The organism is Ensifer sp. Root142, from assembly GCF_001426785.1.
Taxonomy (GTDB): Bacteria; Pseudomonadota; Alphaproteobacteria; order Rhizobiales; family Rhizobiaceae; genus Ensifer; species Ensifer canadensis.
In genome coordinates, this window is record NZ_LMFK01000010.1 from 57,317 (window position 1) to 102,883 (window position 45,567).

41 protein-coding genes (1 of these 41 running past the window's edge) are annotated in these 45,567 nt (G+C 62.9%); 19 read left to right on the plus strand and 22 right to left on the minus strand.

Going from position 1 to position 45,567, the window contains the following annotated elements; all coding sequences use genetic code 11:
- The 5 genes from ASD52_RS11390 to ASD52_RS11410 form a co-directional block, all read right to left on the minus strand.
- On the minus strand, positions 1–857 hold the 5' portion of the coding sequence (locus ASD52_RS11390; protein WP_057224379.1) for a CoA transferase. Its footprint begins 358 nt before the window's first position; 857 of the gene's 1,215 nt are visible here — the first part of the coding sequence; the start codon lies at positions 855–857; the stop codon falls past the left edge of the window.
- Positions 858–879: 22 nt separating this feature from the next.
- Entirely contained in the window at positions 880–1,959 is a 1,080-nt protein-coding gene (locus tag ASD52_RS11395) for an ABC transporter ATP-binding protein (protein ID WP_057207613.1), read from the minus strand.
- The gene (locus ASD52_RS11400; RefSeq protein ID WP_057224381.1) at positions 1,952–3,670 is read right to left on the minus strand and encodes an iron ABC transporter permease; all 1,719 of its coding nucleotides are present in this window, start codon (positions 3,668–3,670) and stop codon (positions 1,952–1,954) included. The genes ASD52_RS11395 and ASD52_RS11400 overlap by 8 nt, the downstream gene beginning before the upstream one ends.
- A gap of 127 nt (positions 3,671–3,797) precedes the next feature.
- The gene (locus ASD52_RS11405; protein WP_057207611.1) at positions 3,798–4,910 is read right to left on the minus strand and encodes an extracellular solute-binding protein; all 1,113 of its coding nucleotides are present in this window, start codon (positions 4,908–4,910) and stop codon (positions 3,798–3,800) included.
- On the minus strand, positions 4,910–5,674 hold the full coding sequence (locus tag ASD52_RS11410; protein ID WP_057224383.1) for an IclR family transcriptional regulator C-terminal domain-containing protein: 765 nt from the start codon (positions 5,672–5,674) through the stop codon (positions 4,910–4,912). The genes ASD52_RS11405 and ASD52_RS11410 overlap by 1 nt, the downstream gene beginning before the upstream one ends.
- Before the next feature lie 354 nt (positions 5,675–6,028).
- On the opposite strand from ASD52_RS11410, the gene ASD52_RS11415 reads away from it, so the two are divergent.
- Positions 6,029–6,214 carry a hypothetical protein gene (locus ASD52_RS11415; RefSeq protein ID WP_057207609.1) on the plus strand — a complete coding sequence of 62 codons (186 nt, stop codon included), beginning with the start codon at positions 6,029–6,031 and terminating at the stop codon, positions 6,212–6,214.
- A gap of 348 nt (positions 6,215–6,562) precedes the next feature.
- Here the strand turns inward: ASD52_RS11415 and ASD52_RS11420 are convergent, their stop codons facing one another.
- From ASD52_RS11420 to mtnK, 5 genes are read right to left on the minus strand one after another with little or no spacing between them, the layout of a single operon-like run.
- Entirely contained in the window at positions 6,563–7,708 is a 1,146-nt protein-coding gene (locus ASD52_RS11420) for a RuBisCO large subunit C-terminal-like domain-containing protein (protein ID WP_057224385.1), read from the minus strand.
- Positions 7,708–8,709: a transketolase C-terminal domain-containing protein gene (locus tag ASD52_RS11425; protein WP_057224387.1), complete on the minus strand. Its 1,002-nt coding sequence runs from the start codon at positions 8,707–8,709 to the stop codon at positions 7,708–7,710. The genes ASD52_RS11420 and ASD52_RS11425 overlap by 1 nt, the downstream gene beginning before the upstream one ends.
- 2 nt (positions 8,710–8,711) lie before the next feature.
- Entirely contained in the window at positions 8,712–9,647 is a 936-nt protein-coding gene (locus ASD52_RS11430) for a 1-deoxy-D-xylulose-5-phosphate synthase N-terminal domain-containing protein (protein ID WP_057224389.1), read from the minus strand.
- A gap of 3 nt (positions 9,648–9,650) precedes the next feature.
- Positions 9,651–10,745, minus strand: coding sequence for an S-methyl-5-thioribose-1-phosphate isomerase (gene mtnA / locus ASD52_RS11435; protein ID WP_057224391.1), 1,095 nt, complete (start codon positions 10,743–10,745; stop codon positions 9,651–9,653).
- The gene (mtnK, locus tag ASD52_RS11440; protein WP_057224393.1) at positions 10,742–12,013 is read right to left on the minus strand and encodes an S-methyl-5-thioribose kinase; all 1,272 of its coding nucleotides are present in this window, start codon (positions 12,011–12,013) and stop codon (positions 10,742–10,744) included. Before mtnK ends, mtnA begins: the two co-directional genes overlap by 4 nt.
- Positions 12,014–12,158: 145 nt before the next feature.
- Here mtnK and ASD52_RS11445 point away from each other — a divergent pair, with 145 nt between their 5' ends.
- Genes ASD52_RS11445 through ASD52_RS11455 form a run of 3 tightly spaced genes read left to right on the plus strand, consistent with a single transcriptional unit; the run spans position 12,159 to position 15,835 of the window.
- Positions 12,159–13,682, plus strand: coding sequence for a sugar ABC transporter ATP-binding protein (locus ASD52_RS11445; RefSeq protein WP_057224395.1), 1,524 nt, complete (start codon positions 12,159–12,161; stop codon positions 13,680–13,682).
- Positions 13,672–14,739 (plus strand): ABC transporter permease, encoded by a 1,068-nt coding sequence (locus ASD52_RS11450; RefSeq protein WP_156612960.1) that lies wholly within the window; start codon positions 13,672–13,674, stop codon positions 14,737–14,739. The genes ASD52_RS11445 and ASD52_RS11450 overlap by 11 nt, the downstream gene beginning before the upstream one ends.
- 52 nt (positions 14,740–14,791) lie before the next feature.
- Positions 14,792–15,835, plus strand: a complete 1,044-nt coding sequence (locus ASD52_RS11455) for a substrate-binding domain-containing protein (RefSeq protein WP_057224397.1) — start codon at positions 14,792–14,794, stop codon at positions 15,833–15,835.
- An 82-nt stretch (positions 15,836–15,917) separates the two neighbouring features.
- Here ASD52_RS11455 and ASD52_RS11460 read toward each other — a convergent pair whose 3' ends face one another.
- The 6 genes from ASD52_RS11460 to ASD52_RS11480 all read right to left on the minus strand — a co-directional run bounded on the left by ASD52_RS11460 (position 15,918) and on the right by ASD52_RS11480 (position 21,919).
- Positions 15,918–16,898, minus strand: a complete 981-nt coding sequence (locus ASD52_RS11460) for a sugar-binding transcriptional regulator (protein WP_057224400.1) — start codon at positions 16,896–16,898, stop codon at positions 15,918–15,920.
- Between the two features lie 92 nt (positions 16,899–16,990).
- On the minus strand, positions 16,991–17,266 hold the full coding sequence (locus ASD52_RS11465) for a LysR substrate-binding domain-containing protein (protein WP_057224403.1): 276 nt from the start codon (positions 17,264–17,266) through the stop codon (positions 16,991–16,993).
- Between the two features lie 284 nt (positions 17,267–17,550).
- The gene (locus ASD52_RS11470; protein WP_057224405.1) at positions 17,551–18,777 is read right to left on the minus strand and encodes an alanine racemase; all 1,227 of its coding nucleotides are present in this window, start codon (positions 18,775–18,777) and stop codon (positions 17,551–17,553) included.
- A 41-nt stretch (positions 18,778–18,818) separates the two neighbouring features.
- Positions 18,819–19,775 carry an ATP-binding cassette domain-containing protein gene (locus tag ASD52_RS37180; RefSeq protein ID WP_082523602.1) on the minus strand — a complete coding sequence of 319 codons (957 nt, stop codon included), beginning with the start codon at positions 19,773–19,775 and terminating at the stop codon, positions 18,819–18,821.
- On the minus strand, positions 19,772–20,698 hold the full coding sequence (locus ASD52_RS37185; RefSeq protein WP_082571802.1) for an ABC transporter ATP-binding protein: 927 nt from the start codon (positions 20,696–20,698) through the stop codon (positions 19,772–19,774). The genes ASD52_RS37180 and ASD52_RS37185 overlap by 4 nt, the downstream gene beginning before the upstream one ends.
- 267 nt (positions 20,699–20,965) lie before the next feature.
- Positions 20,966–21,919, minus strand: coding sequence for a LysR family transcriptional regulator (locus tag ASD52_RS11480; RefSeq protein WP_025429490.1), 954 nt, complete (start codon positions 21,917–21,919; stop codon positions 20,966–20,968).
- A 123-nt stretch (positions 21,920–22,042) separates the two neighbouring features.
- On the opposite strand from ASD52_RS11480, the gene ASD52_RS11485 reads away from it, so the two are divergent.
- The 6 genes from ASD52_RS11485 to ASD52_RS11510 all read left to right on the plus strand — a co-directional run bounded on the left by ASD52_RS11485 (position 22,043) and on the right by ASD52_RS11510 (position 29,638).
- On the plus strand, positions 22,043–23,971 hold the full coding sequence (locus ASD52_RS11485; RefSeq protein WP_057207598.1) for an ABC transporter substrate-binding protein: 1,929 nt from the start codon (positions 22,043–22,045) through the stop codon (positions 23,969–23,971).
- A 131-nt stretch (positions 23,972–24,102) separates the two neighbouring features.
- Complete coding sequence (locus ASD52_RS11490; RefSeq protein ID WP_025429488.1) at positions 24,103–25,140, plus strand: ABC transporter permease; 1,038 nt, start codon at positions 24,103–24,105, stop codon at positions 25,138–25,140.
- Entirely contained in the window at positions 25,137–26,009 is an 873-nt protein-coding gene (locus tag ASD52_RS11495; protein ID WP_025429487.1) for an ABC transporter permease, read from the plus strand. The genes ASD52_RS11490 and ASD52_RS11495 overlap by 4 nt, the downstream gene beginning before the upstream one ends.
- Before the next feature lie 34 nt (positions 26,010–26,043).
- Positions 26,044–27,720, plus strand: coding sequence for a serine hydrolase domain-containing protein (locus tag ASD52_RS11500; RefSeq protein ID WP_057224407.1), 1,677 nt, complete (start codon positions 26,044–26,046; stop codon positions 27,718–27,720).
- Positions 27,717–28,823, plus strand: a complete 1,107-nt coding sequence (locus tag ASD52_RS11505; protein ID WP_244497458.1) for a pyridoxal phosphate-dependent aminotransferase family protein — start codon at positions 27,717–27,719, stop codon at positions 28,821–28,823. The genes ASD52_RS11500 and ASD52_RS11505 overlap by 4 nt, the downstream gene beginning before the upstream one ends.
- 17 nt (positions 28,824–28,840) lie before the next feature.
- A complete protein-coding gene (locus tag ASD52_RS11510; protein WP_057224409.1) occupies positions 28,841–29,638 on the plus strand; it encodes a M55 family metallopeptidase in 798 nt (265 codons plus the stop codon).
- Positions 29,639–29,762: 124 nt separating this feature from the next.
- Here ASD52_RS11510 and ASD52_RS11515 read toward each other — a convergent pair whose 3' ends face one another.
- From ASD52_RS11515 to ASD52_RS11535, 5 genes are all read right to left on the minus strand, one after another.
- Complete coding sequence (locus ASD52_RS11515) at positions 29,763–30,200, minus strand: DUF1801 domain-containing protein (protein WP_057224411.1); 438 nt, start codon at positions 30,198–30,200, stop codon at positions 29,763–29,765.
- Positions 30,197–31,057: an AraC family transcriptional regulator gene (locus ASD52_RS11520; protein WP_057224413.1), complete on the minus strand. Its 861-nt coding sequence runs from the start codon at positions 31,055–31,057 to the stop codon at positions 30,197–30,199. The genes ASD52_RS11515 and ASD52_RS11520 overlap by 4 nt, the downstream gene beginning before the upstream one ends.
- A gap of 169 nt (positions 31,058–31,226) precedes the next feature.
- Positions 31,227–31,931, minus strand: a complete 705-nt coding sequence (locus ASD52_RS11525; RefSeq protein WP_057224415.1) for a DUF899 family protein — start codon at positions 31,929–31,931, stop codon at positions 31,227–31,229.
- A 155-nt stretch (positions 31,932–32,086) separates the two neighbouring features.
- Positions 32,087–32,842, minus strand: a complete 756-nt coding sequence (locus ASD52_RS11530; protein ID WP_057224417.1) for an alpha/beta hydrolase — start codon at positions 32,840–32,842, stop codon at positions 32,087–32,089.
- Positions 32,843–32,900: 58 nt separating this feature from the next.
- Complete coding sequence (locus tag ASD52_RS11535) at positions 32,901–34,676, minus strand: cytochrome c biogenesis protein DipZ (protein ID WP_057224419.1); 1,776 nt, start codon at positions 34,674–34,676, stop codon at positions 32,901–32,903.
- A 356-nt stretch (positions 34,677–35,032) separates the two neighbouring features.
- Here ASD52_RS11535 and ASD52_RS11540 point away from each other — a divergent pair, with 356 nt between their 5' ends.
- The 5 genes from ASD52_RS11540 (at position 35,033) to ASD52_RS39295 (ending at position 39,194) form a co-directional block, all read left to right on the plus strand.
- A complete protein-coding gene (locus ASD52_RS11540) occupies positions 35,033–36,085 on the plus strand; it encodes an alpha/beta hydrolase (protein ID WP_057207590.1) in 1,053 nt (350 codons plus the stop codon).
- Positions 36,086–36,204: 119 nt separating this feature from the next.
- On the plus strand, positions 36,205–36,945 hold the full coding sequence (locus ASD52_RS11545) for a response regulator (protein ID WP_057207589.1): 741 nt from the start codon (positions 36,205–36,207) through the stop codon (positions 36,943–36,945).
- Positions 36,942–38,264, plus strand: a complete 1,323-nt coding sequence (locus ASD52_RS11550; protein WP_057224421.1) for a HAMP domain-containing sensor histidine kinase — start codon at positions 36,942–36,944, stop codon at positions 38,262–38,264. The genes ASD52_RS11545 and ASD52_RS11550 overlap by 4 nt, the downstream gene beginning before the upstream one ends.
- Before the next feature lie 272 nt (positions 38,265–38,536).
- Entirely contained in the window at positions 38,537–38,953 is a 417-nt protein-coding gene (locus ASD52_RS11555) for an organic hydroperoxide resistance protein (protein ID WP_057224423.1), read from the plus strand.
- 82 nt (positions 38,954–39,035) lie between these two features.
- On the plus strand, positions 39,036–39,194 hold the full coding sequence (locus ASD52_RS39295; RefSeq protein WP_164474920.1) for a hypothetical protein: 159 nt from the start codon (positions 39,036–39,038) through the stop codon (positions 39,192–39,194).
- A 71-nt stretch (positions 39,195–39,265) separates the two neighbouring features.
- Here ASD52_RS39295 and ASD52_RS11560 read toward each other — a convergent pair whose 3' ends face one another.
- A complete protein-coding gene (locus ASD52_RS11560) occupies positions 39,266–40,648 on the minus strand; it encodes a nucleobase:cation symporter-2 family protein (protein WP_057224424.1) in 1,383 nt (460 codons plus the stop codon).
- A gap of 371 nt (positions 40,649–41,019) precedes the next feature.
- Between ASD52_RS11560 and ASD52_RS11565 the strand changes: the two genes are divergently transcribed.
- The 4 genes from ASD52_RS11565 to ASD52_RS11580 all read left to right on the plus strand — a co-directional run bounded on the left by ASD52_RS11565 (position 41,020) and on the right by ASD52_RS11580 (position 45,324).
- The gene (locus tag ASD52_RS11565; RefSeq protein ID WP_057224427.1) at positions 41,020–41,388 is read left to right on the plus strand and encodes a hypothetical protein; all 369 of its coding nucleotides are present in this window, start codon (positions 41,020–41,022) and stop codon (positions 41,386–41,388) included.
- Between the two features lie 360 nt (positions 41,389–41,748).
- Entirely contained in the window at positions 41,749–43,272 is a 1,524-nt protein-coding gene (locus ASD52_RS11570; RefSeq protein ID WP_057224429.1) for a sugar ABC transporter ATP-binding protein, read from the plus strand.
- A 15-nt stretch (positions 43,273–43,287) separates the two neighbouring features.
- Positions 43,288–44,292, plus strand: a complete 1,005-nt coding sequence (locus ASD52_RS11575) for an ABC transporter permease (RefSeq protein ID WP_025429471.1) — start codon at positions 43,288–43,290, stop codon at positions 44,290–44,292.
- Between the two features lie 72 nt (positions 44,293–44,364).
- Positions 44,365–45,324 carry a substrate-binding domain-containing protein gene (locus ASD52_RS11580; RefSeq protein WP_057224431.1) on the plus strand — a complete coding sequence of 320 codons (960 nt, stop codon included), beginning with the start codon at positions 44,365–44,367 and terminating at the stop codon, positions 45,322–45,324.
- Positions 45,325–45,567: the final 243 nt, after the last annotated feature.

Sequence of the window (45,567 nt, forward strand, 5' to 3'; positions counted from 1 at the left end):
GTATTGGTGGCAAAGCGCGGATCGGTGATCATTTCGGGACGGCCGATGATCTCGAAGATACGTTTGGCAACCGCCTGGGTGGAGCCGGACAGCGCGACGTATTTGCCGTCGGCGCATCGATAGACGTTGCGTGGCGATGTCGTGTTGGAGCCACTGCCGACCCGTTCCTTGATCTTGCCGGTCGTCTTGTAGATCGCGGCCTCCGGTCCGAGCACCGAGAACATCGGCTCCAGCAGCGACAGGTCGATGACCTGCCCGCGCGCCGTGCCGCGCTGGCGCGCCAGCAGCGCCATGCTGACAGCCGAAGATCCGTAGATGCCGGCGATCATGTCGGCGAGTGCCAACGGCGGCAGTACCGGTTCCCGATCGGGAAAGCCGGTGCGGGCGGCAAATCCGCTCATCGCTTCCACCAGCGTGCCGAACCCCGGCAGGGTGGCGTAAGGACCGGTCTGACCGAAGCCGGAAATGCGCACGATGATCAGGTCGGGATTGCGGGCAAGCAGCGTCTCCGGCGCCATGCCCATCTCCTCGAGCGTGCCTGGGCGGAAGTTTTCGATGAAGACATCGGCCGTGTCGAGCAGCTTGAGCATGGCGTCCATCGCCGCCGGTTCGCGAAGGTTGAGCATGGCCGAGCGCTTGTTGCGGCCATAGGTCTTCCAGTAGAGCGAGCTGCCGCCGTCGCGCCAGTCGCGCAAGGGATCGCCGACCGGCGGCTCGACCTTGATGACGTCGGCGCCGAAATCGCCGAGTTGCAGCGACAGCATGTTGCCGGCGACCAGCCGCGACAGATCGACGACGCGAATGCCGTCAAGCGGGCCTTTGGCGGCGGCGTCGAAGCTTTTGGGTTCCTTGGTCATGAGGTGCTCCGCGTTTAAGGGCTCAGGCCTGCGGCCGGGATTGCGCGGCAAACAGCGTCGAGGCTTCCGGCGGCACATAGACGAAGACATGCTTGTCGGCGACCTCGCGCGCGGTCTGGACGCGGAAGGTGCTGCCGGCGCCTGTCAGCTCGTACTGATAGACGGAGCCGAGATAGGAGCCGCCCTGAACGGTTGCCTGTACGACGTTTTCACCGGCGCTGCCGACGATCTGCAGCCGCTCCGGACGCACGGCAATCACGACTTTTTCGTCAGCACCGTTCCGGCCGGTGTTCGCCTTGATCATCGTTCCGTCTTCGAGGCGAACATTGGCGATGCCGGCGGCGCGATCGACCACGGTACCTGTCAGGAAGTTCGAGGAGCCGATGAAGTCGGCGACGAAGGCATCGGCCGGCGTCTCGTAGATTTCCTTCGGGGTGCCAAGTTGGCGGATACGCCCCGTGTCCATCACCGCGATGCGGTCGGAAACCGCAAGCGCTTCCGCCTGATCGTGGGTCACGTAGACGGTCGTGACGCCGAGACGTTCCTGAAGCTCGCGCAACCAGACACGGGCGCGCTCGCGCAGCTTCGCATCGAGGTTGGACAGCGGTTCGTCAAGCAAAAGCAGGCCCGGTCGATAGACGAGTGCGCGCGCGAGCGCCACGCGCTGCTGCTGGCCGCCGGAAAGCTCGAAGGGGTAACGCTCGGCGAATTTGGCCATCTCGACCAGTTCAAGCGCTTCCTTTATGCGCTTGTCCTGCTCGGCGCGGCCGATCTTGCGCAGTTTCAGCGGGAAGGCGAGGTTTTCCGCCACCGACATATGCGGCCAAAGCGCGTAGCTTTGAAAGACGAGCCCGATGTTGCGCTGTTCCGGCGGCACCACCGTTTTGGTCTTGCCGTCGAAGAGCACGCGGTCGCCCATGCGGATTGCGCCCGATGTCGCGTGGTTCAGTCCGGAAATTGCAAAAAGCGTCGTCGACTTGCCGCAGCCGGAGGGGCCGAGCAGCGTCAGGAACTCGCCCTTCGGAATGGTCAGCGAGACTTCGCTGACGGCCTTGTAGGAGCCGTAGTTGATGGAGAGGTTGTCGAGGATGAGATCAGCCATAGATCTTGGCTCCCAGCAGACGGCGCGCCATGAAGACGAACAAGGCCGTGATGATGACTTGGATGGTGGCAAGGGCGGAGACGGGTCCGTTGTCGCCCTGGGCATAGAGCTGCAGCATGGTCGAGCCGATGATTTCGGACCCCGGCTGGTAGAGGAAGACTGCCGTCACATACTCCTTGAAGAAGTGGATGAAGAGCAGCGCGAAGCTTGAAAACAGCGCGGGCTTCAGCAGCGGCAGGACGATGCGTGTCACCGTCGTCCACCAGTCGGCGCCGGAAATGCGCGAGGCGCGGTCAAGCTCTTCGCCGATCTGCGACAGCGCCGGTGCGATCGCGCCGAAACCGATCGGAATGTAGCGTATGACAAAGGCGGCGATCAGGATCCAGATCGTGCCGCGGATCATGTCGAGGCCCGGGACCCAGACCACGGCATAGAAGAAGCCGAGGCCGGCGATGATGCCGGGCAGCGAGCGCGGGAACAGCGCGACATATTCGAGTGCGCGGCGGAAGCGGAACTCGGAACGCTTGGCGACAAGCGCGATGAGCACGACGCAGGCGGTGCCGATGATGCCGCCGAGGAAGGAGATGACGACGGAATTGAGGATCGCCCTGACATATCCCGGCTGATTGAAGATCAGCTCGAAGTTGGCAAGGGTCAGTAGCTTCCAGAACGGGACCAGCGGCGTCAGGAAGCTGACGCTGGCGCGCATGAAGATGCCCGCAAAGACGGTGACGATGGTGAAGAGCACATAGGCCGCGACGGCGGCGAATGCGACCCAGCGCCAGTTTCCGAGGTCGACGAGCGAGGGGCGGGAGGCCTTGCCGCGCACGGTGACGAAGCGGCCGCTGTCCTTCATCAACCGGCCCTGCAGCCAGACGAGCAGGCCGACGATCACAAGCAGCATGACCGCGCCGGCACCGACGATACCGTAGTCGGATTGCACGGCGGCATTGATGCCCTGGTCGTAGAGGAAGGTCGTGACCGTGTGGATGCCGCTCGGGCCGCCGAAAACCAACGGGATTGCCAGCATCTCGATGCCGATGACGAAATTGAGGACTGCGGAGTAGACCATTGCCGGCCGCATCATCGGTACGGTGATGCTGATCAGCGCCCGCATCGGGCTGGCGCCGGCCGAGCGGGCGGCATCTTCCAGCTGTGCGTCGGCCTTGGTGACGGCGCCGATGCACATGAGGTAAGCGAGCGGCGCCTGGCTCAAGCCCGCAACGATGCTCATGCCGGTCAGGCTGTAGAGGTTCCACGGGCTGAGTCCGGTGCTCGCCTTGAAGGCGAGAGTGATATAGCCCGACGGTCCGTACATGGTGAACCAGCCGAAGGCCATGACGAGGTTGCTGACGAAAAGCGGCCAGATCAGGATCTCGCCGATCCATTTGCGTCCGGGCAGATTGGTGCGGCCGACGATGACGGCCATAACCGAGCCGAACAGCTGGGCAACGACCATCGTGACGACGGCGAAGAACAGCGTGTTGAGCACGATCTTGCCCATGCCCGCCTCGGTGAACAGGCGAACGAAGTTGCCGGCGGTGACGACGGCGTCGGGCTTGTAGAGCGGCCGGTCGAGAAAGGCCTGGAGAATAATGGGCGCAATCGGCCCGATCACCAGGATCGTGGTCAAGATGCTTACGGCCCAGAAGGTGATGGTCGACCGGTCACGCGTGGCGCTCGGTGCCGACCCTGCTGTGAGCTCGGTCATGGCAATAGTCCTCGAAAGCCGTCCGCGAACGCGAAAGACGGTCGTCAGGCTTCGTAGAGTTGAAAATGAGGGCAGAGGAACCGCCGGCCGACCGTATCGCGGCCGACGGTTGCTGAGTCGAGGCCCGTTAGTTGCCGGCCATCGCGGCGGTCCACTTGGTGGCAAAGCCCGCAGCGTCATCGATGATCGCCTTGTCGAAGCCGACGGCGATCAGGTTTTCCATGCCTACCTTGGCAGCGATCGCCTGATAGGTGTAGCGAACCTCGGCTTCTTCGACGTCCTCGCGATAAGGCGTCAGTCCGCCCTTGCCGACCTGCGTCTGGCCCTTCTGGCTGAGCAGATAGTCGACGAACAGTTTTGCCGAGTTCGGGTTGGCCGCCTCGCTCGGGATGCCGAGGCCGCGAAGCATGACCGGCGTTCCGTCATCGGGGAAGGCAAAGCCGAGGATCTCGCCGCCGGGCTGCTCCAGGCGGGGGAAGATGGTGATGCCGGAGACGGCGATGCCGACGAGATATTCGCCGGTGGCGATCTTCTCGTTCATCGGGCCGCCTGAGACTTCACCGCGGATCATCGGGCCGATTTCGCGCAAGCCCTTCCAGCCGTCGTCGCCCTTGACCTGCAGCGTCTTCCACCAGGCAGCAAGCCCGAAGGAGTTGCGGGCGGCGTCATAGGTGGTGATCTTGCCGTCGAACGTCGCCTTGTCGGCGGCTGCCGCCTTGACGAGCGAGGCGAAACCGGTCGGGCGCTGGCCCTCCGGCAGCAGCGCGGCATTGTAGGTGATGACGAGCGGGTCCGCCGACATCACGTAGATGCCGGGATAGGGATTGGCGAAGCCCGGCAGGCGTTCGGTTTCCGGGCTGGCATAATCGAGCATGCGGCTCTCGCTGCCATAACGTGCCCAGCGGTCGTTTGCGCCGGAGACCAGGATGTCGGCGGTGCGCGCACCGCTGCCAGCTTCTGCTTCCCAGCGGGTGTGCACGGTGCCGGAGCCGAGGTCGAGCGTCTCGATCTTGATCCAGGGATAGAGTTCGTTGAAGCCCTTGATGACAGGCTGCCAGTTGTTGTCGGCCATGTTGGAGTAGACGACGAGGCCAGCTTCCTTGCGCGAGGCTTCGACGATCTGGCCGTAATCGGCCGGATAGTACTCAGGCAGCTTCGGCTCCTGGGCAAAGGCGCTGGTCGAGACCATCGCCGATGCGGCCAGCAGCCAACCGGCGAGCTCTCTCTTCAAATAGGACATCAATTCCTCCCGTGGGTTTTCCCATTTTTGAAAATGCGTCGCGAGAGCTCCTCACTTGCGCGACGCGCGGCTTCGACCGTCGCCTCGGTGACGCGATCGAGATTGTTGGCGATCCGCTCGCGCGGACCGGAAATGTTGACGACGGCGACGATGCGGCCGTCGGGATCGCGAATGGGCGCCGCGACGCCGGCGGCACCCTCGACCCGGCCGTAGAGATTGGCGACATAGCCTTCCCGACGCCCGGCGCTGACGCGCTCGGCGATGGCATCGGGGTCGTCTTCGGCTGGCACGGAGTGACCGAGATAGGTTTCGAGCTCCTGGTCCGTCAGGCCGGACAACAGCATCAGTCCGCTTGCGACGTAGTGGGCGACACGCTGTGTGGCGATATCGCGGTCATAGCGGATCTCGCGCATGGGCAGGATCTTGTTGAGATAGCGGACCTGCCGCTCGTCCGTCAGCACGGCGATGAAGCCGGTCTCCTCGATCGCCGCCACCGTTTCGCGAAGGATCGGCTCGGCCACCCGCAGGATCGTGCCCCAGCCGCTGTTTGCTTCCGACGGCTCACCCGGCAGCCGGATCAACAGGTAGCGTCCGTCGGTCTGGCGGGCGACGTACCGGGCTTCAACAAGGGTGCGCAGCAGAAGCAGCGTGCTGCTCTTCGGCAGGGAAAGGGCCTGGACGACCTCGGCGAGCGAGACTGCTTCGCTGCGCGACGCCAGCCACTCGATCAGGTCCAAAATTCTTTCCGCGCCCCGGCCGCTCATCGTGATTTTTTCCTTGTTCAATATATTGAACATGTGCTATATAATGAACTTACCGAGCGTGGCCGCCCTTGTCAAGGTGCGGCCAGTGCTGCCGTTTCCTGTGCGCCTTGTCGTTCGCCAACGAGTGTCAGCAGGCAAAGGATAAGTTCAGGCTCCTCGACGCGATTGGGGGGTTGGGAGGTTCCGGTTCATCCGATCGAACCCGAAACGTCATTTCAGACCGCAACAAATCTTGAATCGTCTGATCAAACGCTCGCCTCCATTGGCGGGCACGCTCCCATCGTGTCCGGTCTCAGATCGCGCCTCGTCAAGGTGCATGAACGACCTGGGCAGTGTTCGACTGAGGAGTGAACTATGCGTAAGCCAAAGCTTAATTCCACGGCCCATCCCGTAATCGAGCCCGGCTACAAGCCGGTGGCGCTGCCGGCGGTGCGTGCCGCCCATCTGATGCTGAAGAGCAAGCGCGATGCCGACGTGCGCCACGCACAGCGCAAGACCGCCATGCGCATCGTCAACCAGTTCGATCGTGACACCGACTGACGAACAGGCGCCCGCTTCGCACGGACGTTTCCCGAAGGGGGGGTGCGCATCGTCGCAGGAGCGGTAAGTTATCCGGCGATATCTGAGCGTGGGGGCCGACGGCCGTCGAGCGACGGCAGTCGCTCAGTTCGCGGATACGGGCGAAACCACCTGCCAGTTTCCAAACAGCGTCAAGCCAGCGGCCTTGGCAAGAGCCACGGAGGCTCATTGTCGAGCTGGCATCTGCGGGGGAATGGACACCTGGAAAGCGCTTTGCGCCGCGTAGGGCGGGCCGTCTTGCAGCGTCTTTGCTGCGACGGTGATCAAACCTGCCGGACGCACCGTCGCGCCCGGCAGGGCCTTGGGAGGCTATCTCGTAGCTGAACCGTCGTACGCTTGGCGTGCAACCGCTTCGACGATCCGGCGGCTGGCCGAAACGATGTCCGTGTCCTGAAGCAGCGCGCCGCCGATCAGATACATCACGTCTTGGCCGTAGGCTTCGCGCATCTCCGGCACACGGCTAAGATTCATGTCGCCACCTGGCGCCGGCACGATCGCCTTCGGGCCACCCATGTCGACGGCGCAGGCCTTGGCGATCGACTGGCACTCCTCGCGGGTGAAGCCGAACCGCCCGCCGAAATTCGGGTAGATGGCGGCATCGGCACCCATCAGGCGGTGCAAGGCGCCGTAGAAGCAGCGATGCGAAAAGCCTGTATCCGGCGAGACGACATTGGCACCGGAAAACGCCGGATGCGAAACGATCGGCAGGGTGAAGCCCGGGTCGGACGCCAGCGTGTGGATGACGTCATAGCCGGCGAGGGCCGGTGATATCATCACCGCGCCGGCGCCGGCTTCTTCCGCCATCATCGCCCGCTCGAACAGCTCTTTTGACGAGGCTGTGATGTTCGGCACGAAACTGGCTCGCCCGCCGCCCTTCGCATTGGCTTCACCGACAGCTTCGACACAGGCCGCCAGCCGTTCGGCAAACGGCGACGTCCTCTGATCCACCAGCCCATGGTCGTCCTTGACGAAATGCATGCCGCCGAGCGCGAAGTCGTGTGCGCGGCCCGCCAGTTCGGACGTGGACAATCCAACCGGCTTGATGGCGGACATCAACAGCGGTTGCGCGCCGATGCCGGCTCGTTGCCGGAGCCCGGCAATGCCGTGTCGTGGACCCGGGCAGAGAGCGAGGATAGCCGGGGAAAGGCCGATGTCCTCGACTTTCAACCCCGGTTTGATCGAGCTGTTGCCGAAAACGATATTGAGGAATTGCAGGAAGTCGCCGCCGATATCGTCTTCACTGTAGGAGATATCAGCGAGATAGCCGGGACGGCCGTCCGGGTCCTGCGCGAGGGCTTCGAGCTTGCCGAGGATTTCGTCCTCGACATAACCTTTGGGCACGACATCGCGCGGGATCTCGACCGTCTGTTCGAGGGCGATGTCGAGCGCCCGTGCGCGCGCCTCGGCTTCGTCGGCCGCCCTGACGTAATAGCTGACGGTAAACCGGGGCGCCATCAGAGCGCCTCCGCCTTCTGTGCCGAATGCACGTGATCGAGACGAACCTCGGTCAGTTCGTCCTCGCCGATTTCGAGCGATCTGCCGGTAAGCTCCTCGATTGCCGACACCAGCGCGCCGGCATCAAGGCCGTACTTCTTCATCAGGTAAGGCTTCGAGGCGCCATGGGCAAAAGTGTCCTTCAGGCCGAGGCGCTTCAGACGGACGCCAAGCCCCTCTTCGGCGAGGATCTCGGCCACCAACGATCCGAGCCCGCCGACGGTGGTGTGGTTCTCGAGCGTGACGATGCCCTTCTTGCCGCGCGCAGCCTTGATCAGCCCGTTGCGGTCGAACGGCTTGAGGGTCGAGGCGTGCAGGTGATGCAGCCCGATCCCGCGGGCTTCGATCGGCCGTGTCGCCCGCAGGACCTCCTCGGTGCAGACGCCCGAGCTGACGACGAGGATGTCGTCGCCTTCAGACAGGGTGCGCAGTTTGTTGAAGGCGAACGGCGTCGAGAACAGCCGGGGGACTTCGCCGCGAAGGACGCGGACATAAACAGGACCGTCGATCGCATCGGCGACCTCGAGCACGGTCTCGACCTCGGTCGCGTCGCCGGTCTCGAGGATCGTCATGTTCGGCACGGCGCGCAGGACGGCGATGTCCTCGATCGCCTGGTGGGTGATGCCGCCCGGCGTGGTGATCCCCGGCAGAAAGCCCATCAGCCGCACCTTGCGATTGGAATAGGCGATCGAATTGATCAGCTGATCGTAGGGACGCCGATAGAGGAAGACCGAGAAGGTGTGGATGAACGGCCGATAACCCTGCATGGCAAGCCCGCCGGCGAAGGAGAGCATGTTCTGCTCAGCCATCCCCAGCGACAGAAACTGCTCCGGATGCCGATCGCGAAAACCATCGACCTCGCAGGAAGAGGTGAGGTCAGCCGAAAGGCACATAACCTCAGGACGGGCTGTGGCGAAAGCCTCGAAAGCCCTCGCGTAAGGGCGGTTGACGATTTCGACCATGGTCAGGCCCCTTCCATTTCGTTCGGGCTCACGCCCAGTTCGACAGCCAATGCCGCCTGCATCTCAAGCCTCTCCTCGGCGCTCTTGAAGCGCACGTAATGAAGGCGCGGGAAGCGCTTCTGCAAGAAGTTCATTCCCTGGAACGGCGACGTATTGGCGAGGATGATGAGCGGTTTGCCGGGTTCTGCGCTGTTGGCAGCAATGCGCATGGCCTGCAGATCGTGACCGTCGATCGAGCGGCAGGTCGCCCCGAAGGCTTCGACCCGACGGGCGAGGTCGCCCAGATCGAGAACCGAGGACATGGCGCCGTCGCATTGCTGGCGGTTGACGTCGACGATGACGCGGATGTTGTCGATCCCGTGATGCGCCATGGCGGCAAGGCATTCCCAGGTTTGTCCCTCCTGGAACTCCCCGTCGGACATGTAGACCCAGACCTTGCCCGGTTCGTTACGTTTCTTTCGGGCAAAGGCGACGCCTGCGGCCATGGAAAGACCTTGCGCCAGCGAGCCCGTCGTCACCTCCATGCCCGGGCTGTGCTCGGCGCCGATCATCTCGACGGAGCCGCCGTCCTTGTTGAAATGGTCGAGAGCACTGTCGTCCATCCGGCCGACCTCGATCAGCGCGCTATAGATCACCAGCGCATAATGCGCCGGCGAGATGAAGAAGCGGTCGTATTCGGGTGCCGCAGGGCCGTGGTAGCCCGCGCCGGTAAAGGCTTCGGGATTATCGGCAGAGGGCACGCCGCGAAACGGCAGCGGCACCTTTGGCAAGGTCGGCTCGCCGAGCGTCAGGATCTCGTTGTAGAGCAAGGCAAGGCTTTCGGCCGCCGAACATGCCTGGCTCAGATAGCCGCCATTATTCTTCATCGTATGGAAGAAGACGCGGCGGCGGATGCCGAGCGCGATCTCTTCGGTCGTCTTCTGGTTCGTGAGGCTCATCGGTCAGCTCCTTTCCGGAAACAGCGCTTTGAGGCCTCCGGGCGAGGGCACGGCGACGCCGCGCTCGGTGATGAGGCCGGTGATGAGGCGTGCCGGCGTCACGTCGAAGGCCGGGTTTGCCGAAGGGCTGCCTTCCGGCGAAACGCGAACCGAGATGATCGAGCCGTCGGGACCGCGGCCCTGGACAAAGCTCACCTCGTCGCCGGTGCGCTCCTCGATCGGAATCTCCTTCACGCCGTCCTTGACCGTCCAGTCGATGGTCGGCGAGGGCAGCGCGACATAGAAGGGGACGTCGTTGTCGCTGGCGGCAAGCGCCTTCAGATAGGTGCCGATCTTGTTGCAGACATCGCCATTGGCGGTGGTGCGGTCGGTGCCGACGATCACCATGTCGACTTCGCCGTGCTGCATCAGGTGCCCACCGGCGTTGTCGACGATCAGCGTGTGCGGCACGCCATGGCCGTTGAGTTCCCAGGCGGTGAGCTGCGCACCCTGGTTGCGCGGCCGGGTCTCGTCGACATAGACGTGGACGGGGATGCCCGCCTCCGTCGCCATGTAGATCGGCGCTGTCGCCGTTCCGTAGTCGACCGTTGCGAGCCAGCCGGCATTGCAGTGGGTGAGGATGTTGACCGGCTCGCCGGGCTTCTTGGTCGCCGCAATCTCGCGGATGATTTTCAGGCCGTTGGCGCCGATCGCCCGATTGAGTTCGACATCCTCCTCGGCGATCTCGCCAGCGCGGCGATAAGCGGCTTCGGCGCGCTCTTCGGCCGGCAGAGGGCGCAGGAACTGCCGCATGGCGTCGAGCGCCCAGCGCAGGTTGATCGCCGTCGGCCGGGTCTCGTTGAGCTCCTCCCAGACTGAATCGAGATGGCGGTCTGACGGATCGTCGGCCATGGCAATGGCGATGCCGTAGGCGGCGGTGACGCCGATCAGCGGCGCACCGCGCACCCACATGTCGCGAATGGCGACGGCGACGTCGGCGACCGTCTTCAGCGTGACGATCCGGAATTCGTGCGGCAGCCAGCGCTGGTCGATAATGTCGACCGAGCGGCCGTCGGCGTTGAGCCAGATCGTATGGTAGTGCTTTTCTCCGACTTTCACGAAAGTGTCTCCTGCTGAAGCCGCTGCGCGGTTGCGCGAATATCCCTGAGGCTCGCAATGCGATCCCGGTTGACGGCAAGATGGCGCCCGAGCTTGAGCGCCTTGCTTTCGCATTTGGCGCGGCGGCTGAGGTCGTCGATGGTTTCGAAATCGGCGTTGTGGGCAAGGCCGAGGATGCGCCTGAGGATCTCGACCCCGGCAAAGCCGAGCATCTCGCGGTAGATCTCATCGAGGACGATAGTCAGCGCCTGTTCCGAGCCGAACGGGTCGTCGCGCTCTTCGAAAACGCTTGCCTGGTAGAGAATGCCCTTGCGCTCGCTGCGCCAGAGCGCGGAAAACTCGTCGCAGAAGGTTTCCCAGATCGTCTCTGTCGTATCCAGCAGGTAGGTGCGCATCTGGTCGCGTTCGCCGGCCGCGCTCTCGTGGCCACCTTGAGAGAAGTAGCTCATCCAGAAGTTCGCCAAGAGCATGCCGACATCGAAGCTGATCGGTCCGTAGAAGGCGAATTCCGGATCGATGACGCGCGTCTCGTCGTCGGTGACCATGACCGAACCCGTATGCAGGTCGCCGTGGCAAAGCGTTTCGGCCTTGGCGGAAAAGATATGTTTCAGCCGCTGCGCTTCGACCTTCAAGTCACGGTCGCGGCGGAGTTCCTCGACCAGGCTGTCGAGGTGTGGTGTCGTATGCCGGTTCATCTCCGCCTCGAAGTAGGGATCGGAGAAAACCAGGTTTTCGGTGATATCGCAAAGTTCGACATTGTCGGCGAAAAGCGCGAGATCGGCCTTTTTGTCGCGCGTCGGCATCGAAAGATCCGAGCCGCGAAAGAGCGTGCGGGCGGCGAAAAGCCCGAGATCGCGACCGATCTTCGGCAGCCTGCGCCCCGCGATCAGCGCGCGCCGCAGGATCACGTGCGGCGTCAGGTACTCCATGATGATCATCGCCTGCTCGGCGTCGAAGTACAGGATTTCCGGCACCATGCCCGGGTCGCGCGCCGCCTGGCGGGTGAGGGCGTGGTATTCGAAGAACGAGCGCTTCAACGGCAGGGGCCAGCGCTCGCCGACGAGCCTGACATAGGGGAGCGCCTGCTTGACGATCGCCGCGCCCTTATCGCCCGTGACGATGAAGACGAGATTGAGGTTGCCGTCGCCGACCTCCTTGACCTGCCAACGGCCATGATCGCCGCCGATCCTGTCACATAGCGCAGCATTGCCGCTCAGCCTTAATGGCAGCGTTTCGGCGCTGAGCGCCTCGAAAACGTGCTTGTCCATATGGTCCTCCCTATGGGCATGGCCGGCCTCGGCCGCTCCTCGCCATGCTGTCATGGACCATAGGTAAGTCGGCATTCTGTCAAATGTCAATCGCCTTGACATTTGATGGATAGCCATCCTAACCTGACTTCATTGGGAGGAGAGCATGAGCGAACAAGCAGTGTTTCGCGTCGAGGGCGTGCGCAAATCCTTCGGGCCGATACCGGTTCTGAAGGGCGTCGATCTCGAATTGCGCAAGGGTGCCGTGACGGTGCTGATGGGCGCCAACGGCGCTGGAAAGTCGACACTGGTGCGCATCCTCAGCGGCGTCTACGTCGGAGACGCCGGAGCCATGCAGCTGGATGATCTCCCTTTTTCGCCGACAACACCGGCGGAGGCGATCCGTGCTGGTGTGGTGACGGTTCACCAGAACATCAATGATGGCGTCGTTGCCGACCTCGACGTCGCGACCAACCTCACGCTCGACCGGTTGAACGGCCGCGGTGCGCGCCTGTTCTTCAACCCGCGCCGGGTAAGGCGCGAGGCTGCCGTCGTCGCCGCCCGCATGGGCCTCGCCATAGATCTTTCCGCTGATATCAACGATCTGACGCTCGCCGACCGGCAGATGGTGGCGATCGCCCGCGCCATGGCGCACGAGCCGCAGGTGCTGATCCTCGACGAGCCGACCTCGTCGCTGTCGAGCGCCGAGGCTGATCGGCTGTTCGAGCTTCTCGATCGGCTGAAAGCCCGTGGCGTCGCGATCCTTTATATCTCGCACCGGATGTCCGATATCCGCAGGCTCGCCGACAGCATCGTCACCCTGCGCGACGGGCGCATAACCGGCCGCTTCGAAGGTGCGGATCTGGACTATGAAGGCGCCGTCAACGCCATGCTCGGGCAAAAGGTTTCGGCAGGGGACGTCACCGTGCGCGAAGGGCTCGGTTCAGTCTTTTTCGCCCAGGGACTGAAACTTACCGAGACGTCGCGTCCGTTCGATCTCAAACTGGGCGATGGCGAAATCGTCGCCGTCACCGGTCTTGTCGGCGTCGGCAAGACGGCGCTGGCCGAGACGCTCTTTGGGGCGCGCGGGCCAGCGGCTGGCCGGATGACGCTCGACGGCGCCTCGTATCGTCCGCAGAGCACCCGCCAGGCGATCACCAAGGGCGTGTTTCTAGTTGCCAAGGATCGAGCCGACAGTGGCATCGTTCCTGACTTCAACATTTACGAGAATATCAGCCTGCCGTTTCTCAAGCGGCTGTCGCGCTTCGGCATATCGAACCGCCGGTCCGAACGGGCGAAATCGCGGGCGCAGATCGCAGCGCTCGGCGTCGTCTGCCGCAGCGAGCGCGACGAGATGCAGACCCTTTCCGGCGGCAATCAGCAGAAGGTCATGGTCGGGCGTTGGCTTTCCGAGCCCTCGCGCCTGCTGATCCTGGATGAGCCCTTCCAGGGCGTCGACATCGCCGCGCGCCGCGATATCGGCGCCAAGCTGCGCGCCTCGGCCTTTGGGCGTGCGACCATCGTTTTCCTGACCGAACTCGACGAAGCCTTCGAGATCGCCGACCGCATTCTCGTGATGTCGGAACACACTGTGGTCGGCGAGCATCGCAACGCCGCGGTCGACGTCGAGCGCCTCCTCCAGGAGATCGCCGGCCAACATCATCAGCAGGGACAGCCCCATGAGCAGTGAACAGATGAAACCCGCGTCCCCCGCCGCTTCGGTGCTGCCGGCGCCACCGCCCAGTCCCGCCGTCAGTCTGCGCGATATCGCGATCAAATACGGTTTCCTCGCCCTTCTGGCCGGACTGGTTCTCTACTTCTCGCTGGTAACGAACGGATTTTCCTCGCCGCAGAGCGCCGTCTTCATCCTGCAATCCGTGTCGATCACCGGCATCCTGGCGCTCGGCGTCACGGCGACGCTGGTCGTCGGCGGCTTCGACCTGTCGATCGGCTCGGTCGCGACCACGGCGATGATGGCGTCATCCTATGTCATGGTGGTGATGGGCGGAGACGCCCTGACGGCAACGCTCGTCTGCCTGGCGATCGGCGTTCTCGTCGGGCTGATCAACGGTATCATCATCGTCTACATGCGTGTGCCGGACCTGCTGGCGACGCTCGGCATGATGTTCCTGCTGCTCGGCTTGCAGCGCATACCGACCGAGGGCCGTTCGATCGCCGCCGGCATGACGCTTCCCGACGGCTCGGTCGCGTCAGGCACTTTCAGCCCCGCTTTCCTGGCGCTTGGCCGCCATCGCTTCGATCTCGTCCTGCCGAACCTTGTGCCCGTTGCCGTCGTGGTGCTGATCGTGCTGGCAGTGCTGATCTGGTTCTTCCTCGAATACACCCGCTTCGGACGGATGATGTATGCGGTCGGCTCCAACGAGCGCGCCGCCGGCCTGGCTGGCGCCCCTGTCAATGCCTACAAGATCTCGGCCTATGTCATATCAGGCGTCTTCGCGTCGATCGGCGGCATGCTGCTCGCAGCGCGTCTCGGCCGCGGTGACATCGCCTCGGGCAACAATCTGCTGCTCGATGCCGTTGCCGCCGCGCTGATCGGCTTTGCCGTCTTGGGGGCGGCCAAGCCGAATGCGTTCGGCACGGCGGTCGGCGCGCTCTTCGTCGGCATCCTGCTCCAGGGCCTGACGATGATGAATGCGCCCTATTACACGCAGGATTTCATCAAGGGCGCGGTTCTCGTCATCGCCCTGATCTTCACCTTTGCGCTCTCGAAAAGAGGCAAACGCTGACGGGAAAGCCCCGCCCGCGGACAACAAACGTTCACCAGTGGAGGAGACTGAAATGAACATGACACGCAGAGCAATGGGCAAGCTGGCGCTTGGCCTTGCCGGAACCGTGGCTTTCGCCACCGCTTCCTTTGCCGCCGATATGCCGAAGCCCTTCGACAAGCCGGCTGACGTCAAGATCGCGCTGGTGCGCTATCTCTCGACCGGCGATTTCTTCCAATCCTACCTTGCCGGCGTGGAGGCGCAGGCAAAGGCTCTCGGCGTTCAGTTGCAGGTTCTCGACAGCCGCCAGGATGCAGCGCTGCAGGCCGACATGGTCGACCAAGCGATCGCGCTCGGCGTGCAGGGGATCATCATCCAGCACGGTCTGACGGAATCGATGAAGGAAGCAGCACAGCGCGCCGTCGACGCCGGCATCAAGGTCGTTGCCTTCGACGTGAACGTCGAAAACGAGAAAATCCCGCAGGTCGAACAGTCCGACCGCGATCTTGCCCGCCTTGCCCTGGAGCAGGCGATCAAGGACAATGGCGAGAGCTTCAAGGCGGGCTACGTCTATGTCGCCGGCATCGCGCCGCTCGACCGTCGCGACGAGACCTGGAAGGAATTCAAGGGCAAGTATTCCGGGATCAACGAGGTCTCGCAGTTCGGCACCATGGACAACCCGATCGCCAACTCGGTTGCCAACCAGGCGCGTTCCGTCATCTCCGCCAATCCCGATATCACCGTGATGTTCGCGCCCTATGACGAGTTCGCCAAGGGCGTCAAGATTGCGGTCGACGAAGCCGGTCTTTCGTCCAACGTGAAGATCTATTCCGCCGATATCTCGACCTCCGATATCGCGGCAATGCGCGAGCCGGATTCCGCCTGGGCTGCGACTGCCGCCACCAACCCGGCCGTGGTCGGGCAAGTCTCGGTTCGCACACTCGCCATGCTGCTTGCCGGCGAGGATCCGGGCCGCAGCGTCATCGTGCCCCCGACGTTGATTACCCAGAAGGACCTGAACGATCAGGACATCAAGAACATGGAAGAACTCGGCACCAAGCTGCCGCAGTTCGCCCATGCGGATGTCGCCATGCCGGCTTGGATGCCGAAGCCCTGATCACGCGGTTTGTTGATGAAAGTGGGGCGGTCGAAAGACCGCCCCGTTTGCGTACTGCCAGCCCTACGCATCACAACGCGCTTTAAGTCGTCGTTGCGTCTACCTTGCCGAGACCGTCCCGGCTCCAGCGCTCCATCACCCGGCGCGCCATTGATGTCGTGACCACGAGATGCGAGGCAAAGCCGCCCTTCAAGGCCGCCATCAGTGGTTCGAACTTGCTCTCTTCCTGGACGACCAGCATGCGCTTTTTGATGGCGCGGATCGATGAGAGGTCCGCCGAGATGCAGCGGCGATTGTGGGCGCAATTCACCCATTGGCCGTCACGGTCGATCAATTGTCCCGCAATGACGCCGACAGCGCCTTCCTCGCCCATGCGGTGCATTTCGCTGGCGCTGAGTGCGCCGCACTTGACGAGGTGGCTGTCGTCCTCGATGCCGCCGACGGAATAGAGCGCCAGATGACAGTCGGCGATCGTCGACAGCTGCTCGCGGATCACCGGCTCGCCGCGAAGCTCCTCGGCCAGCCGCTCGGACGACAGCACGAGCGGCGCGTAGAAATTGATGCCTTCGGCATTGAGCCGGCGGGCGATCTCCGTCGTGCACTGGTCCGGCCGATAGGAATAGGGCGCGCCGAGATTGCCGCAGAGCTGGACCACAGTGACGCCACGCAGGTCGGCGAAGGGCATCACGTCGGCGATATGATAGACCGTTCGCCCCCAGGCGACGCCGACGCGATCGCCCTTGTTGATCAGTTCGAGAAAGACGGATGCAGCCAGCACCGGCATCTCAGCCGTCGGGTCCATGGCCTGCCGGTCCTCCGGCACGATCCAGGCCGCCGTGACCCCGGTTGCATCCTCGAGCTCGCGCGCCAGCACGTCGTCGGTGAAAAGCTCGGTCGAAGTGGTGATGTTGACGATCCCGGTCTCGCGTGCTCGCCTGAGATAGGTCGCGACAGAGGCGCGGGAGATCCCCAGTTTCTGCGCAACTTCGTCCTGCCGTAACCCATGGCTATAGTAGAGCCACGCGGCTTTGTGCATGATCTGATCGGTGTTGCGGATAGGCATGGGGATCCTTCAGTTGTCGATTGCTGACATTATTCATCGGCCGTGACATAAGTCAAATTGCCATTCAGGCAAAGTTGGAGGCGGGCGTTGCCTCAGGCGTTGGAGCCGCGAAAGTGTCGCGCTTGCGCCTCTTCCATCAGCCAGTCGACGAAATGCGCAATTGCCGGCCGTTCGATCGCCGCAGGCAACGTCACGATATAATAGGCGAATTCGCTCGGCCATGGTCGATCGAGAGCGACGGCTAGGCGGCCGTCGGCGATTTCTTCCCGCGCATAGATACCGCGGACAAGTGCAACGCCCTGACCAATGACAGCAGTTCGGTCCAGACGGAACGGAAGACCGTCTGCCGTTGGAAACGAACGTTTCACCGGCCGGGGTCGCTTGAGAGCGGGGCTGATCCTTAGGGGTAAAGGTGGCGTGCCGGCGGGCAGGTTTTGCCGGCTGAAGGCGAAGGCCCGCCTTCAGTTCTACAGCGCCACGCGTCTTAATAGACGCGCAAAGGTCGCCGTAGCACTTTGAATTGCTGCATGTTTTTATCCTTAGATCGGATAGGACCTAAGGAAACATGCAGTGGGCTCCGGTTGGGCCACACGGCCATCGCGTAGCACGGGCGGCGATGTCGTTGTGACGCATCCGTGCGTCACACGCCCGATCAGGTCTGGCAGCAGCGGGCATCGACCGGCAGTGTCGTCGCCCCGCCATCGGCGTGATGCAGCGTGAAATGATCGAAGTTGGCGATCGATGCGCAGGAGTGGTTGGGGAAGACCCGCACACGGCTTCCGAGGGTCAAGGGGCGTCCTGAGAAGGGAACGAAGCCATGTTCTTCAGACAGCCGCGCGAGCGTCCAGACACCTGTTTCGCCATCGCCTTCGGCGCTGACGACGGTGCCGAAGCCGGCGCCGCCCATGCCGTGGGCGCCGCGATCGGAGCTCATCGACTTGGAGCCGGCGTCGATGATGAAGTGCGTGTCATTGGAGGCAACGACGCGCGCAACCACCGAGAGCGCCAGGTCGTCGGCCGTGCAGATGCCGAGCCTGAGCGCGGTTCCGTCGAGGAACACGTAATTGCCGGGCCGGACGCAGTCGACCTCCTGGGACAGAGGTGCGCCGACACAGGTCGGCGTTGCGCCGACGGAAATGCAGTCGACGGCGATGCCGCGGTCCCGAAGCCGGCCGGCGAGACCGGCAAGGTCTGCGGCCTCATCGCGGGCGACCTTGGCCAGGCCCTGCGGGCCAGTGGCCGCGTAGGAATGGCCGGCGTGCGAAAGCAGGCCGGCAAAGTGCAGGCCGTCGGAAGCGGCGATCTGGGCGCACAATTCGAGCGCAACCGGATCGTTCGGCTTGAGGCCGACGCGGCCGAGGCCGACATCGACCTTGAGGAAGACGCCGATTTCGACGCCGTGACTTGTGGCGGCCGCCGACAACGCTTCGACGCCCGTCGCGCTTGCCGCAATCGTGCGCAGCTGCGTGCCGCGCGCCTTGACCACGGGCAGCAGACGGTCGAGCGACTGCGGCTTGACGATGGGATAGGCAAGGATGATCGACGGTATCCCGGCTTCCGCAAAGACCAGCGCCTCGCTTGGCTTGGACGCGGTGATGCCGCGGGCGCCAAGTGCCAGCTGCCGTCGCGCGACATAAAGGCTCTTGTGCGTTTTCACGTGCGGAAACATCGAGACGCCGGCTTGATCGGCACGCTGCTGCATGGCCTCAATGTTGCGGGCAAGGCGCAATTCGTCGACTTCGATATAGGGCGTCGGTCGCTCTGCGGCCGCAGGGCGCAGGAAGCCGTTGGCTTTCGGTTGCGCCGGGGCGCTGTCGATGTCTGCGGTCACGTTGCCGGTAGCGTTCGCAGCCGCCAGCGTCACTTCGGAAGTGTTCATCTCGGAATGCTCTGATCTGAAGAGGGGATTGGTTGTCGTCGTCAGCCCGTTGCGACCTGTCGCACGAAATGGCTGGATGAGACCTGTTGCATCGGCAGTTCGCGCGGCACGAAGTCCGGCGGGCGCACGGCGCTTGGGATCTCGTCGGACATCGGCTGGCGGCCTTCCGGGCGGCGTGTCGGGTCGGCGATCGGAACGGTCGACAGGAGCTTGCGGGTATAGGGATGCTGCGGATTGCCGAAGACCGAACGGCGGTCGCCGATCTCGACGATTTCGCCGAGATACATCACCGCGACACGGTGGGCGATGCGCTCGACCACGGCCATGTCGTGGCTGATGAACAGGAGGGCGATCTGCATCTCGCGCTGCAAGTCCATCAGGAGGTTGATGACCTGCGCCTGGATCGTCACGTCGAGCGAGGCGACGGCCTCGTCGGCGACGATCAGGCGCGGGTTGAGCGCAAGCGCGCGGGCGATGCAGATGCGCTGGCGCTGGCCGCCGGAAAACGCGTGCGGATAGCGCTCGAGATGCTCAGGCGACAGCTCTACTTTGGAGAGAAGCTCGGCGGCGCGGGCGCGCATGACCGCGGTCGAGCCCAGCTTGTGAACGCGCATAGGGTCCATCAGCGACTGCTCGATCGTCATGCGCGGGTTGAGCGACGAGAACGGATCCTGGAAGACCATCTGGGCGTCGCGTCGAAACCGCGCGAGCATAGCGCGCGGCGCGCCGATCAACTCGGTTCCGTCGAACCGGATCGAGCCCGAACGCGGTCGGTCGAGCTGCATGATCGAACGGGCAACCGTCGACTTGCCACAGCCGGATTCACCGACCAGCGCCAGGGTCTCTCCCGGAAAGATGTCGAAGGAGACGTTCTCCACCGCGTGCACCCGACCCGAGACATGGCCGAACAATCCGGCTTTGAGATCGAAGCGCGTCACCAGGTTGCGCACCTCGACGAGCGGCTTTCGGGTTTCCTTCATCGGCGCGGACGCGTTCATTCTGTCACCTCGGCAAGCAGGCGCTCGGGTTCGAACACAAGCAACGGAAATTTCTCCGGCGCGTCCTTGTCGGCCATGCTGCCGAGGCGCGGCACGGCGGAAATCAGCGCGCGTGTGTAGGCATGTTTCGGCTTGGCGAAGATGTCGTAGACCGTGCCTTCCTCGACGATCTCGCCCTTGAGCATGACGCAGACCCGGTCGGCGACTTCGGCAACCACGCCCATGTCGTGGGTGATGAACAGCACCGACATGCCGATCTCGCGCTGCAAGGCGCGAACCAGATCGAGGATCTGCGCCTGGATGGTCACGTCGAGCGCGGTTGTCGGCTCGTCGAGGATCATCAGCGAGGGGCGGCAGGCAAGGGCTATGGCGATCATGACGCGCTGGCGCATACCGCCGGAAAGCTGGTGGGGATACTGGTCGAGCCGGCGCTCGGCATCGGGCACACGGACCAGCTTCAGGGTATTGAGCGCGATCTGGCGCGCCTCTTCCGGCGTCTTGTCCTGATGATGGATCACCGCCTCGGCGATCTGATCGCCAACAGTGAAGACGGGGTTCAGGCTCGACATCGGATCCTGGAAGACGATCGAGATTTCCGCGCCGCGCAGCGCCTCGACCCGCTTTTCCGAGAGCTTGGCGAGGTCGGCGACCTTGCCGTCCTTCAAACGCATCAGCACCCGTCCGCCGGTGATGGCTGCGCCGTCATATTCGGTCAGCCGCATGATTGTCATCGCCGTGACCGATTTGCCCGATCCGGATTCTCCGACCAGCGCGACGGTCTCGCCGCGCGCGATGCTGAAGGAGACGCCACGCACCGCGCGCAGCTGCGCCCGGGTGCCGGCAGCGAAGGAAACTTCGAGGTCTTCCACGGAAAGGATGACATCCTCGGGCAGCTCAGGCTTTGCGGATTTGGACAGGATCATCAGCACATGCACCCGATTTCGAAGGGACGTTGCGCTTTCAGGTCTCGCAACGAGGTCGCATCCTGTCAATACGGAAGGGAGGTGCGATCAGCCCTGTCCGCCGGGTCGCTGGAGCAGACATCGGCCTCGCTCCCGATCCGCTGCCGCCGCAAAATCCAGTGAAATCAATGTGTCACGATTGTGGCAGGCAAAACTATGCGCTTTGCGCATTGTATCGCCTGTCTTCGCATATCGCGCCGGTCGTGCGATTTCGGGCGGATTGACGCCTCAGGCCGCGTCGGTCGTTGCCTCGAAGCCGCTCTTGTACTGGGGCAGTGCGGCACATTGCTTGAGATGCTGCCATAGCGCATCGCTGTCATGGCTACCGGGGCCGGCGCGCCTGAAGATCCGGATCTCCATTTCCAGCGACATCTGCTGGCCGCCGATCTGGGCCAGGCGTCCCTGCCGCATGGCCTCGGCGACGCAAATCTGCGGCAGCCAGGCGACGCCCCGCCCGGCAACGGCCATGTGCTTCAAGCCATCGGCAAGGCCGGACTGGTAGACGGTGCTGAGGTTGAGCGGGCGGCGCCAGCGCGATTGGATCAGCGTTGCCAGCTTGCCGATATAACCGTCGCTCCAGGAATAGGCGAGATAGGGGATCTCGGTGGTTTCGGGCACGTCGATGTCGAACAGCGGCCGGCCGTTGTCGTCGGTTCCCGATACGAGAATGAGCCGGTCCTTGCCGATTTGCAGGGATTCGAACGGGCCGCCCTCCAGCACCGGAGGGCCGTCGGGATGGACATAGGTGATGGCGAAATCGCACTGGCCGGAGCACAGGTGATCGATGCTTTCGAGGAAGTCGGCCGCATGCATGCTGGTGCGAAGCGGCATGCGCGAGATCAGCGGCGAGCCGATCCACTTTGGAAAGAAATACATCGCAAGCGTATGCAGCGAGGTGAAGGTGAGCATGGCCGAGCTTTCGCCGGCGACATTGCGGCAGTCGGTGCGCAGGCGGTACGCTTCGCGGACGAGCCGTTGGCAGCCGGGCAGGAACATCGTGCCGGCCCGGGTCAGCTGCACGGGGTAAGTGCTGCGGTCGATCAGGTCGGCGCCAATCCAGTTCTCCAGCGATTTGATGCGTCGGCTGAAGGCCGGTTGGGAAATATTGCGCGCGGTCGCCGCCGTCGAGAAATTCCGCGTCGCGGCGATTTCCAGAAAATCTTCAAGCCATTGCAGTTCCATGCCGGCCCTCATGCGTGTTTTGCATAGTCTATCCTAACTACACATTGGACAGACCTGCAAGCGCTCTTCTAGCCTCCCTTATAACGAGAAGAAAACTTCCCCCTCCACCAAATGGGAACAACGATGAAACGCACCTTAGCCCTAGCCCTCAGCCTGGGGCTCGGCATCGCGGCTGCGCCCGCTATGGCCGAGACCAAGAACCCCGGCACTTTCGTCTTCATGTGGACCGACGACATCCAGTCGTTCGATCCGGCCTATATCGCCAACACGCCAAGCTCCTACGGCGCGCTCAACATCTACAGCCGGCTGTTGAACTTCAACGGCTCGAAGATCTCCGAGTTCGTGCCGTCGCTTTCGACCGAGGTGCCGTCGCTTGAAAACGGCCTCATCAAGCAGGGCGACGACGGCTCGGTGAGCTATACCTTCCCGATCCGCAAGGGCGTTTTCGCCCACAAGGTCGGCGTCAAGGGCGCCGACGGCAAGGTCACCTGGGAATATTACGACAAGCTGACCGACGCCCAGAAGGCGACGATCGAGCCGGGCTACGGCCAGATCACGCCCGAGGACGTGCGCTATTCGCTGCTGCGCGCCATTCTTCAGGGTCAGTCGTGGATGTCGAACGCGATCACCGAGGTGATCACCGCCGGCAAATATACCGACATCGCCAAGTGGGTAGAGACCGAAGGCGAGGTCAAGTCCATCAACGACGCCAGCCCCGAGATCCTGCGCAAGGTCTATGACCAGCTCGCCTCGCAGATTATCGTCGATGGCGACAATCTCACGCTGAAGCTGCCGAAGTCGTTTCCGGCCACCCTTGGCGTGATCGCGCTGCCGTTCGGTACCTCGGTTCTCGACAAGGAATGGGTTGCCTCGGTCGGCGGCTGGGATGGCTCGGGCGATACCTGGAAGGCCCACTATCGTCCGGAACTCGGCGCCAATCCGCTGTTTGCCGAGGAGAACGGCACAGGGCCATTCATGCTCGAGGAATGGGACCGCACCGACCGGCGCATCACTCTGAAGCGCTTCGACAATTATTTCATGGGGCCGGCCAAGCTCGAGCGGGTGGTCATGCGCACCGTTCCGGAATGGACGACGCGACGCCTGCAGCTTCTGTCCGGCGACGCCGATTTTGTCACCGCGCCGGTCGAGTTCATCGACGAACTCAGCAAGACCGAGGGCGTCAAGGTCATCGACGGCCTGCAGAAGGTGTTTTCGCGCGGCGTCTTCTTCGCCTGGCCGCTCGACGACAACGACAACCCGGCCATCGGCAGCGGCAAGCTCGACGGTGCCGGCATTCCGCCGGACTTCTTCGCCGACATCGATGTGCGCAAGGGCTTCAACTACGCCCAGAACTACGATGCGCTCCTGAACCAGGTGCTGCTCGGAAAGACCGTGCAGTCGCGCGGGCCGACCGTGCGCGGCATCATGGGCTATCGCCCGGATTCGCCTGTTTACAGCTACGATCCCGCCAAGGCCGAGGAACACTTCAAGAAGGCGTTCGGCGGCAAGCTCTGGGAGACCGGCTTTGCGTTTACGGCCTATGTCACCGAAGGCAACCCGCAGCTGACCGCCGCACTTTCGGCGCTGCAGCAGGGCCTGTCGCGCATCAACCCGAAGTTCAAGATGCAGATCCAGGCGCTGCCATGGGCATCCGTTTCGGACAAGCTCAACAACCGCGAAAAGCCGGCCGCACCCTTGACGGTGATGGGCTGGGGGCCCGACTATTCCGACCCGGGCGGTCCGCTCGGTGCCGCCAGCTACTATCTCTCGCCCACGGGTCTCGTCGGCGGCATGGTTGGCCAGGGTTATCGCGACCTGATGGCGGAGAAGTTCAAGCCGTTGCTCGATGAGGCCTGGGCCTCGGTCGATCCCGCCGTGCGCGAGCCGATCTACGCCAAGCTGCAGGAAATGTCGTACGAATACGCCACCACCCAGTTCCTGTGGGAGGACTTCGGCTACGTCGTCACCCGCAGCAACATCGATGGTTATGTCGACAACATGATCCTCTACGGTGCCTGGGACTTCTATCCGGTCACCAAGGCCAACGACTGATTGGCTACTGCGCCGCGCGTCTTATTAGACGCGCAAAGGTCGCTGTAGCACTTTGAATTGCTGCATGTCGGGCGGCATCCCCGCCCGACATGCCTTTGTTTCATTTTCCCTGAAATCGGAACGTGTGAACCGTGCTGAACTATGCACTCAGACGACTGATGATGTTGCCCATCGTTCTCTTCGCTCTGTCGTTGATGATCTTTGCGCTGCAGATGTCGCTTTCGCCGACGCAGAGACTGGCGGCCTATGCGCCGTCGCCTGATTATCTCAAGGGTGGTCAGGAAAGCATCCGCAGGATGATCGAACAGTACGGGCTCAACGACCCCTTCTACATCCAGTACGGCCGCTGGATCGGCGGCATCCTGACCGGCAATCTCGGCTGGTCGGAGACGGCCCGCCAGCCGGTTTCGACCGCGCTGATGTCACTGTTTCCGGCGACCCTGGAACTGGTGGTGCTGGCCTTCGTTCCATGCCTGCTGCTCGCGGTCTTCCTTGGCTCGCGCGCGGGCATCTATCTCAATCGTTGGCCGGATCACCTCATCCGCATCTTCACCATTCTCGGCTGGTCTTTCCCGGTCTACGTCTTCGGCCTCTTGATGCTGTTGATCTTCTACTCGGCGCTCGACTGGTTTCCGCCCGGCCGGCTCAGCCAATGGGCCCAGACGGTGGTCAGTTCCGGCGACTTCGTGCGTTATACCGGCGCCAACACTGTTGATGCGCTGCTGAACGGCAATTTGGCGATCTTCGGCGATGCGCTTCGCCACCTGGCAGCGCCGGTGATCACGCTGACCTATGTCAACGTTGCCAGCATGACCCGGGTGATGCGCACCTCGATGCTGGAGACGCTGCGCCAGGACTATGTGCGCACCGCCCGCGCCAAGGGTCTGCCGCGCCGTGTCGTCGAACTGCGTCATGCCCGGCGCAACGCACTTCTGCCGGTTGCGACCATCGCCGGCATGGAGCTCGCCGTGATGATGGGCGGTGTCGTCATCACCGAGACGATCTTCGACTATGCCGGCCTCGGCCAGTTCGCAGCCAAGACCGCCGCCAATCTGGATTTCCCGGCGGTTCTCGGTTTCGGCCTCTATTTCGCGGTCGTTCTGGTGCTGATGAACCTGATCGTCGACCTTATCTATCCGCTGCTCGATCCGAGGGTGAAGACGCAATGAAGGTTCTTCGTTACCTCGCAAGAAATCCGGTGTCCCTCTTTGGCGTCGTGGTGCTTCTGGCCTTCGTGCTGATCGCCGTCTTCGCGCCGGTTCTGGCGCCGCCGCAGAGCTTCCAGCTTTCACCCTACGACACGCCGCGTGCCGGCTTCCTGGCGACGCCGCAACCGCCTTCGCCGGAAGCCGTTTTCGGCACCACGCAAGGCCAGTACGACATCTTCTACGGTGTCGTCTGGGGGACGCGCACGGCGTTCAAGATCGGTCTCGGGGTCGTGGCGATCTCCGTGCTGATCGGCACGGTGGTCGGCGCGGTCGCCGCCTATTATGGCGGGCTTGCCGAAGAAATCCTGATGCGCATCGTCGACGTGTTCATGGCGGTGCCGTTCCTGATCGCGGCCATGGTGCTGACGGCGCTGCTTGGCAAGGGCATCGTGCCGATCACCATTGCCCTGACGACGTTCGGGTGGATGAGCTATGCCCGTATCGTGCGAAGCGAGATCCTGAGGATCCGCGAGATGGACTATATCCATGCGGCACGCAGCTACGGCGCCAGCGATCTCAGGCTGATCGTGCTGCATATCCTGCCCAACGCCATGTTCCCGGTGCTGGTGCTGGCGACGATGGCGACTGGTTCGATGGTGCTGTCCGCCTCGGCGCTCAGCTTCCTCGGCGTCGGCACCGAAGAAGGCTATGCCGACTGGGGACAGTTCATCGCCTACTCGCGCAACTGGATCGTCGGCCAGCCCGGCAACCCTTTCCAGTTCTGGTACACGCTGGCCTTCCCCGGCGCTGCCGTCTTCCTTTTCGTGCTGTCGTGGAACCTTGTCGGCGATGCGTTGCGCGACATGCTGGACCCTCGCCATTCCCATTGAGACCCATTCCTATCGAGACCCAAGGAGCGTACCGATGCCCTCTCTGTCTGCCGCCTCGATCGAGCTTTTCGAGGATCTGATCCGTTACGAGGTCGAGGACAAGGCGATCCCGTCGATCTCCTATGCCCTTGTCGACCGTGACGGCGTGCTCGCCGAAGGCCATGTCCAGCGTCATGACCGGCATTTCGACATGGGCAAGGACACCTGCTTCCGCATCGGCTCCATCACCAAGACCTTCACCTCACTGGCGATGATGCAATTGGTCGAGAAGGGGCTGGTGGATATCGATGTCGACGTGTCGACCTATCTGCCCGGCTTCAAGCCGATAAACCCGTTCGCCGGCGCCGAGGGCGGGCCCTACGGCTCGGTCATCAGCCTGCGCAAGCTGATGACCCATACGGCCGGCCTTGTACGCGAGCCGAAGAGCGGGCATTATCTCGATGCCACCCGTCCGCCGCTCGAAGACACGGTCAACGAGCTGGCAAGCTCGACCTTGAAGCAGGACCCGAGCCTCGGGGTGATGCATTACTCCAACGCCGGCATCGCCGTCGTCGGCCGGGTGATCGAGACGGTCAGCGGCCAGAGCTACTCCGATTATGTCGCCGCTAACATCCTAAAGCCGCTCGGCATGGACAGCTCCTCGTGCGGCATGGCACCCGGCATTCGTGAAAGGCTTGCACCAGCTGACATGTGGACGCTCGACGGCGACACGCCGGCGCCGGTGTTCAGCCTCGGCGGTTCGCCGGCCGGCAATATCTTCTCCACCACCGGTGACATGGCGCGTTACGCCCAGTGCCTTCTGCGCGGCGGCTTCGATGCTGAGGGCAACTCCATCATCTCGCCGGCGGCGCTGCGCGAAATGTGGACGCCGTTCGGCAAGCGCCCGGCCGGTCACGACAAGACGCTTGCCGGCTACGGTCTTTGCTTCGGGTCCGGTGATGTCGACGGCTGGACCTCTGTCGGCCATGGCGGCGCCGTCTATGGTTATGCTTCGCAAATGATGCTGCTGCCGGCCGCCGGCGTCGGTGTGCTGATCTTCGCGACGCTTGACTTCTCCAACCAGATCGCCTCGCGGCTGGGCGTCGACGGCGTGCGCATCGTCCTTGCCGAACGCAGGATGGGCAAGATGCCGGAGCGCGTGCAGCGCCCGCCTGCAATCTCCGAGGCGCAGTTCAAGACGCTGCCGGGCTATTACCGCGACGACGCCACGCAGGAGATCGTCGAGGTCAAGTCCAAGGACGGCAAGATCTACCTGATGGGCGAGGGCGTGCCACACCAGATTCGTCCGGTCGCCGGCAACGACTTCGTCATAGACGGCCGCATCTACGGGCGCGGCGCTGATTATGCCCATATGAACCTCTCCTTCCCGGAAGCCGGCAAGCTCCTCTGGAAGGATGCGAACTGGACGCGCATCGAGGCACCTCTCGACGAGACCGTGCCCGACGCGATCAAGCCGCATCTCGGCGAATACGGGCCGGATTTCAACATCACATACCTGACCTACAGCCATGGTGGGCTGAAGTGCCTGATCGAGTATTTCTGCACGCACACGTGCGAGCCGGTCGAGGAAGGGCGCTTCCGCATGCACGGCCGGCTCTACGAGGACGAGATCCTCGAACTCGACGCCGTCGATGACAACGGCAAGCGCGGCATCCGCGTCGGCCCGATGTTCCTGGAACGCCGCAGCCCGTCCCGGGCGGAAGCGGCGTGATCCGGACCATGGTTGCTCCGATCAAGATGGAATCGCCGCTCGGCGCCCGTATGTTCATCGGCGGGCGCGAGGTCGACTATTACTGCGGCACGTCCTACTTCTGCCTGCACGGCCACCCCGAAGTGATCGAGGCGGCCTGCGACGCCACCCGGCAGTACGGCATGGGGCCGGGAACGCTCGCCCACATGCAGGTCTATGCCGACCTGCAGGAGCGGCTGCGCGACTGGTTCGGCACCGAGGAGGTCGTCTACATGATCTCCGGCTACACCAGCCCGATGGTGCTGCTGCAGGGGCTACGCAACGATTTCGACGTCATCCTCATCGACTCGGCCACCCATTACAGCACCCGTGACGCGATCCCGACGCTCGGCAAGCCGATCCACGAGTTTCGCCATGCCGACCCGGAAGATCTCGCAGCGCAACTGTCGCTGCATGTGAAGGCAGGCGAGCGGCCGGCTGTTCTGACGGACGGCGTTTTCCCGTCGTCAGGCAAGCTTGCACCGCTTGCCGACTATCGCCATGTGATGGCTCCCTACGAGGGTGCGCTGCTCTGCATCGACGATTCCCACGGCGTCGGCGTTCTCGGCGAAACCGGGCGTGGCTCGCTGCAGCATGCCGGGCTCGAGGGCGAGGGCAATTTTCTGGCCGGCACTATGAGCAAGGCATTCGGCGCACTCGGCGGCGTCGTTCCGGGCGACGCAGCGCTTGCCGAAAAGATTGCCCGCAACGCAATGATCATGCGCGGCGCCTCGCCGGCGCCGCCCGGTCTTGCGGCGGCGGCGGCCGCATCGCTCCGGGTCCTGCAAACGACGCCGGAAAAGCGCGCGAACCTCACCCGCAACATCAAGCATGTGCGCAGCGGCCTGCGAGCGCTGGGCTTCGAGGTCGCCGACACGCCGGTGCCGATCGTCACCGTCAAGGGCGTGACCGATCTCGAGCAGCTTCGCGACCGTCTCGCCGAACGCGACATCATCGTCCGGGTCCAGCAGGCGGGCGGCTATTCCGACGCACCCGACGTGCCGACCCTGCGGCTCGCGGTGTTTTCCGAACATTCCCCAGCTCAGATCGATCGGCTGCTGCAGTCGATGGCCGAGCTTCTTTGAAACATGAGGGAGCGATCATGAAGGTTTTCATCAGCGCAGATATCGAGGGCACGGCGGGGATCACCGCCTGGGACGAGGCCAAGAAGGGGCATCCGGAATACGAGGAATTCCGCGAATACATGACCGACGAGCTGGTGGCGGCCTGCGAAGGGGCGAAGGCGGCCGGTGCCAAGGAGGTGGTAGTCAAGGATGCGCATTCGACCGCGCGCAATCTGATCCTGTCGAAGCTGCCGGCCTATGTCAGCATCGTCAGGGGTTGGAGCGGTCATCCAGATCTGATGATGTTCGGCATCGACAAGAGTTTTTCGGCAGCCCTCTACACTGGCTATCACAACAAGGCCGGCACCGACACCAATCCGCTCGCCCATACGCTGACCGGCACGGTGTCGCGGCTTTTGATCAATGGCGACGTGGCGTCAGAATTCACGCTGAACGCATTTTGCGCCGCACGCTACGGCGTTCCGTCGGCGTTTCTCTCCGGCGACGCCGGCATGTGCGCTGAGGCCAGGGCGATTGTTTCCGGCATCGGCACCGTTGCCACCAGCGAAGGTTTCGGCCCGGCGACCAGATCGCTGACGCCAAAGGCCTCGGTTGCCGCCATTCGCGAGGGCGTGGAGAAAGCGCTGTCGGGTGATCTCAAGGGCTGCCTGCCGAAGCTCGCCGACCGCTTCGAGCTTGTTGTCGAATACACGACCCCGATCGAGGCCTATCGCGGCAGCTGGTATCCCGGTGTTGAACATGTCGCCGCCCGCACGCTGCGCTTCGAGGCCAAGGACTTCTTCGAAATCCAGCGCGCCATCCGCTTTATCGTGTGAGCGAGGCGATTTGCAGTGGGCCAGACGTTGCGTCGCGGCTCGCCGAGCCTCCGCCGGCAAGGGCGTCGGGACCTCGTTCACGATTATCGTCGGCTGCCAGCCAACTGAAGCACTCGCGGGCTCGTCAGCTCGTCAATGTCGTGGGCAAGATCGTCGCGCGTCGGTGATAGGTCAATGCTGCCCGCAGGCACAGCGCCAGCGGTCCTTTCGGCAAATCCCCTGTGGTGGGGATGAGGAGGGCGCGATTGCCCTCGAAGGTGAAATCATCGGCAAAGTGAATGCGGAAGGTTTCGACGAGCGTCGTCCTGCAGTTGAAGAATACGGCACATCGTTCCGGCGCCGATTCGGCGACGCCGAGACGGATGGTCGTTCCGTTTTTGCTTGCCTGCGTAAGATAGGCCGGCTCTCCCCATTTCAGCGTTTCCGTCAGCGGCCCCACGCCTTCGGTCTCGGCTGCAACCATATAGATGAGGTCGCGAACCTGCAGAAGGCGCGCTCGTATCGCTGCGGCGTGTTGCGCAAGCACCTCGGCGACGGCGGATGGAACGGGTGGGGTCGTCATGGCGTGCTTTTCAGCGGCAGATGAATGTCGGTTCGCAATTCGCTCTGGGGCACCAGGCGCGGATCGTTGAGATAGTCTTCGAAGACCGGCGCATCGTCGGGCTCATGCCCGGATCCGGGCAGCCACACGCCGAGGAACCAGCGATAGGCACCGCGCATTGCCGCATAGGGACCGGTGTAACTCAGTCTAGCGTAGGGGCCCCCACGCAGGACCGTTTCGGTCAACGGCAGGTCGAAGGTGATTGGACCGGCAATCGGCATGCTGGCGCGAGAGCGCAAGTCCTGCTCAGACCCGAGGTCGGGGTCGTCGAAGAATACCCCGATCATCTCCGGTCGGTCCGGCAATGCCCCACGGGCCGCGAGTTCGGTAAAGAGCCGCGCCATCGCACGGTCGATTTCCATGTAGGAGCCCCGGTGGGCGATCGACGCACACCGTCGCTCGGGCAGGGTGACGACGCTCACCGGGAATCCGTTCGTGTCGCCTGCGGCATTGGCCGCCCTGAAGGCGTCGTGCGGACCATTTTCCCGATAGGCGGCGGGCGTCATGCTAAAAGCATCCTTGAAAGCCCGCCCAAATGTGTCGACCGAGGCATACCCAGCGCGATCGGCGACGATCCTGACCTCAAGATCGGAATTGGCCAGCCGGTCGGCAGCGCGCTGCAGCCGGAGTCTGCGAATGGTCGACGCTATGGTCTCGCCGCGCATGGCCGAGTAGATCCGGCTCCAGTGATAGGAGGAGAGGCAGGCGACGTCGGCCAGTTCGTCGAAGGAAATGTCCTCTTCCAGATGAGCATAGACATGGTCGATGACCCTGTTCATCCGTGCGTTGTAGCTCGCCTGTGTCAGTGCCTTGCGCATCGCTGTCCTCACGGCTCTCCAAACAACGAGAAGATTTGCACGAAGTGGACCGGCAAATCTTGCGGATTTGAAGATCTTGCCGACGCAACCGCCACTATTTGTCGCCCAAATGCGTCCCGCCAGCTTCGCGGCCCGTCCACGACATCCATTGCCGCCGTGACGATGATCGTCAGTAGCTGAGCTTCGGATACCAGTCCGTGCCGCGGCCCTCCGGCGTCAGATCCAGGATCGACCAGAGCGAGGCGATGTCCGGCGCCTCTCTCGGATCTTGGCCGGGGTCGGCCATCTCCGTCGTCATCTCGCTTGCCCAGAAGAGCCTGACGGCGTTGCCTTTACGTTTGAAGACGCCAAGCGCCGGATTTTCGCTTCCGTCCGCATTGATGAGGCCGAGATCCCGAGCATAGTCGTCGCCGACCGTCTGGACGAAATCGAGGTCTCGCCAGCCACGCTCCTGGGCAAACGCCAGCTGGCGCTCGACGGAGCTGCGGCCGAAGATCTTCAGCGCCACCCGCTGCTTGATATCGGCGGCGTTGCCGTTCACCGCGCCGAGCCAGTTCGTGCACATCGGGCAGGGGCGCGCGCGCTGCGGCCCGTACATCCAGAAATAGGCGACGAGCGTCTGTTTGTCGCCGAAGAGGTCGAGCAGGCCGATGTCGTTGCCGTTGGCATCCTTGAAGCGATAATTCTTTTCAATCACCGGCCCATCCGGCAGCAACCGCCGCTGCTCGACCAGCCGCGTCATCTGCCGCCGGAACTCGATTTCTTCGCGCAGCAAAGCCTGCCGCGCCTTTCTGTACTCAGCCGTTTCGCCGGGAAAGGGCGATTTGCCCTTGGCTGCGAGATCCGGCGCCGGAACGAGTTGATCGAAGCTCATGTCCTTGCCCTCGTTTTATCGATCCCAACTAACGGCTTCGAGCCGTCCAGGTTCCCGAACGAGTGAAGGAATGCTCGGCCGGGCGCTGCAACGCCCGGACCAGCTGCGATAAACGCGGCAGTCAGATGTTTGCACGTCAGTTGCCGTGCATCGACTTACTGGCCGAGCTGTTTGGCTGCCTTTTCGATGACATCAGCAACCATCTCCGGCTGAGAGGCAAAGACGGCATGGCTCGCCTTGATCTCCGTCACCTCGCTGTTTGCCCGCTTGGCCATGTCGCGCTCGAGATCGGGATTGATCGCGCGATCCTGCGTCGCCACGATCGACCAGCTCTTCTTGGTTCGCCAGGCCGGATCGCCGACCTTGGACGAAAACGCCGCCTTGGCGGCAAAGACCTGAGATTTTGCAAGGAATGCCGCTTCGTCCTTCGGAAGGTCAGCAGCGAAATCGGCGGCGAAGGCGCTCGGGTCGAGATAGAGGTATTTTCCGTCCTTGGTCTCCCTGATGTTCATGCCGCCCGCCGGTTTGGAGCTGGCAAGGGCGAGCAGACTTTCGCCCTTGTCGGGCTGGAAGGCGGCGACATAGACGAGGCCTGCGACGTCGGCACGGTTGCCGGCTTCGGTGATGACGATGCCGCCATAGCTGTGCCCGACGAGCAAGGTCGGACCATCCTGCAGATCGAGCACGCGGTCGGTGGCGGCAACGTCATCCGCCAGCGACGTGATGGGCTGTTGAACGATCGTCACGCCATAGCCCCGCTTCTCGAGAATTTCCGTTGCCTGGCGCCAGCCGGAGCCATCGGCCAGTGCGCCGTGAACGATGACGATATTCTTGACCTCGGCTGCCTGGGCCGCAAAGGCAATCGCGCTGGTGAAGAGGGCGAGCGCGAGGGTGGAAAGATGACGGTTCATGGATTTCACTCCTTGTCGGGTTGATGGCGATTGGCAGGTTTGAACATGTCTCGAGGTCTCAGCCGAAGGTGAAGGCGTAGGCCTGAACGCCTGGGTCAAAGAACCGGATGCTGAAGTTGCGCGCCGAGACGTCGCCTGCCTGGCGCACCAGCTGATAAAGCCTTGTTGCCGTGACCGTGCCGTTTCCATTGGCGTCGATATCGGCGCCGTGGTCCTTGCCCGGCGCCTTGCCGTCGATGGTCACCTGAAAGCGGACCGGCTTTCCGGCCGCTCCCGGCCCAAGAACGAGATGCAGGTCGCGGGCGCTGAAACGCGAGGCGATGCCGCCTCCCGGCTCGTCGAGCGTTGCCTGTTCCGGGCCGACGGTCCAGGTGCCGGTGAGGCCCCATTCGTTGAGACCCGGTTCGGCGACCGTGTATTTGCGCGCCGCATCGGCGCTCAGGCTCTCGTTGGAGGCGAAGTTCGAAGCGCGCTGGTATCCGAGATAGGTTTCGCTCGAGCGGATATTGTTGAGGTCGGCGCCGAGTTCAGCGCCCTTGGTCTCGGGCACTACCGGCCTGCTCGCCGCCATGTCGCTACCGGCTTCTCTGAGCAGGTCCTGGATGGCCTTCTCCGTCTGCGGGTAATTGCCCTCGCCGAAATGATGGTAGCGGATCTGCCCCTTGGCATCGATCAGGTAATGGGCCGGCCAGTAGCTGTTCTCGAAGGCGCGCCAGATGCGGTAGTCGTTGTCGATGGCGACGGGATAGCCGATGTTGAAATCGCTGACCGCCTTGCGGACATTGTCGATCTTCTTCTCGAAGGCGAATTCAGGCGCATGCACGCCGATGACGACGAGGCCTTGATCCCGGTATTTTTCCGCCCACGCGCGGACATAGGGGACGGTGCGAATGCAGTTGATACAGGAATAGGTCCAGAAATCGACGAGCACCACCTTCCCCCGCAAGGCTTCCGCGGTGAGCGGCGGCGAGTTCAGCCACTCCACCGCTCCATCAAGCGATGGTGCAGCGCCTTCGACGGGCAGGTCGCTTTGAAAGGGGCGGGTCGTATCGGCCGATGCGACGTCCACGCCCTTGTCGGCAGCCGCGGAGAATGGTCCGCCAGCGGCTTTGGTATCGAGCTTTTCGAGCACGGTCTGTTCCAGGGATGCCGTGCTGGCGTAGGAAAGCTGGGCCAGCAAGCCGGTATCGAGGCCGAGCGCGATTGCCGCAACGCCGGCGAGCACCGCGGCACCCAGGACCTGGCGAATGCGCTCGCTGATCCCCAGCGACCGCTTCATGGCGGCGAAAACCTTTCCGCCGACAAACATGGCTGTGGCAAGCGAGGTGGCCGCACCGGCAGCATAGGCAAGCAGCAGGAATGTCGTCGCAAGATTGGCACCCTGCAGTGCCGCGCCGGTCAGGACCAGACCAAGGATGGGCCCGGCGCAAGGGGCCCAGAGCAGGCCGGTCGCGATGCCGAGAACAAACGAACCGGCCACATCGGGCGTCGCGCGCCCATGGCCGGTGGCCCTCATCAGGCGGTTGCCGAAATCGACGACGGGCTGTGAAAGCGCGCTGGCGATCCGCGGTGACAGCAGGCTTGCGCCAAACGCCGCAAGCAAGGCAATCGCGGCAATGCGGCCATATTCGTTGGCATGGATGGCCCAGCTGCCGCCGATGGCTGCCAGGGTGGCGACAAGCGCAAAGGTGATGGCCATGCCGGCAAGCATCGGCAGCGTGCTTCGGAGGAAGGACTGTTCGGCGCGTGCGAAAACGAAAGGCAGGATAGGCAGGATGCACGGACTGAAGATCGTCAGCGCGCCTCCGAGATAGGCTATGATGAGAAGCGTCATCATCGTTTCCTTTGAACCGATTGATCGGGCTCTGGACGGCGATGTGCCTTGACCAGCAACGGATACGCATCTGGTCTTTGCGACGTATCCCGCATGTGTCCGCTCAGGTATGAAAATGTACCGGGATGTAGGCGTAGCCCGGCCTGCTACAGAGCGATACAAATCGGCTGCCGATGATCAGCCATCAGACACGCGCCGGCGGATCGAGTTGGCTGGTCGCAAGGCGTCTTTGTATCAGACTGTATCCGGGCGGGTCGGCGCTACATTGGTATTCAAGATCGGGCGGGCGCGACACACGCAGGATACAAGCGGCCCGTCTTTCTCCCATTGTGCTTGGGTTCAAAAAGGAGAGGCCGATGTCTGACGAAATCAACCATGAACGCCGCAAGTTTTTCGGGGTGGCTGCCATGACCATTGCTGCGGTCGAGCTTGGCATGGCGGGTGCCGCGATGGCGCAGTCGGGGCAAGCGTCCGCCGCACGGCTGCCTGACATCAAGCCCGGCACACACACCTCCTTTGCCGCACTCAAGCAGATCCGGGCCGGCGTGCTCGAAGTCGGCTACGCGGAGGCAGGTCCCGCCGATGGGCCGGCTGTTCTGCTGCTGCACGGCTGGCCCTATGACATTCATACCTATGTCGACGTCGCGCCCTTGCTTGCTCAAGCCGGCTACCGCGTGATCGTGCCTTACCTGCGCGGTTACGGAACGACGCACTTCCTTTCGCCGGATACGCCGCGCAACGGCCAGCAATCGGCGATCGCTGCGGATATGATCGCCTTGATGGATGCGCTGGGCATCGAAAAGGCGGTGCTTGGCGGTTGCGACTGGGGCGCACGCACGGTCAATATCATGGCAGCACTTTGGCCGGAGCGCTGCAAGGCGATGGTCTCTGTGAGCGGCTATCTCATCGGAAGCCAGGAAATCAACAGGAAGCCATTGTCGCCCAGCGCCGAGCTTGCCTGGTGGTACCAGTTCTATTTCGCCACCGAGCGCGGGCGGCTGGGCTATGAGGAGAATCGGCGCGCCTTTGCCAAGCTGATCTGGCAGACCGCCTCGCCCACCTGGAAATTCGATGATGCGACCTTCGAGCGTTCGGCTGAAGCCTTCGACAATCCCGACCATGTCGCCGTCGTCGTCGACAATTATCGCTGGCGATTGAGCCTGGCGGAAGGCGAACGCAAATACGACGCTTACGAAAAGCGGCTTGCCGCGGGACCGAAGATCTCGGTTCCCACCATCACGCTGGAAGGTGATGCCAACGGCGCGCCGCATCCGCAGCCTGCCGCCTATGCCGGCAAATTTTCGGGAAAGTACGAACATCGCACCGTCAGCGGCGGCATCGGGCATAACCTGCCGCAGGAAGCGCCGCAGGCGTTCGCACAGGCGGTTATGGACGTGGATCGTTTTTAGACCGACGATAGTCGGCAACAGGGCGCGCGACCTTGTGGATGCCTGCCTCGCGCAAGCCGCCTTGGGTCTAAAGGCATCAGGCGCTGTGGCCGAGTGCATAGGGGAGTGGGAAGTCGGATATGGAACACGTCGATCACATCCTGATCGTCGACGACGATCGCGAAATTCGCGAGCTGGTGTCGAGCTATCTAAGGAAGAACGGGCTGCGCACGGCCGTTGCCGCGGATGGCCGCCAGATGCGCGCCTTTCTGGAAGCCAACACCGTCGATCTGATCGTGCTCGATGTGATGATGCCCGGCGACGACGGACTGGTCCTCTGCCGGGAGCTGCGCGCCGGCAAGCACAAGGCGACGCCGATCCTGATGCTGACGGCTCGCAGCGATGAGATGGACAGGATCATCGGCCTGGAAATGGGAGCGGACGACTATCTGCCCAAGCCATTTGCTGCGCGCGAGCTCTTGGCACGCATCAAGGCGGTGCTGCGCCGAACCCGAATGCTGCCTCCGAACCTGCAGATCACTGAGGCGGGTCAATTGCTGACCTTCGGCGACTGGCAGCTCGACACGGTCGGCCGCCGCCTTCTCGACAGGCAGGGCACGGAGATCGCCTTGAGTGGTGCCGAATACCGGCTGCTGCGTGTCTTCATCGATCATCCGCAGCGCGTGCTCAACCGTGATCAGCTTCTCAATCTGACCCAGGGGCGCGACGCCGAGCTGTTCGATCGCTCGATCGATCTTCTCGTCAGCCGTCTGCGCCAGCGGCTCGGTGACGATGCGCGTGAGCCGACCTACATCAAGACGCTGCGCAGCGAAGGTTACGTCTTTTCCGTTCCGGTCGAGATCTCGGAGCCCAGGCAATGAGCTTGGGCGTCACATCGGCTGCAAGTTGGTATTGGCCGAGCACCTTACGCGCTCGGCTTTTTCTCGTTCTCCTCCTGGGTCTCGCGATCGCCTATGGCCTTTCTTTCAGCGTCCTGTTTCTCGAACGCTACATGTCGGCGAAGGCAGTCATGCTCGGCACGCTCGAAACCGATGTTGCCACATCGATTGCCATTCTCGATCGGCTGCCGGCGAGCGAGCGAGCGGCTTGGCTCGGTCGTCTCAGCCGCGGCAGCTATCGTTTCGTGCTGGGGCCCGGCCTTCCCGGCGTGCCGGATCTCACCACCCGTGGTGCGGAGATCGCTACCAAGATCGAGGAGGCGGCCGGGCATCGCTTTCCGCTGCACGTGGAGGCGATCCCAGGTGACGACAAGAGATTGCAGGCCCACCTGACGCTCAGCGACGGCGCGCCCCTGACGATAGACGTGACGCCACGGGGCGTCATGCCGATCGCCGAATGGCTGCCTTACGTGCTGGCGACCCAGATGGCGCTTCTGCTCCTTTGCGTCTGGTTTGCCGTGCATCAGGTCATCCGCCCTTTGAGCGACCTTGCCGCTGCCGCCGATGCGCTGGACCCGAACAGGAAGGCCGCGCCGTTGAGCGAGACCGGCCCACGCGAAGTCGCGCATGCCGCCCGGGCCTTCAATGCCATGCGCGACAGGATCGCCCACTATCTCGAAGAGCGCGTGCAGATCCTTGCCGCCATTTCCCACGATCTCCAGACGCCGATCACGCGCATGCGGCTTCGCGCCGACATGGCGGATGAAACGCCTGAAAGGGACAAGTTGGTGCAGGATCTCCGCGAGATCGAACGACTGGTTCAGGACGGTATTGCTTACGCCCGAAGTGCGCACGGCAATGTCGAGAAGACTTCCCGCATCGACCTCGCATCCTTTATCGACAGCCTGGCCTATGATTATCAGGACACCGGAAAGTCCGTGGCCGTCGTCAGTGCCGTTGACGGGACAATACCCGTCAAGCCGCTTGCGTTGCGCCGGATCCTCTCCAACTTCATCGACAACGCGCTGAAATTTGCCGGCGCTGCCGAGATCAGTGTCGAGCGACGGGAAAATGGCGAGGTCGCCATCACGGTGTTGGATCGGGGGCCGGGCATTCCGGACGACATGCTCGAGGCTGCCATGCAGCCGTTCTTCAGGCTCGAGCAATCCCGCAATCGGGAGACGGGCGGCACCGGGCTCGGACTTGCGATCGCCCAGCAACTGGCAGGGGCCATTGGCGGCTCGGTGCGGCTCTACAATCGCGCCGGCGGCGGTTTGGCGGCGGAGGTCGTCATCCGCTGATATCGCGGTCAAAGTTCGCCGAAGCGGTTTGTAGCTCTACAGCGCCGCGCGTCTTATCAGACGCGCAAAGGTCGCTGTAGCACTTTGAATTACTGCATGTTTTATCCTCAAATCGAATAGGATTTAAGGAGCCATGCAGTAGGTGTCCGGAGCGACCACCGCTACGCTTTGGTACATTTCCGGCTGTTTCGGAAACATGCCGGATACCTCCGCCGGTCAAATTTCTCTCCGTCAACGCAGTCGCCAGGGGCGACACAATAACGGAGTGTTCCATGACACAGGTCGACAAGGTTCTCTACACCGGCAGGACGCATACCAGCGGCGGTCGCGACGGCGCCGCACGCAGTGATGATGGGCGGCTGGATGTCAAGCTCTCGCCACCGGGAAGCGCCCATGCCGGGACCAATCCCGAGCAACTCTTTGCGGCCGCATGGTCGGCCTGTTTCATCGGCGCCATCGGTAAAGCGGCGGGAAAGCGCGACGTCAAGCTTCCTGGAGATCTCTCCGTGGCTGCCGAGGTTGATCTCGGATCGACCAACGGCGCCTATCTGCTCCAGGCGCGGCTGAAGGTGAACATGCCCGGCATCGAGCGGGAACTGGCGACAGCCCTAGTTGAAGAGGCGCATCAGACCTGCCCCTATTCGAAGGCGACCCGCGGCAACATCAACGTCGAGTTGACGGTCGCCTAAAACGATGAAAGCTCGCCGCGTCGCGGCGAGCTTTCATGGAAATGGAATGGGCGATGCTTGCGCATCGCCATCGGAGGATCCAATGAAGCTGATGATCATCATCGCACTTGGAGCGGCGGTTTTTGCAGCACCGTGTATCTATGATGTGAGCTCGCAAGAACCTTCGCCCTTGATAGGCCTGTTTGCTGCGGCTTCCACGATTGAGGGTGCCACCGTCAATTTCGCGCCGAGCAGGCACTGACCTCTCGAAGGTGACCCCAACCGGCCCCGCTCGTGCGAGCGGGGCCGGTTGGGGTGGCGATCCCCTTGTTGTCAGTCGATGACTTCTTCCTGGCGCTCGGGCAGAAGCCAGTTGAGGAAGACCGCGCAGATGCCGCCGGTTGCCACGCCCGATTCCAGTACGTCCGCGAGCGCCCGGGGCATATGCGTGACGAACTCGGGAACCTGAGAGACGCCGAGCCCGAGGGCAAGCGAGATGGCGATGATCAGAAGCGTGCGGCGGTCCAGATGAACGCCGGCGAGGATGTTGATGCCGGAGGCGGCAACCGCGCCGTACATGACGATGACGGCACCGCCGAGGACCGGTTCCGGCACGGCCTGGATGACGCCGGCAACCGTCGGGAACAGCCCGAGCAGGACCAGCGCGGCGGCGATGTAGATGCCGACGTGACGGCTGGCGACGCCGGTCAATTGAATGATGCCGTTGTTCTGCGCAAACACCGAGCTTGGGAAGGTGTTGAAGATGCCCGCCAGCAGCGAGTTCACGCCGTTGACGAGAACGCCGCCCTTGATCCTCTCCATCCAAAGCGGACCTTCGATCGGCTGGCGCGAGATCTTGCTGGTGGCGGTGATGTCGCCGATCGCCTCAAGCGACGTGACGAGATAGATGACCACCATCGGCGCAAACAGCGACCACGAGAAGTCGACGCCGAAATGAAACGGCACCGGCGCCTGGAACCAGGCTGCCTGATGCACGCCGGCAAAGTCGAGGCGACCCATCCATGCCGCCAGCAGATAACCGGCGGCGAGCGCCAGCATGATGGCGCTACTGCGGACCCAGACGACCGGAATGCGGTTGAGCGCAATGGTAAGCCCAAGCACGACGCCTGACAGCAGCAGGTTTTCGCCGTTGGCAAAGGTGCCCTGCGACATTGCGGCAAAACCTCCGCCCATGCTGATCAGGCCGACCTTGATCAAGGTAAGGCCGATCATCAGGACGACGATGCCGGTGACGAGAGGGGTAATCAGGCGCTTGACGAAGGGCAGCACGCGCGAAATGCCCATTTCGATGAAGGAGCCGGCGATGACGACGCCGAATATGCACGCCATCACGGTTTCGACCGGCGTCCCCTGCTTCACCATCAACACACCACCGGCAATCAACGGGCCGACGAAGTTGAAGCTTGTTCCCTGAACGATCAGCAGGCCCGCGCCGAGCGGGCCGAAACGGCGACATTGAACGAAGGTTGCGATCCCCGAGATGACCAAGGACATCGACACGATCATGTTCGTGTCGCGAAGAGAGACACCGAGTGCCTGGCAGATCAGCAGGCCTGGCGTGACGATCGGCACGATGATTGCCAGCAAATGCTGCAGCGCTGCAAGAAAGGCGATCGGCGGCGAGGGGCGATCGTCGAGGCCGAGCACGAGTTCGGTCGGCCGCGTCGGCGCGGCGGTGGGATTGTGTATGTTCATGTGCGTCGACCCATGGTCAGGGTCCCGAGCAGGTTCGGCGTGCGCGATTTCGAAGTCCGTCGGTCGGCTGAAAGTTTCGACATTGTTCCTCCCTTGTCGATCGCCGAATGTCTCGAAACATTCGGTGCGGCGCCCGCCGTCCTCCAACGTTGGGTGCGCGGCGAAAGCTAGCTGAATTCGACGTTTCTCATTCACAAGAAATACGTGAAGCTGTTTCGCTGGTGCTCAGCGCAATCATGCGGCGTGCCGCCGGCCCGCCCTGCAAGACCCAAGTCTGATGCAAGATCTTGCCGTCGACAGATCGCGCCCATTGACCTCAACTATGCTTGAGTTTCTATAAGGCACTCCGTACAGCGCTATGGAGAAGCATGATGACCGACCAATTGCTCTTTCGAAATGTCATGAAGATCAAAGCCGGGCATCTGCAGCCCTTCCGTGAAGCGGTGCGGGCAGCGGTCGACTTCGTGGAAGAGAACGCTCCGCAATTGATGGTCCGCACGTTCATCGACGAGACAGAAATGCGGGCGGTCAGCTACCAGCTCTACCGAAATTCCGCCGATGTCCTGCGCCACTGGCAGATGTCGGATGCGCATATTCAGAGCGTGTCTGCGCATTGCACCGTCGAAAAATTCGAAGTCTACGGCGATCCGAGCGAGGAGGTGGCGAGAGGCGTGTCCCAGTTCATGGGTGACGGACGTGGCATGATCATGCCACCGCTGAAAGGCTTCTCGCGCTTCTAGGCGCACGCGTATCCGGCCATGCGGCGTGTGCGCCAGATGCCGCCCTTTGACTCCACTCGCGAATGTCGCCTGTCCGTCTGTCTGGAGCCCCGTATCGGGTCGGCTGCGGCTGAGCTTCTCTCTTCCTAAAACCGATCGTCCGTGCTGACGCTGCGCTGCCTCGGGGCTCTCTCTTTGGCTTTTGGCCTCGCCGTTCGAAATCAACAGGCTAAAAAACAAATTCTGATTTACGTACCTCAGAAAATGGGTTAGCAGTACTTCCGGAGGAGTTCTTATGACATTGTTTCGTTGCGTTCGTGCCCGAGCACGGGGCGTGGCGGCCGACCCTATGGGGCGTGGCTTGACGATTGCGGTCGCCACATGACGGCTGCGGCATCCCAGAGTGCGCCACCCGTCCTCGAGGCGAGGGGCATTTCCAAGACGTTTGGCATCGTCGAGGTGCTGCGCGACATCGATGTGTCCGTGCGGCCCGGCGAAGTCCACGCCATCATCGGCGAAAACGGTGCCGGCAAATCCACGCTGATGAAGATCCTGGCCGGCAATCATTTGCCGACACGCGGCGAGCTGGCGATCGATGGAAGGCCGGTGAGCTTTTCCGGCCCCGTCGATGCCGAGCAAGCCGGCATCGTCCTTGTCCACCAGGAAATCCTGCTCGCGCCGGATCTGACGGTGGCGCAGAACATCTATCTCGGTCGCGAACTGCGCAAGGGTCTTTCCGTCGACGACCGGGCCATGAACGATGGTGCGGCCAGAGCGATCCGTGATCTCGGTGCCGATATCGACCCGAGGGCCATCGTACGCCGTCTGTCGATCGCTCAGCGCCAGCTGGTCCAGATCGCGCGGGTGCTGCTGGTGCCGCACCGGGTGGTGATCTTCGACGAGCCGACGGCATCCCTGACGCCGCATGAAACGGACGCACTGCTCAAGGTCATCAAGGATATCCGCGCCAAGGGCGTCGGCGTTCTCTACATTTCGCACCGTCTGCCGGAGGTGAAGGAGATCGCCGACCGGGTGACGGTGCTGCGCGACGGCCGGGTCGTGGCCGCCCACGATGCCGCCGAGTTGCAGCCGGCCGACATGGCGCGGCTGATGGTCGGGCGGGATGTCGCAAAACTCTATCCCGAACGCCACGGTGGGCCCGCGCGCGACGTCGTGCTCGAGATCGAAGATTTTTCGGTACCGGGCTTTGCGCGCAACGCCACCTTTCAATTGCGCAAGGGCGAGATCCTCGGCTTTGCCGGGCTTGTCGGCGCCGGCCGCACCGAGTTGATGGAAGGCATCGCCGGGCTTCGTCCGGGCCATGGCCGGATCAGGCATCACGGCCATGCGGTGAATTTCTCCAGCGTTGAGGCGAGCCTCAAGGCCGGATTGGTCTATCTAAGCGAGGACCGAAAGGGCAAGGGCCTGTTGCTGACCAAGGATCTGAGGGTCAACCTGACGCTCGCGTCGCTGTCCCGCTTCGTCAAAACCCTGCAGATCGACCGCAAGAAGGAAGCCGACGCGCTCGACGGGGCGATCCGCGAGTTCGACATCCGAACCGGCCGCAAGGATATCCTTGCCGGGCAGCTGTCCGGCGGCAACCAGCAGAAGCTGCTGCTTGCCAAAATGATGATGCTCGATCCGGAGATCGTCATCATCGACGAGCCGACGCGCGGCATCGACATCGGCAACAAGGAGCAGATCTACAAATTCATCGCCAAGCTCGCAGAGGAGGGGCGGTCGATCATCGTCGTCTCCTCGGAAATGCCGGAGCTGATCGGCATCTCCGATCGCATCCTGGTCATGCGGGAGGGCCATATCGTCGGCGAAGTTACGGGAGAGAAGATGAACGAAAACGAGATCGTCGTTCTTGCGACAGGCGCCAATACTGGGGAGGCCGCGTAAGCGCGGGAGACGATCATGACGAATGTTGCAACCGAAACGCAGAAGGCGCCGCGAACCTCGCGAGACTGGGACATGGCGGCGATCGCCCCCTTTGTCGCGCTGGCACTGCTGCTCATCCTTGGCTATTTCGCCAACCCGAATTTCATCTCCGTCGCCAACCTGTTGAACGTCATCACCCGCAGCGCCTTCATCGCCATCATCGCGCTGGGTGCGACCTACGTGATCTCCTCCGGCGGGCTCGATCTGTCCGTCGGTTCGATGGTCGCCTTCGTCGCCAGCCTGATGATCCTGTTCATCAACAGCGGCGTCATTGCCGACCCCGTGCTGATGCTGATCTGCGCCGCGATCCTGGCGCTGGTGCTGGGGGCTGCCTGCGGGCTCGTCAACGGGCTCATCACCACCCTCGGCCGGATCGAACCCTTCATCGCCACGCTCGGCACCATGGGCATCTATCGCGGGTTGACCACCTGGCTGTCGCAAGGTGGCGCGATCACCCTACAGGACCGCGAACTGCAGCAGATCTACCGGCCAGTTTATTTCGGATCGGTCGCCGGTGTTCCCGTGCCAATCATCATCATCTTCGTGACGGCCGCGATTGCTGCCTTCGTGCTCTATCGCACGCGTTATGGCCGTCACGTCATTGCGGTCGGCTCCAACGAGGACGTGGCCCGTTACTCCGGCATCTCGGTCAATAAGGTTCGCACCATCGCCTATGTGATCCAGGGCCTCTGCGTCGCCGTCGCCGTGCTGCTCTATGTGCCACGCCTCGGCTCCACATCGGCTACGACGGGCATTCTCTGGGAGCTACAGGCGATCACCGCTGTAGTCGTCGGCGGAACGGCTCTGAGGGGCGGCGTCGGACGTGTCTGGGGCACGGTCTGCGGTGCCTTCATCCTGGAGATCGTCGGCAACATCATGCTGCTTTCGAACTTCGTCAGCGAATACCTGATCGGCGCCATCCAGGGCGCGATCATCATCATCGCCATGCTGGTGCAGCGCTCGCTGATGCGCCGCACGTGAGATTGGCCGGGCCGTTGGGGCGAGCCCGGTTTCATTGCAATCGAGCCCCGTGGAACTCTTGGGAGGGAGACTATGCGTAAACAAATTATCGGCCTGGCCGTCGCCGCCGTGGCGGCATTTGCAGGCGCTGCACCGGGCGCCTTTGCACAGGACAAGAAAGTGACGATCGGCGTCTCGATCCCGGCGGCCGACCATGGCTGGACGGCCGGCGTCGTCTTCCACGCCGAACGCGTTGCCAAGCTGTTGATGCAGGAGCATCCGGGCCTGAACGTCATCGTCAAGACATCGCCCGATGCAGCCACCCAGGCAAACGCCGTGCAGGACCTGGCGGTCCAGGGGCTTGATGCGCTGGTCATCCTGCCGTCGGATCCCGATCCGCTCGTCAACGCCATCCAGCAGGTCAAGGATTCCGGCGCCTTCGTCGCGCTCGTCGACCGCGCGCCGTCGGTCAACGACAGCTCGATCCGCGATCTCTATGTCGCCGGCAACAACCCGGCGCTCGGCCAGGTCGCCGGCGAATACATCAAGAAGACGACGCCGGATGCCGAAGTCGTCGTCATCCGCGGTCTGCCGATCCCGATCGACCAGCAGCGCCAGGACGGTTTCGACAAGGGCATCGCCGGTTCCAACGTCAAGGTTCTCGACCGCCAGTATGGCAACTGGAACCGCGACGACGCCTTCCGCGTCATGCAGGATTACCTGACGAAGTATCCGAAGATCGACGTGGTCTGGTGTCAGGATGACGACATGGCCGTGGGCGTTCTCGAAGCCATCGGCCAGGCCAAGCGCACCGATATCCAGTACATCGTTGCCGGTGCCGGCTCGAAGGACATGATCAAGAAGGTCATGGACGGCGACAAGATGGTTCCGGTCGACGTGCTCTATCCGCCGGCGATGGTCGCAACCGCAATGCAGCTGACCGCTGCCAAGTTCTACGACCAGGTCCCGGTCAGCGGCGAATACATCCTCGACGCCACGCTGGTGACCAAGGACAATGCCGAGCAGTTCTACTTCCCGGATTCTCCGTTCTGATAAGCCAGGCGCGCCCATCGGTCGGGCGCGCCTTTTCCTTTCGCACTCATTTTTCAGGTCACAATCGCGCTTGGCCAACCCTGTGTCCGGCGCCTCTTCAGCGTGACATCGATCCGGTCACGGCAGCTTAGACGAGGAAAAATCATGAAAACGATTAAGGGCCCCGGTCTGTTTCTTGCGCAGTTTGCCGGGGATGCGGCGCCGTTCAACTCGTTTGCGGCGATCACCAAGTGGGCTGCCGAT

Bases quoted from the DNA above. Each gene is read 5' to 3' on its own strand.
- ASD52_RS11395 (WP_057207613.1), bottom strand. From the start codon at position 1,959: ATGGCTGATCTCATCCTCGACAACCTCTCCATCAACTACGGCTCCTAC.
- ASD52_RS11400 (WP_057224381.1), bottom strand. From the start codon at position 3,670: ATGACCGAGCTCACAGCAGGGTCGGCACCGAGCGCCACGCGTGACCGG.
- ASD52_RS11405 (WP_057207611.1), bottom strand. From the start codon at position 4,910: ATGTCCTATTTGAAGAGAGAGCTCGCCGGTTGGCTGCTGGCCGCATCG.
- ASD52_RS11410 (WP_057224383.1), bottom strand. From the start codon at position 5,674: ATGAGCGGCCGGGGCGCGGAAAGAATTTTGGACCTGATCGAGTGGCTG.
- ASD52_RS11415 (WP_057207609.1), top strand. From the start codon at position 6,029: ATGCGTAAGCCAAAGCTTAATTCCACGGCCCATCCCGTAATCGAGCCC.
- ASD52_RS11420 (WP_057224385.1), bottom strand. From the start codon at position 7,708: ATGGCGCCCCGGTTTACCGTCAGCTATTACGTCAGGGCGGCCGACGAA.
- ASD52_RS11425 (WP_057224387.1), bottom strand. From the start codon at position 8,709: ATGGTCGAAATCGTCAACCGCCCTTACGCGAGGGCTTTCGAGGCTTTC.
- ASD52_RS11430 (WP_057224389.1), bottom strand. From the start codon at position 9,647: ATGAGCCTCACGAACCAGAAGACGACCGAAGAGATCGCGCTCGGCATC.
- mtnK (WP_057224393.1), bottom strand. From the start codon at position 12,013: ATGGACAAGCACGTTTTCGAGGCGCTCAGCGCCGAAACGCTGCCATTA.
- ASD52_RS11445 (WP_057224395.1), top strand. From the start codon at position 12,159: ATGAGCGAACAAGCAGTGTTTCGCGTCGAGGGCGTGCGCAAATCCTTC.
- ASD52_RS11450 (WP_156612960.1), top strand. From the start codon at position 13,672: ATGAGCAGTGAACAGATGAAACCCGCGTCCCCCGCCGCTTCGGTGCTG.
- ASD52_RS11455 (WP_057224397.1), top strand. From the start codon at position 14,792: ATGAACATGACACGCAGAGCAATGGGCAAGCTGGCGCTTGGCCTTGCC.
- ASD52_RS11460 (WP_057224400.1), bottom strand. From the start codon at position 16,898: ATGCCTATCCGCAACACCGATCAGATCATGCACAAAGCCGCGTGGCTC.
- ASD52_RS11470 (WP_057224405.1), bottom strand. From the start codon at position 18,777: ATGAACACTTCCGAAGTGACGCTGGCGGCTGCGAACGCTACCGGCAAC.
- ASD52_RS37180 (WP_082523602.1), bottom strand. From the start codon at position 19,775: ATGAACGCGTCCGCGCCGATGAAGGAAACCCGAAAGCCGCTCGTCGAG.
- ASD52_RS37185 (WP_082571802.1), bottom strand. From the start codon at position 20,698: ATGATCCTGTCCAAATCCGCAAAGCCTGAGCTGCCCGAGGATGTCATC.
- ASD52_RS11480 (WP_025429490.1), bottom strand. From the start codon at position 21,919: ATGGAACTGCAATGGCTTGAAGATTTTCTGGAAATCGCCGCGACGCGG.
- ASD52_RS11485 (WP_057207598.1), top strand. From the start codon at position 22,043: ATGAAACGCACCTTAGCCCTAGCCCTCAGCCTGGGGCTCGGCATCGCG.
- ASD52_RS11495 (WP_025429487.1), top strand. From the start codon at position 25,137: ATGAAGGTTCTTCGTTACCTCGCAAGAAATCCGGTGTCCCTCTTTGGC.
- ASD52_RS11500 (WP_057224407.1), top strand. From the start codon at position 26,044: ATGCCCTCTCTGTCTGCCGCCTCGATCGAGCTTTTCGAGGATCTGATC.
- ASD52_RS11510 (WP_057224409.1), top strand. From the start codon at position 28,841: ATGAAGGTTTTCATCAGCGCAGATATCGAGGGCACGGCGGGGATCACC.
- ASD52_RS11515 (WP_057224411.1), bottom strand. From the start codon at position 30,200: ATGACGACCCCACCCGTTCCATCCGCCGTCGCCGAGGTGCTTGCGCAA.
- ASD52_RS11520 (WP_057224413.1), bottom strand. From the start codon at position 31,057: ATGCGCAAGGCACTGACACAGGCGAGCTACAACGCACGGATGAACAGG.
- ASD52_RS11525 (WP_057224415.1), bottom strand. From the start codon at position 31,931: ATGAGCTTCGATCAACTCGTTCCGGCGCCGGATCTCGCAGCCAAGGGC.
- ASD52_RS11530 (WP_057224417.1), bottom strand. From the start codon at position 32,842: ATGAACCGTCATCTTTCCACCCTCGCGCTCGCCCTCTTCACCAGCGCG.
- ASD52_RS11535 (WP_057224419.1), bottom strand. From the start codon at position 34,676: ATGACGCTTCTCATCATAGCCTATCTCGGAGGCGCGCTGACGATCTTC.
- ASD52_RS11540 (WP_057207590.1), top strand. From the start codon at position 35,033: ATGTCTGACGAAATCAACCATGAACGCCGCAAGTTTTTCGGGGTGGCT.
- ASD52_RS11545 (WP_057207589.1), top strand. From the start codon at position 36,205: ATGGAACACGTCGATCACATCCTGATCGTCGACGACGATCGCGAAATT.
- ASD52_RS11550 (WP_057224421.1), top strand. From the start codon at position 36,942: ATGAGCTTGGGCGTCACATCGGCTGCAAGTTGGTATTGGCCGAGCACC.
- ASD52_RS11555 (WP_057224423.1), top strand. From the start codon at position 38,537: ATGACACAGGTCGACAAGGTTCTCTACACCGGCAGGACGCATACCAGC.
- ASD52_RS39295 (WP_164474920.1), top strand. From the start codon at position 39,036: ATGAAGCTGATGATCATCATCGCACTTGGAGCGGCGGTTTTTGCAGCA.
- ASD52_RS11560 (WP_057224424.1), bottom strand. From the start codon at position 40,648: ATGAACATACACAATCCCACCGCCGCGCCGACGCGGCCGACCGAACTC.
- ASD52_RS11565 (WP_057224427.1), top strand. From the start codon at position 41,020: ATGACCGACCAATTGCTCTTTCGAAATGTCATGAAGATCAAAGCCGGG.
- ASD52_RS11570 (WP_057224429.1), top strand. From the start codon at position 41,749: ATGACGGCTGCGGCATCCCAGAGTGCGCCACCCGTCCTCGAGGCGAGG.
- ASD52_RS11575 (WP_025429471.1), top strand. From the start codon at position 43,288: ATGACGAATGTTGCAACCGAAACGCAGAAGGCGCCGCGAACCTCGCGA.
- ASD52_RS11580 (WP_057224431.1), top strand. From the start codon at position 44,365: ATGCGTAAACAAATTATCGGCCTGGCCGTCGCCGCCGTGGCGGCATTT.